General features: G+C 70.3%; 46 protein-coding genes and 1 pseudogene. 22 read left to right on the top strand and 25 right to left on the bottom strand.

Annotation, left to right across the window (positions count from 1 at the left end):
- Nucleotides 1–19: 19 nt before the first annotated feature.
- The gene (locus ACIOMQ_RS17110; RefSeq protein WP_362209486.1) at nucleotides 20–805 is read right to left on the bottom strand and encodes an aspartate/glutamate racemase family protein; all 786 of its coding nucleotides are present in this window, start codon (nucleotides 803–805) and stop codon (nucleotides 20–22) included.
- A 58-nt stretch (nucleotides 806–863) separates the two neighbouring features.
- Here ACIOMQ_RS17110 and ACIOMQ_RS17105 point away from each other — a divergent pair, with 58 nt between their 5' ends.
- Nucleotides 864–2,036, top strand: coding sequence for a glycosyltransferase (locus ACIOMQ_RS17105; RefSeq protein ID WP_401269820.1), 1,173 nt, complete (start codon nucleotides 864–866; stop codon nucleotides 2,034–2,036).
- Nucleotides 2,037–2,087: 51 nt separating this feature from the next.
- Here the strand turns inward: ACIOMQ_RS17105 and ACIOMQ_RS17100 are convergent, their stop codons facing one another.
- From ACIOMQ_RS17100 to ACIOMQ_RS17070, 7 genes are all read right to left on the bottom strand, one after another.
- Nucleotides 2,088–3,413 (bottom strand): TerD family protein, encoded by a 1,326-nt coding sequence (locus ACIOMQ_RS17100; protein WP_402189348.1) that lies wholly within the window; start codon nucleotides 3,411–3,413, stop codon nucleotides 2,088–2,090.
- Between the two features lie 421 nt (nucleotides 3,414–3,834).
- Nucleotides 3,835–4,908 carry a 2,3-diaminopropionate biosynthesis protein SbnA gene (sbnA, locus tag ACIOMQ_RS17095; protein ID WP_402189346.1) on the bottom strand — a complete coding sequence of 358 codons (1,074 nt, stop codon included), beginning with the start codon at nucleotides 4,906–4,908 and terminating at the stop codon, nucleotides 3,835–3,837.
- A gap of 214 nt (nucleotides 4,909–5,122) precedes the next feature.
- Complete coding sequence (gene sbnB / locus ACIOMQ_RS17090) at nucleotides 5,123–6,193, bottom strand: 2,3-diaminopropionate biosynthesis protein SbnB (RefSeq protein ID WP_402189344.1); 1,071 nt, start codon at nucleotides 6,191–6,193, stop codon at nucleotides 5,123–5,125.
- Nucleotides 6,190–7,194, bottom strand: a complete 1,005-nt coding sequence (locus ACIOMQ_RS17085; RefSeq protein ID WP_402189342.1) for a TauD/TfdA family dioxygenase — start codon at nucleotides 7,192–7,194, stop codon at nucleotides 6,190–6,192. Before ACIOMQ_RS17085 ends, sbnB begins: the two co-directional genes overlap by 4 nt.
- A 23-nt stretch (nucleotides 7,195–7,217) precedes the next feature.
- Complete coding sequence (locus ACIOMQ_RS17080; RefSeq protein WP_402189340.1) at nucleotides 7,218–10,472, bottom strand: amino acid adenylation domain-containing protein; 3,255 nt, start codon at nucleotides 10,470–10,472, stop codon at nucleotides 7,218–7,220.
- Between the two features lie 64 nt (nucleotides 10,473–10,536).
- Entirely contained in the window at nucleotides 10,537–13,071 is a 2,535-nt protein-coding gene (locus ACIOMQ_RS17075) for a Pls/PosA family non-ribosomal peptide synthetase (protein WP_402189338.1), read from the bottom strand.
- Between the two features lie 271 nt (nucleotides 13,072–13,342).
- Complete coding sequence (locus ACIOMQ_RS17070) at nucleotides 13,343–13,471, bottom strand: hypothetical protein (protein ID WP_401269837.1); 129 nt, start codon at nucleotides 13,469–13,471, stop codon at nucleotides 13,343–13,345.
- Between the two features lie 1,251 nt (nucleotides 13,472–14,722).
- Here ACIOMQ_RS17070 and ACIOMQ_RS17065 point away from each other — a divergent pair.
- The 3 genes from ACIOMQ_RS17065 to ACIOMQ_RS17055 all read left to right on the top strand — a co-directional run bounded on the left by ACIOMQ_RS17065 (nucleotide 14,723) and on the right by ACIOMQ_RS17055 (nucleotide 18,687).
- Nucleotides 14,723–15,199, top strand: coding sequence for a DUF6643 family protein (locus tag ACIOMQ_RS17065; RefSeq protein ID WP_362209507.1), 477 nt, complete (start codon nucleotides 14,723–14,725; stop codon nucleotides 15,197–15,199).
- Between the two features lie 281 nt (nucleotides 15,200–15,480).
- Nucleotides 15,481–16,089: a hypothetical protein gene (locus tag ACIOMQ_RS17060; protein ID WP_402189335.1), complete on the top strand. Its 609-nt coding sequence runs from the start codon at nucleotides 15,481–15,483 to the stop codon at nucleotides 16,087–16,089.
- A 162-nt stretch (nucleotides 16,090–16,251) separates the two neighbouring features.
- Nucleotides 16,252–18,687, top strand: coding sequence for a right-handed parallel beta-helix repeat-containing protein (locus ACIOMQ_RS17055; RefSeq protein ID WP_362209513.1), 2,436 nt, complete (start codon nucleotides 16,252–16,254; stop codon nucleotides 18,685–18,687).
- Here ACIOMQ_RS17055 and ACIOMQ_RS17050 read toward each other — a convergent pair.
- Nucleotides 18,657–21,053, bottom strand: a complete 2,397-nt coding sequence (locus ACIOMQ_RS17050; RefSeq protein ID WP_402189334.1) for a hypothetical protein — start codon at nucleotides 21,051–21,053, stop codon at nucleotides 18,657–18,659. The two genes, ACIOMQ_RS17055 and ACIOMQ_RS17050, sit on opposite strands and share 31 nt — an antisense overlap.
- Before the next feature lie 186 nt (nucleotides 21,054–21,239).
- Here ACIOMQ_RS17050 and ACIOMQ_RS17045 point away from each other — a divergent pair, with 186 nt between their 5' ends.
- From ACIOMQ_RS17045 to ACIOMQ_RS17030, 4 genes are all read left to right on the top strand, one after another.
- Complete coding sequence (locus ACIOMQ_RS17045) at nucleotides 21,240–22,076, top strand: DeoR/GlpR family DNA-binding transcription regulator (protein WP_362209518.1); 837 nt, start codon at nucleotides 21,240–21,242, stop codon at nucleotides 22,074–22,076.
- A 203-nt stretch (nucleotides 22,077–22,279) separates the two neighbouring features.
- Nucleotides 22,280–22,732 (top strand): SRPBCC family protein, encoded by a 453-nt coding sequence (locus ACIOMQ_RS17040; RefSeq protein ID WP_362209521.1) that lies wholly within the window; start codon nucleotides 22,280–22,282, stop codon nucleotides 22,730–22,732.
- Between the two features lie 88 nt (nucleotides 22,733–22,820).
- Nucleotides 22,821–24,332 (top strand): SDR family oxidoreductase, encoded by a 1,512-nt coding sequence (locus ACIOMQ_RS17035; RefSeq protein ID WP_362209524.1) that lies wholly within the window; start codon nucleotides 22,821–22,823, stop codon nucleotides 24,330–24,332.
- A gap of 87 nt (nucleotides 24,333–24,419) precedes the next feature.
- The gene (locus ACIOMQ_RS17030; RefSeq protein ID WP_362209527.1) at nucleotides 24,420–24,899 is read left to right on the top strand and encodes an SRPBCC family protein; all 480 of its coding nucleotides are present in this window, start codon (nucleotides 24,420–24,422) and stop codon (nucleotides 24,897–24,899) included.
- 38 nt (nucleotides 24,900–24,937) lie between these two features.
- On the opposite strand, the gene ACIOMQ_RS17025 is transcribed toward ACIOMQ_RS17030, so the two are convergent.
- Nucleotides 24,938–26,071 (bottom strand): PLP-dependent cysteine synthase family protein, encoded by a 1,134-nt coding sequence (locus ACIOMQ_RS17025; protein WP_401269846.1) that lies wholly within the window; start codon nucleotides 26,069–26,071, stop codon nucleotides 24,938–24,940.
- A gap of 207 nt (nucleotides 26,072–26,278) precedes the next feature.
- Here ACIOMQ_RS17025 and ACIOMQ_RS17020 point away from each other — a divergent pair, with 207 nt between their 5' ends.
- Entirely contained in the window at nucleotides 26,279–26,596 is a 318-nt protein-coding gene (locus ACIOMQ_RS17020; protein WP_362209532.1) for a hypothetical protein, read from the top strand.
- A 188-nt stretch (nucleotides 26,597–26,784) separates the two neighbouring features.
- Nucleotides 26,785–27,309, top strand: coding sequence for an ATP-binding protein (locus tag ACIOMQ_RS17015; protein WP_362209535.1), 525 nt, complete (start codon nucleotides 26,785–26,787; stop codon nucleotides 27,307–27,309).
- Nucleotides 27,310–27,359: 50 nt separating this feature from the next.
- Here ACIOMQ_RS17015 and ACIOMQ_RS17010 read toward each other — a convergent pair.
- Together ACIOMQ_RS17010 and ACIOMQ_RS17005 are read right to left on the bottom strand one after the other, a co-directional pair.
- Nucleotides 27,360–27,605, bottom strand: a pseudogene (locus ACIOMQ_RS17010) (ATP-binding cassette domain-containing protein); the annotation flags it as partial.
- Nucleotides 27,602–27,892: an SHOCT domain-containing protein gene (locus tag ACIOMQ_RS17005; protein ID WP_362209538.1), complete on the bottom strand. Its 291-nt coding sequence runs from the start codon at nucleotides 27,890–27,892 to the stop codon at nucleotides 27,602–27,604. The gene ACIOMQ_RS17005 and the pseudogene ACIOMQ_RS17010, both read right to left, overlap by 4 nt.
- A gap of 201 nt (nucleotides 27,893–28,093) precedes the next feature.
- On the opposite strand from ACIOMQ_RS17005, the gene ACIOMQ_RS17000 reads away from it, so the two are divergent.
- The 4 genes from ACIOMQ_RS17000 to ACIOMQ_RS16985 are packed head-to-tail and all read left to right on the top strand — an operon-like array spanning nucleotide 28,094 to nucleotide 30,574.
- Nucleotides 28,094–28,663: a TetR/AcrR family transcriptional regulator gene (locus ACIOMQ_RS17000; RefSeq protein ID WP_401987788.1), complete on the top strand. Its 570-nt coding sequence runs from the start codon at nucleotides 28,094–28,096 to the stop codon at nucleotides 28,661–28,663.
- Between the two features lie 21 nt (nucleotides 28,664–28,684).
- Nucleotides 28,685–29,110, top strand: a complete 426-nt coding sequence (locus tag ACIOMQ_RS16995) for a cupin domain-containing protein (protein WP_401269851.1) — start codon at nucleotides 28,685–28,687, stop codon at nucleotides 29,108–29,110.
- Nucleotides 29,091–29,672 (top strand): DUF4865 family protein, encoded by a 582-nt coding sequence (locus ACIOMQ_RS16990; protein ID WP_401269854.1) that lies wholly within the window; start codon nucleotides 29,091–29,093, stop codon nucleotides 29,670–29,672. Before ACIOMQ_RS16995 ends, ACIOMQ_RS16990 begins: the two co-directional genes overlap by 20 nt.
- Complete coding sequence (locus ACIOMQ_RS16985; RefSeq protein ID WP_402189332.1) at nucleotides 29,666–30,574, top strand: phosphotriesterase; 909 nt, start codon at nucleotides 29,666–29,668, stop codon at nucleotides 30,572–30,574. Before ACIOMQ_RS16990 ends, ACIOMQ_RS16985 begins: the two co-directional genes overlap by 7 nt.
- Before the next feature lie 27 nt (nucleotides 30,575–30,601).
- Here ACIOMQ_RS16985 and ACIOMQ_RS16980 read toward each other — a convergent pair whose 3' ends face one another.
- Nucleotides 30,602–31,816, bottom strand: coding sequence for an ROK family protein (locus tag ACIOMQ_RS16980; RefSeq protein WP_362209552.1), 1,215 nt, complete (start codon nucleotides 31,814–31,816; stop codon nucleotides 30,602–30,604).
- A gap of 121 nt (nucleotides 31,817–31,937) precedes the next feature.
- On the opposite strand from ACIOMQ_RS16980, the gene ACIOMQ_RS16975 reads away from it, so the two are divergent.
- The gene (locus tag ACIOMQ_RS16975; RefSeq protein WP_401758922.1) at nucleotides 31,938–33,152 is read left to right on the top strand and encodes an MFS transporter; all 1,215 of its coding nucleotides are present in this window, start codon (nucleotides 31,938–31,940) and stop codon (nucleotides 33,150–33,152) included.
- Between the two features lie 76 nt (nucleotides 33,153–33,228).
- On the top strand, nucleotides 33,229–33,984 hold the full coding sequence (locus ACIOMQ_RS16970; RefSeq protein ID WP_362209558.1) for a maleylpyruvate isomerase family mycothiol-dependent enzyme: 756 nt from the start codon (nucleotides 33,229–33,231) through the stop codon (nucleotides 33,982–33,984).
- A gap of 70 nt (nucleotides 33,985–34,054) precedes the next feature.
- Here the strand turns inward: ACIOMQ_RS16970 and ACIOMQ_RS16965 are convergent, their stop codons facing one another.
- The 3 genes from ACIOMQ_RS16965 to ACIOMQ_RS16955 form a co-directional block, all read right to left on the bottom strand.
- Nucleotides 34,055–34,720: a response regulator transcription factor gene (locus tag ACIOMQ_RS16965; RefSeq protein ID WP_362209560.1), complete on the bottom strand. Its 666-nt coding sequence runs from the start codon at nucleotides 34,718–34,720 to the stop codon at nucleotides 34,055–34,057.
- A complete protein-coding gene (locus tag ACIOMQ_RS16960) occupies nucleotides 34,717–35,958 on the bottom strand; it encodes a sensor histidine kinase (protein WP_402189330.1) in 1,242 nt (413 codons plus the stop codon). The genes ACIOMQ_RS16965 and ACIOMQ_RS16960 overlap by 4 nt, the downstream gene beginning before the upstream one ends.
- Before the next feature lie 305 nt (nucleotides 35,959–36,263).
- Nucleotides 36,264–36,992: a TetR/AcrR family transcriptional regulator gene (locus ACIOMQ_RS16955; protein ID WP_401758928.1), complete on the bottom strand. Its 729-nt coding sequence runs from the start codon at nucleotides 36,990–36,992 to the stop codon at nucleotides 36,264–36,266.
- 128 nt (nucleotides 36,993–37,120) lie between these two features.
- On the opposite strand from ACIOMQ_RS16955, the gene ACIOMQ_RS16950 reads away from it, so the two are divergent.
- Entirely contained in the window at nucleotides 37,121–37,573 is a 453-nt protein-coding gene (locus ACIOMQ_RS16950) for a nitroreductase/quinone reductase family protein (protein ID WP_362209566.1), read from the top strand.
- Nucleotides 37,574–37,647: 74 nt separating this feature from the next.
- Here ACIOMQ_RS16950 and ACIOMQ_RS16945 read toward each other — a convergent pair whose 3' ends face one another.
- A complete protein-coding gene (locus ACIOMQ_RS16945) occupies nucleotides 37,648–38,862 on the bottom strand; it encodes a geranylgeranyl reductase family protein (protein ID WP_362209569.1) in 1,215 nt (404 codons plus the stop codon).
- A gap of 183 nt (nucleotides 38,863–39,045) precedes the next feature.
- Between ACIOMQ_RS16945 and ACIOMQ_RS16940 the strand changes: the two genes are divergently transcribed.
- A complete protein-coding gene (locus ACIOMQ_RS16940) occupies nucleotides 39,046–40,410 on the top strand; it encodes a dipeptidase (protein ID WP_402189327.1) in 1,365 nt (454 codons plus the stop codon).
- Between the two features lie 93 nt (nucleotides 40,411–40,503).
- Here the strand turns inward: ACIOMQ_RS16940 and ACIOMQ_RS16935 are convergent, their stop codons facing one another.
- Nucleotides 40,504–41,541 (bottom strand): NUDIX hydrolase, encoded by a 1,038-nt coding sequence (locus tag ACIOMQ_RS16935; protein WP_362209575.1) that lies wholly within the window; start codon nucleotides 41,539–41,541, stop codon nucleotides 40,504–40,506.
- A gap of 769 nt (nucleotides 41,542–42,310) precedes the next feature.
- On the opposite strand from ACIOMQ_RS16935, the gene ACIOMQ_RS16930 reads away from it, so the two are divergent.
- Nucleotides 42,311–42,586: an excalibur calcium-binding domain-containing protein gene (locus ACIOMQ_RS16930; RefSeq protein ID WP_402189323.1), complete on the top strand. Its 276-nt coding sequence runs from the start codon at nucleotides 42,311–42,313 to the stop codon at nucleotides 42,584–42,586.
- 421 nt (nucleotides 42,587–43,007) lie between these two features.
- Here ACIOMQ_RS16930 and ACIOMQ_RS16925 read toward each other — a convergent pair whose 3' ends face one another.
- Nucleotides 43,008–43,610: a fasciclin domain-containing protein gene (locus tag ACIOMQ_RS16925; protein WP_362209581.1), complete on the bottom strand. Its 603-nt coding sequence runs from the start codon at nucleotides 43,608–43,610 to the stop codon at nucleotides 43,008–43,010.
- A gap of 259 nt (nucleotides 43,611–43,869) precedes the next feature.
- Here ACIOMQ_RS16925 and ACIOMQ_RS16920 point away from each other — a divergent pair, with 259 nt between their 5' ends.
- On the top strand, nucleotides 43,870–44,079 hold the full coding sequence (locus ACIOMQ_RS16920) for a hypothetical protein (RefSeq protein ID WP_401758939.1): 210 nt from the start codon (nucleotides 43,870–43,872) through the stop codon (nucleotides 44,077–44,079).
- A gap of 648 nt (nucleotides 44,080–44,727) precedes the next feature.
- Here the strand turns inward: ACIOMQ_RS16920 and ACIOMQ_RS16915 are convergent.
- The 3 genes from ACIOMQ_RS16915 to ACIOMQ_RS16905 form a co-directional block, all read right to left on the bottom strand.
- Complete coding sequence (locus ACIOMQ_RS16915; RefSeq protein ID WP_401269871.1) at nucleotides 44,728–45,543, bottom strand: carbohydrate ABC transporter permease; 816 nt, start codon at nucleotides 45,541–45,543, stop codon at nucleotides 44,728–44,730.
- A gap of 110 nt (nucleotides 45,544–45,653) precedes the next feature.
- Nucleotides 45,654–46,568 (bottom strand): carbohydrate ABC transporter permease, encoded by a 915-nt coding sequence (locus tag ACIOMQ_RS16910; protein ID WP_389804061.1) that lies wholly within the window; start codon nucleotides 46,566–46,568, stop codon nucleotides 45,654–45,656.
- 49 nt (nucleotides 46,569–46,617) lie between these two features.
- Entirely contained in the window at nucleotides 46,618–47,907 is a 1,290-nt protein-coding gene (locus ACIOMQ_RS16905) for an ABC transporter substrate-binding protein (protein ID WP_401269874.1), read from the bottom strand.
- A gap of 268 nt (nucleotides 47,908–48,175) precedes the next feature.
- Between ACIOMQ_RS16905 and ACIOMQ_RS16900 the strand changes: the two genes are divergently transcribed.
- Nucleotides 48,176–50,206, top strand: a complete 2,031-nt coding sequence (locus ACIOMQ_RS16900) for an NPCBM/NEW2 domain-containing protein (RefSeq protein WP_401987766.1) — start codon at nucleotides 48,176–48,178, stop codon at nucleotides 50,204–50,206.
- 163 nt (nucleotides 50,207–50,369) lie between these two features.
- Here the strand turns inward: ACIOMQ_RS16900 and ACIOMQ_RS16895 are convergent, their stop codons facing one another.
- Nucleotides 50,370–51,311 carry an ROK family protein gene (locus tag ACIOMQ_RS16895; RefSeq protein ID WP_401943993.1) on the bottom strand — a complete coding sequence of 314 codons (942 nt, stop codon included), beginning with the start codon at nucleotides 51,309–51,311 and terminating at the stop codon, nucleotides 50,370–50,372.
- A gap of 181 nt (nucleotides 51,312–51,492) precedes the next feature.
- Between ACIOMQ_RS16895 and ACIOMQ_RS16890 the strand changes: the two genes are divergently transcribed.
- Nucleotides 51,493–52,521 carry a LacI family DNA-binding transcriptional regulator gene (locus tag ACIOMQ_RS16890; protein ID WP_362212606.1) on the top strand — a complete coding sequence of 343 codons (1,029 nt, stop codon included), beginning with the start codon at nucleotides 51,493–51,495 and terminating at the stop codon, nucleotides 52,519–52,521.
- 12 nt (nucleotides 52,522–52,533) lie between these two features.
- Here ACIOMQ_RS16890 and ACIOMQ_RS16885 read toward each other — a convergent pair whose 3' ends face one another.
- Nucleotides 52,534–55,224, bottom strand: coding sequence for an NACHT domain-containing protein (locus ACIOMQ_RS16885; protein WP_401943995.1), 2,691 nt, complete (start codon nucleotides 55,222–55,224; stop codon nucleotides 52,534–52,536).
- A gap of 167 nt (nucleotides 55,225–55,391) precedes the next feature.
- Nucleotides 55,392–56,690, bottom strand: a complete 1,299-nt coding sequence (locus ACIOMQ_RS16880; RefSeq protein ID WP_402189321.1) for a DUF6986 family protein — start codon at nucleotides 56,688–56,690, stop codon at nucleotides 55,392–55,394.
- Nucleotides 56,691–56,941: the final 251 nt, after the last annotated feature.

Raw genomic sequence — 56,941 nt, 5'->3', positions numbered from 1 at the left:
CCGGTGCCCCCGCACCGGGTCAGCGGGCGGGGCTGACGGCCCCCAGCAGCTGCCCCTCGGCGTAGGCCAGAGCGGCTTCCGGAAGGTCGGCGGTGCGCCCGTCGAGGAGCACGGTGAGACCGCCTGCCGGTTCGGCCGACGGAGCGGGTGCCACCCCGATTCGGCGCAGTGCCTGGGCGGCCACGGCACCTGCGGAACCGTGCAGGGCGACAGGGGGCAGACCGGGCTGCCGCACGGCGGTACGGATGCGTTCGGCGACCAGCTCGTAATGGGTGCAGCCCAGCACCACGGCCCGCACATCGCGCGGGGTGAGCGCCGCGGCCGCGGCGACGGCCCGGTCGATCGCCGGCTCGTCCGCCTGCTCCACGGCATCGGCGAGACCGGGGCACGGGACCTCGGTGACGGCGACGGAGCGGGCGAATTCCCGGATGAGTCCGCGCTGGTACGGGCTGCCGGTGGTGGCGGGGGTGGCCCAGATCGCGACCGGGCCGCCGCCGGCGACGGACGGCTTGATGGCGGGAACGGTGCCGATGACCGGCAGCGCGGGTTCCAGCTCGGCACGGAGCGTCGGCAGGGCGTGCACGGAGGCCGTATTGCAGGCGACGATCAGTGCGTCGGGCCGGTGGGCGGCCGCCGCGCGGGCCACGTCCAGCGCGCGGGCGGTCAGGTCCTCGGGGGTACGCGGTCCCCAGGGCATGCCGCCGGGGTCGGACGAGAGCACCAGATCGGCGTCGGGCCTCAGCCGGCGTACCGCGGCGGCGGCCGCGAGCAGGCCGATTCCGGAGTCCATGAGCGCGATCTTCACCCGGTCACCATAGTCGACCGCCCTTGCGGTTCCGTCGCAGTGGGGCAGACTGCGGCGAATGAGTGCCATTGCCTGGATCGCCGTGGGTTCGCTGGCCGCATGGGTGTGGCTGCTGCTGGGACAAGGGTTCTTCTGGCGGACCGACCAGCGGCTGCCGCGCCGGCAGGCTCCGGATCACTGGCCGTCCGTGGCGATCGTCGTGCCCGCGCGTGACGAAGCCGACATTCTGCCGGTGAGTCTGCCGTCACTGATGGCCCAGGACTATCCGGGAGTCGCGGAGATCTTCCTCGTCGACGACTGCAGCGAGGACGGCACCGGGGACGTCGCCCGTGCGCTGTCCGTGCGGTACGGGGGCCTGCCGGTGACGGTGGCGTCGCCCGGTGAGCCGGAGCCGGGCTGGACGGGCAAACTCTGGGCGGTGCGGCACGGGATCTCGCTGGCCCGGGCCCGAAAACCGGAGTACCTGCTGCTGACGGACGCCGACATCGCGCATGAGCCGGACAGTCTGCGGGAACTGGTCGCCGCCGCGGTGGCGGACGGGTTCGACCTGGTCTCGCAGATGGCCCGGCTGCGGGTGTCGAGTGTCTGGGAGCGGCTGGTCGTGCCGGCCTTCGTCTACTTCTTCTCGCAGCTCTACCCGTTCCGGTGGGTGAACCGGGCGGGGGCGCGGACGGCCGCGGCGGCCGGTGGCTGTGTGCTGCTGCGGACCGGGGCGGCGGACCGGGCGGGAGTACCGGAGTCGATCCGGCAGGCGGTGATCGACGACGTGACGCTGGCGCGGGCGGTGCAGCGGAGCGGCGGGCGGATCTGGCTGGGACTCGCGGAGCGGGTGGACAGCGTGCGGCCGTATCCGTGCCTGGGCGATCTGTGGCGGATGGTGTCGCGGAGTGCGTATGCCCAGCTGCGGCACAGTCCGCCGCTGCTCCTCGGGACGGTGCTGGGGCTCACGCTGGTCTACCTCGCGCCGCCGGTCACCCTCGTCGCCGGGCTGCTGGGCGGTGATCCGGCGGCGGCGTGGGCGGGCGGGGCGGCATGGGCGGTGATGGCCGGGACGTACATGCCGATGCTGGGCTACTACCGGCAGTCGCTGTGGCTGGCGCCACTGCTGCCGTTCACCGCCGCGCTGTATCTGCTGATGACGGTCGATTCGGCGGTGCAGCACCACCGGGGGCGGGGCGCGGCCTGGAAGGGGCGTACGTACGCCCGTCCCGAGGCCGCGCCCGACCGGTGAGCGGAGCCGGCCGGGGCCGATGGCCGCAGTGGCGGCCGGACCCCCGGGGGGTCATTTGCGGCCGGGTGTCCAGTTCATGCCCCACCCGTAGGCGTAGTCGATGGTGCGCTGCGGGCTCACTCCGCGCTCGGGCACGAGATAGCGGGCCTCGCGCTGCACCGTGAGGTCTCCCCCGTTGTTGGTGAGGAGCGCGAGCGCGCAGACGGTGGACGGGACGGTGCATTCGTCGAGCGAGAAGTCGATCGGGGCGCCGTGCTGGGGCTGGAGGGTGACGGTGGCATGGAGATCGGCGAAACTCCGGGCGCCTTCATAGATGGTGACGAAGATCAGGACGCGGCGGAGCTTGTCCTTCTGGTCGAGGTTGACGGTGAGGTTCTCACCGGTGGCCACGGCCCCGGTGCGGTCGTCGCCGTCGAGATGGATATAAGGCGGCTGCCGGAGCGCGCCGAACGCGTTTCCGAGTGCCTGTACGACCCCCTTGCGGCCGTCGGTGAGTTCGTAGAGGGCGCACAGATCAAGATCGAGGTCCGCGTGGTTGGCGACCGCTCTGCCGAGTTTGCTTCCCCAGCCGGTGAACTGTTTGCGCACTTCCCAGTTGAGATTGACCCGGAGGGCTCCCGAAGTGCCGCCCTGTTTGGCGAGGGAGACCGATGGCGCGTCCTTGGTGAGAGTCACCTTGGACAGTCGGACGGGCGGGGCGGCGGGAGGTACGGGAGGGGGCGGAGGCGCCGTCGGCGGTGCGGGAGGAAACGCCGGAGGGGGCGGTGACAGAGGGTCAACCCGGGTTCGGTACTGCGGCTGTTGCGGCGATGGGGGTTGTTGATACGGCTGGGGCCGCTGTGGTTCATCGACGGAGATACCGAAGTCCGTCGCGAGACCTTCGAGGCCGGTGTCGTAACCCTGCCCGACGGCGCGGAATTTCCAGGCGCCCTGGCGCCGGTAGAGCTCGCCGAGAATGAACGCGGTCTCGACTGTCGCGTCCGCGCTGTCGAAGCGCGCGAGCTCCGAGCCGTCCGCCGCGTCCGTGATCCGCACGTACAACCCCGTCACCTGCCCGAACGTGCCCCCGTCCGCGGAGGCCGCCAGGACCACGCGGTCGATGGCCGGCTCGACGCGCGCCAGGTCGACGGCGAGGCTGTCCGTCACCCCGTCACCGGCGGTTCGCTTGCCCTCGTGGCGTACCGCTCCGGATGCGTGGGAGGGCTGGTTGTAAAAGACGAAGTCGGCGTCGCCGCGCACCTTTCCCGACACGAGAAGGAGCGCCGAGCCGTCGACGTCCGGCGTCCCCGGGGAGACGCGCCACCCCAATTCGACCCGCACGGCGTGAGCCGCCACCGGAACATTGGCGCCTTTTAGCATGGTCATGCTCGCCCCCATCGCGAGTCCGGCTGCCCGAAGGCTTTTCTCCGCCAACCTAATCCCCCGCCCGGCGCGGAGCCCACAGCGGTGCGGTCACGCTCCTTCTCGGCGCGGCGCCGGCGGCAACAGGTGGAGGAGGGGACGTCCAGCCCCCGGAGTACGGGCTCGCCCCCCAGGTGCGGGTGCTCGACGACGGGCGCGGTCACTGATATCTCCGACGAACCTGGGGCGGTTCACACCGCCATCAGGGGATCCCGTTCCGACAGCGTTTCCTCCTCCGCCATCGCTCACACGAATGGCTCAGCACCGCTTCTCGGAAGCGTCAGCGATATCGGGATCCCGAGCGTCGCGCCCGACCGGATCGGACCCGAGCGGCCGAGGCGGACATCAGGAAGCGCCTTGTCGGTGCTACCGGCTCCTTGGACGGAGCGCCCGGGGCTCACCGATCCGGAGCCGGTGCAGATTGCCATTGCAGCTTCCGGTCCTCAGGGCCCGGCCGACGGCTCCACCGTGTCGTCGGCGAGGGGGCGGCTGCCCAGGAATCGGAGGCCTCCGTGTCGGAGTCGAGCACGTCCTCGCCGTAGAGATCCTGCAGCCAGTTGGTCTGGTAGATGGTGTCGAGATAGCGCTCGCCGAGGTCCGGACCGACGGCCACTGCGGTGAGTCCGCGCCCGTCATGCCGGGCCAACCAGTCCGTTGCGCCGCTGATCACCGTGCCGGTGGAGCCGCCGAACAGGAATCCGCGCCTGGCCAGACGATGGCAGGCACGTACGGTGTCCGCCTCCTCGACACGAATCACCTCGTCGACATAGGACTCGTCGAGCAGCGGCGGGCGCATGCTCATGCCGAGACCGGGAATCATCCGGCGGCCCGGCGAACCGCCGAAGGACACCGAGCCGACGCTGTCCACCGCGATGATCCGCACCGACCGGCGCCATTCCCGGAAGTAGCGCGCACAGCCCATCAGGGTCCCGGTGGTGCCGGCTCCGACGAACAGCACGTCCAGCCGCGGGAACTGACGGGCGATCTCCGGCGCGGTCGTGCGGTAGTGCGCCTTCCAGTTGTTCGGATTGGTGTACTGGCTGAGCCACACATATCGGTCGTCGAAGGCGCACAGCGCGCGGACGTACTCGAGCCGCGCGCCGAGAAAGCCACCGTGGGCCTCCTGTTCGGCGATCACGTGCACCCGGCTGCCCAACGCCTCCATCATCATTCTGTTCGACAGGTTGCCGCGGGAGTCCGTCACACACAGGAACCGGTAGCCCTTGCTCGCCGCGATCACGCTCAGCGCCACGCCGAGGTTTCCGGACGACGACTCGACGAGGATCGATGCCGGCGTCAGGATTCCATCCCGCTCGGCGGCCTCCACCATCTCGGTCGCGGCCTTCAGCTTGATCGAGCCGGCGAAGTTGAAGCCCTCACACTTCAGGAAGAGCGAGTGCCCGAAGATCGGCCGGAGGTCGACAAAGAGATCATCTTCGTTGAAAGCGTAGGGAGTGGAAATGATGGGCACGACGGTCTCCTCTGGCTGGAGCAGAGCACTTTCGGAACTTCCGTCCGGCCGTGGGCGGCTTCTCGCCTGTGCGGGCGAGCCCCCGTGTCCAACCAGGCGGGACGGAGCCCTGCGCCGGCGGCCACTGTCTCGTGCGTCAGGGGCTGCTGCGACGTGACCGGTGGTTCTTCTTCTGGGATCAGCTCTGAAGGAGCCCCCTGGGCTCTCGGCCCGCTCATCCGTACCGGCTGAGTTCGTGGAAGAAGTCGTCGACGACGTGCAACTCTCCGCAGCGGGCCACTTCCGTATACACGTACTTGCCCACCGCGAGGTCGAGCACCCCGAGGCCGAAGGGCGAGAACACCACCGGCCGGTCCGTCGGCACCGTCACCCGCCCCGCCATCACGTCGGCCAACGTGCCGTCCAGGAAGTCCCGGTTGCCCGTGAGCTGCTCGGCCAGATGCGGCGACGTGTCGGCCTTGAGGCAGTGCTCGACGTCGTCGACGATGTTGGTCGAGGCGAGCAGGATCTCCGGCGCGAGATCGCGCAGCGACACATGCAGCACCAGTGGATTGTGTGCGAACCATGACGGTTCGCTGACGTGCGGTTGGCCGGCGACCGTGGCGAAGACGACCAGGTCGCTGTTTCGGATCAACTGTTCGGCGCTGTCGTGCACGGTGATTCGGCCGGTGGTGTCCGACTGCTCCAGGTAGCACCGGAAGCCTGCCGCACTGTCGGCGGACAGGTCGTGCACGCCGGTCTCGTCGAACGACCAGCCGGTGCCGACCAGGAAGGTATGGATGTAGCGGGCGATCAGGCCCGCCCCGAAGAACCCGACGCGCGTCGGCCGCGGCCGGTCGCGGCTGAGCCAGTCGGCCGCCGACGCCGCCGACGCGGCTGTCCGGGTGGCGCTGATGATCGAACTCTCCAGACAGGCGAACGGGTAGCCGGTGTCATGGTCGTTGAGGATCAGCACGGCCGATGCCCTTGGGATGCCGGCCGTCACGTTCTGGGGGAAGCTGGAGATCCACTTCAGGCCGTCCACCCGTGTCTCCCCGCCGATCGAGGCGGGCAGCGCGATGATCCGGGAGGACGGGCGGTCGGGGAAACGCAGGAAGTACGACGGCGGGTTCACCGAATCACCGGCGCCGTGCACCCGGTAGGTGGCCTCGACCAACTCCGTGATCTGCTTCTCGCATCCGTGCAGCGTGCGCCGGACCTGGGCACCGGAGATCACCGCGAACGGTGGCACGGTGATCGGCGCGACCCTTTCGGAATCTCCCGCGGTGGAGTCGACAGTGGTCATTGCGTGGTCACCTCCACGGTCGGCGAGCAGTCGGCCAGACGCACCGGTTCGGCCATGGCGACGAGCACCTCGCGCGGTCCTTCGAAGGGCTCCCTGCTGTGCGCGGTGCGGACGTTGTCGACGAGCATCAGGTCGCCGGCCTGCCACGCTTCGCGTGCGGTGTTCGCCTCGTAGACACTGTTGAGCAGCTGCACGACGTCCTCGCCGATCGGTTCGCCATTGCCGAAGTGTGTGTTGAACGGCAGCCCGTCGGCACCGTAGACGTCCACCAGGTACTCGTGCACCTCGGGGTCCATCGTCCACTCGTTGAGGAACGCGATCTGGTTGAACCAGCAGCGTCGGCCGGTGACCGGGTGGCGCACCACGGCGCTGCGGCGCTGTCTGGTGCGCAGTCCACCATCGGGCTGCCACTCGAACGTGATCGCGTTGGCGCGGCAGTAGCGCTCGACGGCGCCCCGGTCGTCGGTGCCGAACGCCTCGGCGACGGACGCGCCGATCTCGTCGTTGTAGCTGCGAGTGAGCAGCCAGCCCTCGCGCTCGAACCGCTCGGTCAACTCGGTGGGCAGCGCGTCGAGCACGGTCGGTGAGTCGGCCACCGCGGTCGCCCCGCCGTCGGTGGGCGCGCTGAGACAGGCGAACATCATCAGGCCGGGGAACTCAAGCGTGTAGCTCAGTTCGTGGTGCATGCACATCGGCTGGTTCGGCGGCCACTTCGATGAGGAGTACACCCCGTCGGAGTAGGTCTGCCGGGGCGCGAAGGCCTCCTGCTCGGTCATCAGACCGGTGGCCAGCTTCGAGAAGACGGCTCCGGTCTCGGCCGCGTCACGCAGCCCGAGGCCGCGGACCAGGACCGAACCGTGCTCGGCGACGACTGCGCGCAGCACGTCCCGATGCTCGGCCGCCCAGGTCGGCGCGGAGCCGGTGACCTCGGCCCGCAGCCGTGGGGGTCTGCCGGATTCCAGTTCTACGTCGGCCGGCGACGTCGTGGAAGTGAATGACATCTCGATCTCCTTTCAGCTGACACTCAGGAAGAAGCGAACAGTTCGGCGGCGTGCAGCACGGCCTTTGCCGCCTCGGCCGGACGGGTACGCAGGAAGTAGTGGCCACCGTCGGCGAGCTCGTGCAGGTCGACCTGCCCGGCCAGAAGCTGCCAGTCGCGGTACCGGCGCGAGTACTCCGCCGTGCTCGGGTCGTCCGCGGCAACGACCACGGTGACCGGCGCGGAGAGCTTCTGCGTCGGCGGGCGCTCCAGGGCGTCGGCGAAGTAGTGGTGTGCGGACACGCAGTCGTGCCGGTAGGCGGCGCCGACGTGCTCGGCGTGCTGCGCGCCCAGCTCACCGAGCGCGGTGTAGCCGCCGTCCGTGCTCAGGTTCGCGGCGATCTCGGTGTTGCTCCGGCCGGTCAGCTCGGTGATGGTGGCGCGCCGGTCGTCGGCGTCACCGAGCAGTTGCGCGCCGAGGAACACCCGTGGGACGTCCACCCCGCTCTCTTGCAGCTTTCTGGCCGTCTCCACGGCCAGCGCGGTGCCCGAGGAATGGCCCCACAGCAGGACCCTGGTCAGGCCACGCCCGGTGATCTCGTCGACGACCTGCTCGACCACCTGTGTCATCGGCGCGAGCGGCTCGCTCTCGGCGGCCACGTCGTGACCGGGCAGCTCGACGGCGTAGACCGCCGGTCCACCGTCCGGCAGCGCCCTGGCCATCGGCTGAAAGTTCACCGCGTTGCCGCCGGCGTAGGGGAAGCACACCAGGGCTGCGGTCTGCGCACCGTCCGATTCCGACAGTGGCTGAAGCAGCCCGGAACGCCGCTCGGACCTGCCGTCGACCAGCCTGGCCAGATCGGCGAGGACGGGGTGGCGGGTGACGTCCTTGAGGGACACCGCACGGTCCAGGACGATGGCCAGCTTTACTGCCGACAGCGACGTGCCGCCCCGGTCGAAGAAGTGGTCCCGTCGTCCGATCTGGTTCTGCGGGATGCCGAGCACCTTCGCCCATGCGGCCGCCAACTGCTGTTCTGTCGGTGTGTCCGGCGCGCTGTAGTCGTCCTGGGGGGCGTCGAGTTCTCCGGCGAGCGCCTGCAGAGCCCTTCTGTCGATCTTGCTGTTGGCCGTCAGCGGCAGAGTCTCCCGCCAGTGGAAGGCCGACGGAACCATGTACGCGGGCAACGTCTCACCGAGCCGGTCCAGCAGGACGTCGACCTCGATCGGACGCCGACCGGAGTAGAACGCCACCAGGTGTTTGCTCTGGTCGGCCCGCTCGGCGACCACGACCGCACCGTCGCGAACACCGGGCACCTGCAACAGGGTGTTCTCGATCTCGCCGATCTCGATCCGGAAGCCGCGGATCTTCACCTGGGTGTCGCGGCGGCCGAGGAACTCCAGCTTGCCCTCGGGCGTCCAGCGGCCGTAGTCCGCGCCCCGGTAGAGCCGGGCGCCCCCGCGGTGCGGATCGGCCAGGTATGCCTGCCGGGTGCGCTCGGGGTCGTTGACGTATCCGCGGCCGACGCAGACGCCGGAGAAGGCGATCAGACCGGGGGCTCCGAGCGGCACCGGGGTCAGGTGCTCATCGACGACATAGACGTGCACGTTGTTGACCGCGGGCCCCAGCAGGACCCGGCCTCCGTCGGGCATGCGGTCCATGACCTCGTGGTTGGTGTCGTCCGAGGTCTCGGTCAGTCCGTAGGCGTTGACCAGCTTGATCCCGGGCCGGGCGGCGAACCAGCGCTGCACGAGCTCCTTCTTCAGCGCCTCGCCGGTGACCGACACGCACCGCAGGTCCGGCAGCTCGCGGGGGTGCTGCTTCAGCCAGGACACGACCACGTCCAGGTAGGAGGGTACGACCTGGAGGACGGCGACCCGGCCGTCGACGATCGTGTCGACGAACCGCTGGACGTTCAGGATCGCCTCCTGCTCCACCAGCAGGGTCCGCCCCCCGACCAGGAGCCCGGACACCAGCTGCCACAGCGAGATGTCGAAGCACTGGGGTGCGGTCTGGGCGACCACCTGTCCCTCTCCGATCTCCAGGTCGTCGATCTTGGCGTAGAGATGGTTCAGCATGCCCTCGTGCTCGCACATCGCACCCTTGGGTTCACCTGTGGAGCCGGAGGTGAAGTAGATGTAGGCGAGCTGGTCCGGTGCGACGTGGAGGCCCAGATCATCGTCGGCATGGTCTTCCTCGTAGGCTGCGCCGACGAAGAGCTTCCGGACTCCGGGCAGCGAGTCGAGGGCCCGGTCGAGCGTGGAGGTGCTGCCGGGTTCGGTCAGCACGAGCCCGCATGCGGCACGGGAGAGCATGGTCGTGAGGCGGGCGGCCGGGAAATGCGGCTCGATGGGCAGGTACACGCCGCCGGCCTTGAAGACCGCGAGGACGGCGGCCATCCAGTCCAGGTTGCGTTCGGTCACCACCGCGACGACGCCCTCGGGGCGCAGCCCCCGCGCCAGCAGGGCTCGTCCGACCCGGTTGGCGCGCGCGTTGAGTTCTCGATACGTCAGTTGCTGCTCCCCGTGCACCGCGGCGACGGCGTCCGGGTGTGCCGCCACTCGCTGCTCGAACAGTTCGTGGAACCGGTGGTCCGGCAGTTCCCGGCGTGGACCGGCCAGTTCTTCGAGCTGGAAGTGGAGTTCCTCGGCGGAGAGCAGGCTCTGCGGCCCGTGCTCGGCGTCCGGATCGGCGGCGATCAGCGCGAGCGCGGTGAGGTGGTATCCGGCGATCCTGGCGGCGCAGTCCTCGTCGAGCGTGTCGGTCCGGTACCGCAGCCGCAGCACAAGGTGGCCGCCGCGCTGCGAAAAACCCACCCACAGCATGGTGTTACCGGCGACTTCGCCGCCCGCGCCGTGCGGATCGAATACGGCCTCGATCGACGGCTCGGCCAGGCCCAGTTCGCGCCTGAGCTCATCGACCGGGCAGTTCTTGTGCGACAGCAGGCCCGACGCCACTCGATGGGCGTCCAGCACCAGCGTCCGCCACGAGTCGGGTTCGGTCGTCAGCCGGCAGGGCAGCGGCCGGCCGCCCTCCGCGGTGACGTATCCGATCGCGACCTCGTGCTCGCCGGACAGCGCGGCGAGCACCTTGGCGTGCGCTGCCAGCAGCACCGATTCGAGCGGCACCGCCAGGTCCTTGGCCAGCCGGCCCGACGCCGCCGCGATGTCGTCCGGGATCGGCACCTCGTGTTCGCCGACGCCCTTCACCGGATTGCGTGTCCACCGCGGGATTTCGGTGAATCCACCGGCGCCGAGCACATCGCGCCAGAATTCCCGGTCGGCCTGCGCTTGCATTCCCATTCTGGCCGTCCCTCTCCATTCGTCTTCGCTACCGTGCTGTTCCGCGCTGACATGGGCGGAGCCGCTATCCCTTCCGCGTCAGCGCCTCGGGCTGATAGGGGGCGTCCCGCATCTCCGTGGCGGGGTTCCCTCCCCAGCGTGCGTGCTGGGGGACCTCTTCGCCTTTCATGAGGAAGGAGTCGGGCGCGAGCACCGCGCCGGTGCCCATCGTCACGCCGTAATGGACGTGGGCTCCCACACCAATGGTGCAGCCGGCTTCGAGGGTGCTGCGATCGGATTTGAAGGTGCCGTCCTCCTGCGAGTGGCACTGGATCTTGCTTCCCGCATTGAGCGTGCAGTCGTTCCCGACGGTGGTGAGCGTCCGCTCCGTCATGTAGCAGCCGTCATCGAAGACCCTGCTGCCGATCCGAACACCCAGCATCCGCCAGATCACGTTCTTGAAAGGGGTGCCGTTGAAGACGTTGAGGTAGGTGTCGGGCACCTTCCAGAGGCGCTCGTGCCACCAGAAGTACGGGTCGTAGATGGAGCACACCTGCGGTCGCAGCGTGCGGAATGCCGCGATGCCGCGCTCCACCAGTACGAAGTAGACAGCGGTGAACCCGAGGCTGAGCACCAGGAACACGGCGATCAGCACATGCCCGTAGGAGTCGTACAGCTGGGCGTTCGCCAGACCGAGCATCGTGAGCACGAAGAAGTGCAGCCACCGCACGAGCAGGAAGAAGACCATCGAGCGGATGTTGTAGCGGTTCTTCGCGGCGAGGCTGCGGCGCAACTCGTCACCGGTGCGCAGATGGTCGAACCGGGAATCACGCTCGACCGACCGGGGAATCTCGAAGCACGGCGAGCCGAGCAGGCCCACCCCCTCGCGCATCTCGCCTTCGAGCGGAACCATCACCTTCGTCGCGAGGAGACAGTTCTCGCCTGTCCTGGCCCCCGAGGGATAGGCGATGTTGTTCCCCAGGAAGTTGTACGCCCCGATCGAGGCCCGGGACACCCGGAAGGACGTGCTCGAATAGTCGGCGTTGATGATGGAGAGTCCGTCGGCGACCATTGTCCCGCTGCCGACGGAGCACATGAACGGGGTCTCGTGTTGCACTTCCGTGCCGAAGTTCGACCCGGTCTGCTCGACCTGGGACAAGTCGTATCCGACGCCGCGCAGATAGTGGACGATGTAGGAGCTGTCACCGAACAACCAAGTGAAGAACTTGATGTTGGTCATGCGCCCGATCGCCCGGTGCGCCGAGTAATGAAACCCGTACAGCGGATAGACCTTGTCCGGCTTGACGACCAGGTTCAGCAGGCGCGGAACGGCGAACATCGCGGCCAGGCCCACGACGACGAGGCCGAAGAACAGCAGCAGGGAAAGGACCAGGGCGTCGATGTAGAGAGCCGGCGAGGTGAGATCCACCGTGCCCTGGCTCAGCCGGTTGTTCAGCGCCGGAACCAGGGTCACCAGCATGTACACGCCCCCGACAGCCAGTGGCATGTAGAGGAAGAACAGCTGAAGCACGGTGACGAGGCCGAAGCCGGCCCGGCGCAGCGTGCCGCAGGTGGCCGGCCCGATCCTCAGGTAGTCGTGCTGCGTGAGCTGTGCCGGGGATCCGTGCCAGCGCTGACCGCCCGGGACCGCCTGGCCGCTGTACAGCGTGGACGTGTGTCCGAGCTGAGCTCCGTCGCCCATCGTCGTGTCGATGTCGAGCACGGTCTTCTCTCCGATGAAGACATCCCGGCCAAGGGTGACCCGGCCGGTCTGGATACGGCCGGCGTGCGCCCGGTAGCAGAGGAAGAACGAGTCCTTGCGGATCACCGTGCCGGCGCCGACCGTGAGCAGGTCAGGGCAGACCGGAACGTTGCGGGAGAGAATCGTGACCCCTTTGCCGATGCGCGCGCCCAGGGCTCGCAGGTACAGCACGTACAAGGGATTGCCGACGAAGAGAACCATCGGGTTGGCGTGGATCAGCACCTTGACGGTCCAGAAGCGCAGATAGGTCAGACCCCAGACCGGGAACTCGCGTGATTTCCACCGGCCGATGAGAAGCCATTTGGCCGCGATCGGGAAGGTGCACAGGCCGACGAAGCCGACGCCCCCGAAGACGAACGATCGCAGGTAGATGTCGACCACACCCGAGCTGGCGGAGACCCACGCATAGCCTCGGTCGGCAACAAGTCCGGCGAGGAACGAGTACCCCAGGAAGATCAGGAACTGCAGCGTTCCGCAGAGTACGTACCGCACCGTGCCGATCGGGGTCACCACCTCGGCCGGCGCCGGGACCGACGGCCCCAGTGGGGTGGGCGCGGCGTTCGCGAGCCCCGTCGCCAGGCTGCGGATCGTCGGGTGCCGGTAGATGTCCTTCATCGACGCCGAGGGAAGGTCCGCCCGCTTCCTGACCCGTGCGCAGAAATGAGCCATCACCAATGAGTTGGCGCCGAGGTCATCGAAGAAGTGGCTGTCGATCGGCACCCGTTCGACGTCCATGACGTCGGCCAGCACCTCGGCAAGGTCCTTCTCGGTGCCGGTCTCCGGGCCGGAGTACTTGCGTAAGCCGATCGCGGGTTCATCCGGCCCGGGCGTCAGGACGTCGAGGGATTTCTCCTCCATGCGAGCTCCTTGAGGAACGTCTGAGCACCGTCGCCATGAGGGTCGGCGCCCCGTACTCGCGCTTTTAGATGGCCGGAGCGAGTGGTCCGGAAATTCACGAGGCCGGGATCTGTTGTCCGGATCCAAAACCGCTGCCTCAGTCTTAGCTGTCCGTCGTCGGGCTGCCACTCGAACTCGATCGCATCGGCGCGGCGGTAGCTCTCGACGGCGCCGAGTCCCTCCTCGCTGCCGGACGCCTGGCACCGCGAACGCGGAGCGCTCGCCGCCCTGTTCACTCCTCGTCCACGATCCTGCCCGACGGGACGGCGGTGAGCAGCGCGCGCGTCTCGCCGTACTGCATGCGAGTGGTGCGTGCCTGATCCGGGAGGAGCTGCGCCGGGGCACGGGACGGTGACGACATCCGGGGCATCGCAGCTGTGAGGCGGCGGAGCGGCATCCGCGCGCTTCTCGGTGGTGGCGCGGTGGCACGCTCGGCCGCAACCATCTGATGAGACTCCATCAAGTGAGGTACACCCGCGCCCGCAGCGCGATCGTGGTCATGCTCCGCGATCATTCACCCGCCGGCGTCAGAGTGCGGCTGCCGTATCACGAAGCGATCGTGCGGGTCGGACTCGGCACACGCCGCACACGCCGGTGACTTCGTGCTCTGGGACAACCGGGTGACCTCGTACTACGCCGTGGACGGCTACGGCGACGGTGCCCGTGTCCACCGCAAGGTCATCGGAGTGGGGCCGGTGCAACCGTCTGAAGCAGTGACGCCGCATCGCCACCCGCCACGAGAAGACCGCAGCTTTCGTGCTCCTGGAAGAACCCGGGCTTCGTCGGTGAGTACGGCACCAGAGGGTGCTTCGTCTGCTGGTGGTACACGCAACTCATGTCGGTTGACCTGTGCCTTTATGGCTCATGGCAGCGACTGGCGGGACATCGGCCCGAGTATGACCCGGATCTTGGTCGTGACCGGGTTGGCAGCACGACCGCGCTGAACTCGGGTGGCTCCTCGGCAGTCGTGTACGCACCCCAGGCCCGGATGGCTGGTGCCTAAGGGCTGTCGGCCCGGCTTTCTGCCCGAAGGCTCTGATGTTGTTTCAGTTCACCGTCAGGAGCACTGGCCGATCGCGCAGCACCTCTGTCCTTCGGTGTACCAGGCTCTGGGCGCAGCACCGGCAGGTGGCGTGGAGCCGGTCGAAGAAGGTGCGTACGTCCTTGGCCGTGAGTCGGGCGTCCTTCTTGGTGCCGCGTTGGGGATGAAGTGGAGACGGACGCAGGCGGCGTAGCGGGAGTGGACGTTCTCCCGAAACCGGTGGGCGGCGACGCCGCCGTCGCCGAGCCAGTAGGGCCAGTAGCCACGCAAGCGTGCTGTCGGCAGGGCGAACGGCAGGCCACGGCTGCCGTCGGCGATCTCCTGACAACCGTAAGGTTCCAGGTGCTCGGAGTCGAAGCCTCCGTCCTGGCGAGTGCCACTCGGGTGTCGCCCTTTGCAGCCTGCCCGTCACTTCTCGCTCAGCCATGGGCCGTCCACGGAAAACGCCCCCTCCGTCAACGGAAGCTTTAACGATGTTTTAGCAGGTCAGGCGGATAGATCTGGCGTAAAACGGATGACCCCAAGATTGGGACTCCCCAACCGGCACATCGTGGGCTTAACTTAGGTGCCATGACCTCCCCCCGCTCCACCTACGGCGGCGGCTACTACGCCGCACCGTCGTTCCCCGACACCCCGATCTACGACTCCCTGGTCGCGGAGCGGGGCACCCCTCAGATCGCACCGATCCGAGTGCCTGCCGCCTATGACACCGGCAACAGCTATCTGCCGGCTCTCCCCGCGGCCCTGCCGGCCCTTCCCGCGGCACCCTCCCCGCCCGGTCCGTCGTACGGCTACCAGCAGCCGGCCCAGCAGGGTTACGCGCCGATGCAGCCCGCTCAGCTGCAGCAGGCCCCGGCGCCGTACATCCCTCAGCAGCCGACCGCGGCCCGCGGCGGATACCCGGCGGCACCCTACCCACCGCAGCAGCAGCGGCCCGCGCCGGGCACCGGCTACGAGGCGATGCGTCCGGCGTCGCCCCGCCCCGCCCCGGCGCCCTCTCCCTACGAGGACCCGTACAACCGTCCGTACCAGGGCCGGGGGTACTGAGCCGGGAGTCGCACACGGTCGCACCGAGGTCGTCGTCGAGCCATGGGGACTCGTCGGCGACTTCGGTGTTCCCGCGTCGGGCCGTACAGCCCTCCTCGGCCGGTACGGCCCTCCCCGGTCGCGCACGCGCCCCGGACGAGCCGTCAGCATCCGTCGGGGGGCGGGGAACTCGCGAGGGCGGTCGGTGCGCTGTCGGGGGTGAGGTTGCTCTCTCTTCGCTGCTTCAGCGCGCGGGGCGTGCCGTACCGGGTTAAGACGGATACGGAAGGGGGTGCGGGACTGTGCGAGCGGTTGCGGGAGTGTGGCGGTGGCGGCGCAATCCCCTGCGCCGCGCCACTGACCGGCGCGAGGCATGGGTGGCCCTGGTCGCGCTGCTCCTCATGGTGGCGGCGGCGCCGGCGCTGGGCTGGGTGTGCGGATCGCTCACCGACGACGCCCTCCAGAAATCGGTACGGGTCCAGCAGGCCCGGCGCCATGCCACGACCGCGGTCGTGCTCCACCGGGCGCCGGAAGCACCGCATTTCGTCACCGACCCCGAGGTGTCCTCGGAGCGCACCCCGCAGACCCTGGTGGTGGCACGCTGGAAGGCGCCGGACGGCACGGACCGCCGCGGTACGGTGACCACGCTCTCCCGCAGGACCGGGCCCGGGGCCGAGGTGGAGATCTGGACGGACCTCGACGGCCGCCCCGCGCTGCGGCCCATGGACGTGCCGACGGCTCATACGCACGCGGCGCTGGCCGGGTTCGGAGCGATGCTGCTCGCCGTCGGGCTGATCGAAGGAAGCCGCCGCCTGATCGTCTGGCGCATGGTGCGGGGACGGTACATCCGGATCGACCGCGCCTGGGCCCAGGCCGGTCCGGACTGGGGCAGGACCGGGACCGGCAGCTGATCGGCTGCCGATCGCCGCTGATCGGGTCAACTCCCGGCCGCCGCGCGCGCTACGGTGGACCGGCCCGCCCGCTCACTCGGCGGGCGGACCCGGGGTTCGTCGCTGCCGGAAGGCCGGTGACCCGGGCATCACACACGCACGAGGTGGGGGCACAACAGCGCCATGGCACAGGGCACGGTCCAGGTGACGCACACCGGCACATCGCGGTGGCGGCGCCGCACAGGCGAATACGCCTCCCTCACCGCAGCCCTGGAGGCCGCGGCGGACGGTGATGTCCTCACCATCGCGCCGGGCACCTACCGGGAGAATCTGGTCCTGCACCGGGCCGTGACCCTGCGCGGTCCCGAAGGCTCGGTCGGCTCGGTACGGATCGCGCCGGTCGACGGCGTCCCGTTGACCGTCCGTGCCTCCGCCGTCGTCTCCGACCTGCATGTGGAGGGCCAGGACTCGACGGCCCCGGCGCTGCTCGTCGAGGACGGCGCACCGGAGCTCGCGGACCTGCGGATCGTGACCCGTTCCGCCGCGGGGATCGAGGTGCGCGGCACGGCCCGGCCCACCGTGCGCCGTTGCACGGTCGACAACCCCGCCGGGGTCGGCATCGCCGTACTCGACGGCGCGGGCGGCGTGTTCGAGCAGTGCGAGGTCGTCTCGGCCGGCCAGTCCGGTGTCTCGGTCCGGGACGGCGCGCATCCCCGGCTGGAGCGCTGCCGGATCCACCACGCGTCGGGCGCGGGACTGAGCGTCACCGGCGAGGGCAGCGGTCTGGAGGCCGTCGGCTGCGAGGTGTACGAGATCAAGGGCAGCGGAATCCAGGTCACCGCTCGTGCCGCCGCCCACCTCACCGAGTGCACGGTGCACCGCACTTCGGCGGACGGTGTCACGCTCGACACCGATGCCGTCCTGACGCTGGCCGACTGCGACATCCACGACATCCCGGAGAACGCGGTGGATCTGCGTTCCCGCTCGGTCCTCACCCTGACCCGTTCCACGGTGCGCCGGTTCGGCCGGAACGGTCTTTCGGTCTGGGATCCCGGCACCCGCGTCGACGCCAACCAGTGCGAGATACATGACAGTACGGGCGACTACCCGGCGGTCTGGGTGAGCGACGGGGCGACGGTGATACTGGACTCCTGCCGGGTCCACGACGTACCGGACGCCATCTTCGTGCTCGACCGGGGGTCGCGCGCCGATGTCGTCGACAGCGATCTCTCCCAGATCCGCAATACCGCGGTGTCGGTGAGCGACGGGGCGACCGCCCAGCTCGACGACTGCCGCATCCGCGAGGCGTCCACCGGCGCCTGGTTCCGCGACCACGGCAGCGGCGGCACGCTGAACAACTGCACCATCGACGCCGCGCAGACCGGAGTGATCGTCACCAAGGGCGCGGACCCGACGATCGAGCGCTGCGCGGTCACCTCGCCCGCCGAGGCCGGTTTCTATGTCTCCGCCGAGGGCCGCGGCACCTTCCACAGCTGCCGGGTCACCGGGAGCGAGGGCTATGGCTTCCATGTGATGGACGGCTGCCGTACGACGCTGACCCGTTGCCGCACCGAACGGTGCGCCCGCGGTGGCTACGAGTTCGCCGAAGGCGGCGCCCACGGAGACGGGCAGGGGGCGGGGCCCGTCGTGGAGGACTGCACGAGCGACGAGAGCGCGCTGCGCTCCCCCGTTCCCCCGGCCCCGACCGTGCTGACGGCGACCCAGTCGGCCCCCGGGCTGCTCGGAGCGGCGCCCGGACAGCGGGCCGCGGAGCCCGCCCCGGCCGAGGTGCCCGCCGCCGTGCCGGTGCGCGCGTCGGACGCCGTTCTCGGAGAGCTGGACGCGCTGGTGGGCCTGGACAGCGTGAAGCGGGAGGTGCGCGCCCTCACCGACATGATCGAGGTCGGCCGTCGGCGCCGGGAGGCCGGGCTCAAGGCCGCGTCGGTCCGGCGGCATCTCGTCTTCACCGGCTCCCCCGGCACCGGCAAGACCACCGTGGCCCGGCTGTACGGCGAGATCCTCGCCTCGCTCGGGGTACTGGAGCGGGGCCATCTGATCGAGGTCTCCCGGGTCGACCTGGTCGGCGAGCACATCGGCTCGACGGCCATCCGCACCCAGGAGGCCTTCGACCGGGCGCGCGGCGGGGTGCTGTTCGTCGACGAGGCGTACGCCCTGTCGCCCGAGGACTCCGGCCGGGACTTCGGCCGGGAGGCGATCGACACACTCGTGAAGCTGATGGAGGATCACCGTGACGCGGTGGTCGTCATCGTCGCCGGATACACCCTTGAGATGGAGCGGTTCCTCACCGTCAACCCCGGGGTGGCGTCCCGTTTCTCGCGGACCATCACCTTCAGCGACTACGAGCCCGCCGAACTGCTGCGGATCGTCGGGCAGCAGGCCGACGAGCACGAGTACAGCCTGGCCGCCGGGACCGGCGAAGCGCTGCTGAAGTACTTCACGGAGCTTCCCAAGGGCCCGGCGTTCGGCAACGGCCGTACGGCACGGCAGACGTTCGAGTCGATGGTGGAGCGGCACGCGGGCAGGGTCGCCCAGCTCGCCGAGCCGAGCACGGACGACCTCAGCCTGCTCTACCCGGAGGACTTGCCCGAACTCCCCTGAGCGCGCGGGGTCTTCGGGGTTTCCTCCCCGTCGGCCTGGCGGGGCAGGACCGGGGCGAGCCGGTTCAGCAGCGCGGCTCGTTCCTGGGCGAAGACGGGGTCGGCCTGGTAGTCCGAGTGCCCCAGAATCGGCTCGGGCAGCGGATGCTCGGGGGTACGCCCGTAGACCAGGGGGTCCTTCAGCGGCCCCCGGTCCACCTCGGGCCCCGGTCCCTCGTCGAGCCGGACCCGGCCGCCGATCGGATCGGTGGCCCGCCAGAGGTTGCGCCAGCAGTGCACGGACCGGTGCAGCCCCTGCAGCGGTCCGTGGCCGAAGTAGGCGGGGAACCAGCGAGCGTAGAGCCGCTCGATCGGTGAGCCGTAGGTGAGCAGCGCAACCCGGCTCCGGGTCTCCGCGGGCAGCTGCCAGACCGCGGACGCCGCGAGGACGCTGCCCTGGGAATGGCCGGAGATGACGAGCCTGCCGTGGGTGAGCCGGGTCCAGCCGGACATCCGTGACGCCAGGTCGGGGACGGCACGCTCGGCGTAGCAGGGCGGTGCGAAGGGGTGGGCGGCGCGCGGCCAGAACGTACCGACGTCCCAGAGGATGCCGATGGTGCGCCGGGCGGAGGCGTCGCGGTAGGCGCGCCGTCCCCAGGTGACGAAGAGTATGAAGCCGAATCCGATCATCCAGGAGCCGGTCGACTGGGCCGCTTCGGCCACGGACTCGATGAACGGGCCGCTGCCCTTCATCGCCAGGCCGGGCACCTCGCCGCTCGCCCAGGCCCCGCCGACCGCCGCCGCACCGAGGAGCAGCGTGGCGCCGGAGACCGGGCCGAAGATCCAGGGTGCCGAGTCGGTGAGGGCTGCCGTGGCCCGGATCCGGGCGATCTGCCGGGTCCGGGCGGGGTCCGGCCGCTCCTGCCCGTACTCCCGGTCGATCTCGGGTTCCAGGGCGCGGGCGGTGAGCCAGGTGCGTACGAGCAGCACGGCGCCGGGGACCGCCAGCAGCACCAGGAGCACGGGGATGACCGATGCCTGCCAGCTGAGCAGCACCGGCGGCCCCTCGATGACGGTGTTCCGGCCCATGCCCGGGGTGCCGGGGCCATCGAGCCAGTCGGCGACGCGCTGGGCGACGCCGCCGGTCATGACGCCGCCGAGCGCGCAGGCGAGCATGGCGACCACCGGTCCGCCGAGTCCGTACATGACGGTGCGGGGTTCGGGAACCTTGCGGTACAGGCCGAGTGACACCACGGCGAGGACGACGACGAGCGCCCCCTGGCCGAGCGTGATGACGCTGAAGGCGACGTCGCCGGGCAGGGCGCCCGCCGAGACCCAGGCGGGGCGCGACCAAGCCGCGTACACGGCGGCGAGGACGAGCAGGGCCAGAGCGGCGCCGGGCAGATAGGTGATGAGGGCCCGGTCGAGCCGGTTGTCCAGGCGCCGTTCGCTGCGGCCGCGGCGGCAGACGACCCACAGCACGACGAGCGCGCCCAGCACGAGCGCCGCTTCGATCAGTCGGCCGACGATCCCGGGCACAGGGCTGGTTGCGGCACGGTCGTGGCGGGCCGCGGCGCCCGCGACCGACGCGGCGACGGTGAGGAATCCGGCGGCGGTGTGGGCGGCACGCAGCCGGGCGACCAGCCGGCGGCCGTACCAGAATCCGGGTCGGCCGAGGGCCGGGCGGCCACCGGCCGGGGCGCCGGCGGTGTCGGGGGTGTGCGCGGTCTCCGGGTCGGCCCGGTCCGGTTCGGATCCGGTGAGCGGGCGCTGCGATTCGTACGCGCTCCACGTCCGGTTGGACAGGAACCAGAGCAGGCCCACCAGGGCGGTGGGCACGAGCGCGGCGAGGGCGAGCCTCCGGCCGGGCTGGGACCACCAGCCGCCCTGTGCCGTCGAAAGGAAGCCGAGCCAGGACCGCTTGTCCGAGCAGTTTGGCACGCCCGCGCACTGCCAGGCCGTCAGATCGAGCGCGACCTCGCACGCCGCCGCGGTCAGCAGGACCGTGAGGCTGAGCGCGACGAGCCGGACGAGGACCCCGTACAGGCGCACCGCGCGGCTGCGGCCCCGGGCGGTGGGCCGCATCCAGTGGGCGAGATTGACCACCATGAACGGGAGCAGCAGCAGCCACAGTGCGCGGGAGCCGTTGCCGGAGGTGAGGTTGGACCAGCAGTAGGCCTCGGCGATGGGCCGGTCGCGGTACCGCTCCGGGTGCTGTTCGGCGTCCATGTCCCCGGCCCGGCGGTACATGGCGGCGGTCGCGTCGCCGGTCACTCGGACCGGACGCGGGTCGTCGAGCATCTCCTGCGGGGTGGTTCCGCCCACGCCGTGGACCAGAAGTTCCAGCGCGGGCCCGGGACTCTGCAGGGCCTGGGTGGCAGGGGGCACTGGAGTGACTCGCTCTCGGTGGTGGGGGGAGGTGCTGATGCACGGTCACCAGAATCATGGAGGAGGGCCGGTGTACGCACCGCTCTCAAGGAATCTCCCCAGTGCGGCGGCCGGCGACACCGCGTGGCAGGATGACCCCCGTCCGAAGAGACTGTCGCACGGCCAGAGGGAAGGACCGGACCGGCGTTGAGCGAGAATCAGAACCTGCTCGCGGAGCAGCGGCGTGCCCTGATCCTCGACGAGGTGCGCAGGCGTGGTGGGGTCCGGGTCAATGAACTCACCCGCAGGCTGAACGTCTCGGACATGACCGTCCGCCGGGATCTGGACGCCCTGGCCCGCCAGGGCATGGTCGAGAAGGTGCACGGCGGGGCCGTTCCGGTGGTCGAGGCCAGTACGCACGAGCCCGGTTTCGAGGCCAAGTCGGCACTGGAACTGACCGCCAAGGAGGACATCGCGCGGGCGGCCGCGGCCATGGCGGTGCCCGGCAGCGCCATCGCGCTCTCCGGCGGTACGACGACGTACGCGCTCGCCCAGCAGCTGCTGGACGTACCGGATCTGACGGTGGTGACCAACTCGGTGCGAGTCGCCGATGTGTTCCACTCCGCGCAACGGCCGGGGGCCGCGGGCGGAGCGCGGACCGGGGCCGCCACGGTGGTACTCACCGGTGGTGTACGGACCCCGTCGGACTCCCTGGTCGGCCCGGTCGCGGATCAGGCGATCGCCTCGCTCCATTTCGATGTGCTGTTTCTCGGCGTGCACGGGATCTCGGTGGAGGCCGGGCTTTCCACGCCGAACCTGGCGGAGGCCGAGACCAACCGGCGTTTCGTCCAGTCGGCGCGGCGTGTGGTCGTGGTGGCGGACCACACCAAGTGGGGCACGGTGGGCCTGAGTTCGTTCGCGGCACTGGAGCAGGTGGACACGTTCGTCACGGACGCGGGTCTGTCGGCCGCCGCCCGCGAGGAGATCGAGGAACATCTGCCGGGCCTGCTGGTGGCGGGCCGGGTCGCGGACGACGTCTCCTGAGCGGCCGGGCGGTGCGTGGCACCCCCAGGGCTGTCCAGCCGTCCCCCACGGGTGCGCGACGACGGCTGCGGCACCTCTCCGCATTGCCGGAACATCCGAATACATCGAGTGTGCGAAGGCCCCTCCGCCGTGCGATGCTCCGCTTCCGACGCCGCGCACTCGTTCACCGGGGGTGGTGGCGGGACAGCCCTTAGGATCGCACCGTGGCCGTCTTCCGGATCGAGCGCTTCACGCCCTTGCCCGCAGCCGAGTGCTGGCGCCGGGTGACGGACTGGGAACGGCACGCCGCGCAGGTACCGCTGACCAGGATCACCGTGCCCACGGGGCTGCCGACCGGGCCGGGGACCGTCTTCGTGGCGCGCACGGGCGTGGGGCCGCTGGGCTTCGACGATCCGATGGAAGTGGTGCGCTGGACCCCGCCCGCCGCCGGGCGCGCGGGGCTGTGCCGGCTGGAGAAGCGCGGTTGGCTGGTGCGGGGCCGGGCGTCGATCGACGTGTATCCGACGGATTGCGGATCCCATGTGGTGTGGGTGGAGGAGCTGAGTGTCCGGCTGCTGCCGCGGTGGGCCGATCCGTTGATCTGCGGAGCGGGCCGCCGGGTCTTCGGCCGGGTGCTCGACGGCATGCTGGACCGTACGGCCGGGCCGCGTCCGTAGCGCCGCCGACGCGGCGGGTGGCCCGCGTGCCGCCGTTCGGAGCCCTCCGACGAGCCCCGAAGGACCCTGCGGTGGAAGACTCGGGCGGGTGACCGAACCCTCCGGTGGTACGCGGCTGCGTTGTCTGGTGACCGGTGCCTCCGGGTACATCGGCGGCAGGCTGGTGCCCGCACTTCTCGACGCCGGCCACGGCGTGCGCACACTGGCCAGGACCCCGCAGAAGCTGCGTGACCAGCCGTGGGCGGACCGGGTCGAGGTGGTGAAGGGGGATGTCTTCGACGCCGCTGCGGTGCGGGCGGCGATGCGGGACATGGATGTGGCGTACTACCTGGTGCACGCGCTCGGCTCCGGACCCGGGTTCGAGGAGAAGGACCGCGAGGCGGCCCGGATCTTCGGTGAGCAGGCGCGGGTGGCGGGGGTCGGCCGGATCGTGTACCTCGGCGGGCTCACCCCGGCCGGGGTGCCCGAGCGGGAACTGTCACCGCATCTGCGGTCGCGGGCCGAGGTGGGGCGCATTCTGCTGGATTCCGGGGTGCCGACGGCCGTACTGCGGGCCGCGGTCGTCATCGGTTCGGGCTCGGCCTCGTTCGAGATCCTGCGCCATCTCACCGAACGGCTGCCGGTGATGATCACCCCGAGCTGGGTGCGCACGTCGATCCAGCCGATCGCGGTACGGGACGTGCTGCGGTATCTCGTCGGCTGCGCCCGCCTGCCGGACGGGGTGAACCGTACGTTCGACATCGGCGGCCCGGAGGTCATGACGTACCGGGACATGATGCGGCGGTACGCCCAGGTCGCCGGATTGCCGCACCGGGTGATCCTTCCCGTGCCGGTGCTCACCCCGGGGCTCTCCAGTCTCTGGATCGGCCTGGTGACACCCGTGCCGCCCGCCATCGCCCGGCCGCTGGCGGAGTCGCTGCGCCACGAGGTGGTCTGTCGCGAGCACGACATCGCCCGGTACGTACCCGATCCGCCCGGTGGGGCCATCGGCTTCGAGCAGGCGCTGCGGCTGGCGCTCCAGCGGATCAAGGATGCCCGGGTCGACACCCGCTGGTCGTCCGCCGCGGTGCCCGGCGCCCCCAGCGACCCGTTGCCCACCGATCCGGACTGGTCCGGCGGCAGCCTCTACCGCGACGAGCGGGAACTGGCCGTGCCGGTGGCACCGGCCGCGCTCTGGCGGGTCATCGAGGGCATCGGCGGCGAGAACGGCTGGTACTCGTTCCCGCTCGCCTGGGCCGTGCGGGGCTGGCTCGACCGGATCGTCGGCGGCGTCGGGCTGCGGCGCGGGCGGCGGGACGCACAGCGGCTGCGGGTGGGCGACTCATTGGACTTCTGGCGAGTGGAGGAGATTGTTCCGGGCGAGCTGCTGCGGCTGCGCGCCGAGATGCGACTGCCCGGTCCCGCCTGGCTCGAACTGTCGGTGGACCGTGACGAGCGGGGCCGGACGGTCTACCGGCAGCGGGCCCTGTTCCATCCACGCGGACTGCTCGGCCACGCCTACTGGTGGAGCGTGTGGCCGTTCCACTCGGTGGTGTTCGGTGGGATGGCCCGCAACATCACGGCGGCCGCACGGGCGGTCCCGCAGCGCTCGGTCGCATGACTTCCGTACGGGCAAGGACATCTGACGGCGCGACAGCTATGGTGTGCGCGACTCCGCACGCCGCCGGCCGCACGGGAGGTGCGATCCATGGCACGCCGACTCCGTTCCGTGGACCTCGATTTCATCGAGTCCGCTCCACTGCGACTGGTTTTCGCCGCCGAGGTGTCCGCGCCACCCGAGGTGGTCTACCGTGCGCTCGCCGACGATGTGGCGGGCTGGCCGAGCTGGTTCACCTCGGTGACGGCGGCCCGCCCGACCGAGGACGGCGCGGGCCGCGAGGTCCGGCTCAGGGGCGGCACGGTGCTGCGCGAGTCGATCCTCGCGGCGAAGCCCTGCGAGCGGTACACCTACCGGGTCGACGAGTCCAGCACCCCTGGCCCGAAAGCCCTGCTGGAGGAGTGGCGGCTCACCCCGGCCGGGGCCGGGACGCGGGTGCAGTGGACGTTCGCCGCCGACGGTTCCGCGACCTTCCGGTTCGCCCTGCGGCTGGGCCGGCCGGGGATGGGCCGGGCGTTCCGGGACGCGGTGCGCAATCTCGACCGGCGGCTGGCCGGGTCCGGGGCCTGAGCCCGGACCCGGGCCGCGCGCACCGGCCCGCGTCGGTGCTACCCGGGCCAGTTGCCGCTCCTCAGGAAGGCATCGATGGTCCGCGTGTACGGGGCGATGTCCAGGCCCTGTTCGGCGAGCCAGCTGTCGGAGTAGTACTTGTCGAGGTAGCGGTCGCCCGGGTCGCAGATCAGCGTGACGATGCTGCCCGTGCTGCCCTGTCCGACCATTTCCGCGACCAGTTTGAACGCGCTCCACAGCCCGGTTCCGGTGGAGCCGCCCGCCTTCCGGCCGATGGCCTTCTCCAGGGCGCGCACGGCCGCGACGGTGGCCGCGTCCGGCACCTTCATCATCCGGTCGACGGCCCCGGGCACGAAGCTCGGCTCCATCCGGGGCCTGCCGATGCCCTCGATCCGGGAGCCGCGGTCGCTGGTGGCCAGGAGGTTGTGATGGGTCCAGCCGTCGAAGAAACAGGAGTTCTCCGGGTCGGGCACGCAGATCCGGGTGTCGAACTGCATGTAGTGCACATAGCGGGCGATGGTCGCCGAGGTGCCGCCGGTTCCGGCCGTGGCGACGATCCACGTCGGCTCCGGGTAGCGCTCCAGCCTCAGCTGCTGGTAGATCGACTCGGCGATGTTGTTGTTGCCGCGCCAGTCGGTGGCCCGTTCGGCATAGGTGAACTGGTCCATGTAGTGACCGCCGGTTTCGGCGGCGAGCGTGGCCGACTCCTCGTACAGCTTCCGCGAGTCGTCGACGAAGTGGCAGCGACCGCCGTGGAACTCGATCAGGCGGCACTTCTCCGGGCTGGTGGTGCGGGGCATCACGGCGATGAACGGCACACCGATCAGCTTGGCGAAGTACGCCTCGGAAACGGCCGTCGAACCGCTGGATGCCTCGATCACCGGCCTGCCCGGCCGGATCCAGCCGTTGCAGAGCCCGTAGAGGAAGAGCGAGCGGGCCAGCCGGTGCTTGAGGCTGCCGGTGGGGTGCGTCGACTCGTCCTTGAGATAGAGGTCGATGCCCCAGCTCTCGGGCAGCGGGAAGCGCAGCAGATGGGTGTCGGCGGAGCGGTTGGCGTCGGCCTGGACCTTGCGGACTGCCTCCTTGAGCCAGGCCCGGTACTCCGGGTCGGAGCGGTCGATGTCGATGGTCGCTGCGGACCGGCCTTCGTCTGTGTGCTCGCTGTGGCCCATCAACGCGTTCCTCCTCGTGTCACCGGACTCTCCGCCGTCAACGATATTCCCCCCACCTGCAGAAACGTTCACTTTGATATTCCATAGCCCAGCCTTGGCCCGGACGGACGGAACGGTCGCCGGATTGCTCCCGGACGCGGCCTGGCGTGCCGCCGCCGGCTTGTGCAGACTGCCCATCAGAAGCACTACGAAGGGGGCGAAGCAGTCATGCCGGATACCGAGTTCAGTGCGACGGGGGTACGGATCGAGCGGTGGGCCCGTTCGCTCACGAGGGCCGGGCAGGTGGTCGTCAAGGACGGGAGGCTGGCCCTGCTGACCAGTTACGGACGGGAGATCGACAGCGCCCCGGTGGTGGCGGTGAGTGCGGGCAGGCCGTGGTTCGCCGGAACCGGGGCGGCCGTGGCTCGCCTCAACGGGACGCGGTACCGGCTGACGATGGGACAGCGCAACCACGCTCCGGACACGGCCGGACCGACCCACAGATTTCTCGAAACGCTGCGCAGCGCGGGCGGCCGCATGATCTGACGGAGTGGCGCGACCGGAGCATCGCGAGTTGCGGAGCCGCGCCCCCTGAGCGACATTGGTCACACGTCACTCATGGTTTACCGGCAGTGACACTGTGATCCGTCACTGCCGGTCGGGAATCAGCAGCCGGCCATCTGCTGGATCCGCCCCTTCGTCGCCTTCCGGACCTATTTCGGGGAGTCGCAGCCGTGATCAGCGAGCCAAGCAGGCACTGCACGGTGGAGCTCCAGGCCCTGCCGTCGCGGATCGGTCAGGTCCGCAGAATCGTTTCGGCGCAGTTGCGCTACTGGCATCTCGATCCGTTGATCGACCATGCGGCGCTCGGCGTCACCGAACTGCTGACCAATGTCCACCGGCATGCCCAGCCGGACAAATCGTGCACCGTCGAGATCGAGTTGCTGCTCGAACGGCTGACGGTGTCCGTCCACGACCACGACCCACGGCTGCCGACCGTGCGCGAGCCCAGCGCGTCCAGCACCTCGGGGCGCGGGCTCGCACTGATCGCCGCGGTCAGCGAGAGCTGGGGCGTCCGCCCGACGGGCGGGGCCGGGAAGGTCGTCTGGTTCACCCTTCCGGCACCCCCTCCCCTGTTCGCCGCGCAGCCGCCGCACTCGGTGTACGGGGCGACCACGGACGGGCCGTTCGAGCCGGACGCCGTCGCGTACCTGGAGAGCCGTACGCCCTCCGTCGCCCGGTCGGCGGTGGTCGGGTAGCGGAGAAGGAGGAGCGGGGCCCCCGGCGCCCCGCTCCCCCTTCTCGCGGCGATGAAGGCCGAGCCGGAGGTGAGGGTGTCGAGTCCGGCCGCGCAGTGCATCAAGGTGGATTTTCCGGAGCCGGAGGACCCCATGATCGCGGTGAAGCGGCCGGCCGGGAAGCCGACGCTCACCCCGTCCAGGGCCCTGACCCGGGTGTCGCCCGTGCCGTAGAGCTTCACGGCGTCGACGACCCGGGCAGCGGCGGCGGTGGCGGACCTGGGGGTGGAATCGGAAGTGGGGGCGGTGGTGGTCATGCCGCTGCTCCCTTGCCGCCGCGGCCGAACTGTTCGTCGAGGACGGAGAGCCGGCGCCAGTACTCCTCCTCGTCGATCTCCCCGGCCGCGAAGCGGCGGCCGAGCAGGGTGATCGGCGACGGTTCGGCAGGTGCCTCCTGGGTGGGACGCGCCTGCCAGGGGCCTCGTCGGCCGCGCCGGGCGGTACGCCGCAGCAGAGTGACGCCGCCGGTGACGACGGCCGCCCAGAAGAGCGGGAAGAGGAGGATCCAGGGCCCGGGTCCACCGCTGTGCGCCAGGGTGTTCATCTCGGTCAGCTCCCTCGGTTCGGGGTTCGCGGTCAGGTTCTCCTGACGTTTTCGAGCCTCGCCCCGGGAGGGGCCCCGAGTCGTCGTACGGCCAGCGGCCGTACGCGTACCCCCTCGGGAGTACGGGGTGGATCTGCGGCTGCTCCCGCCCGCCGACCGAGATCACTGGATTCTGTACCTACTAGTATGTACAGTCACTTCATGAGCACTCCGGACCGTCTGATCGAAGCCACTCGGGAACTCCTGTGGGAGCGCGGCTATGTGGGCACCAGCCCCAAGGCCATCCAGCAGCAGGCGGGCGCGGGCCAGGGCAGCATGTACCACCACTTCGCGGGCAAACCCGATCTGGCGCTCGCGGCCATCCGCCGCACGGCCGCGCAGCTGCGTGAGACCACGGGACGGCTGTTCGACGGCTCGGGGACGGCGTACGAGCGGATCTCGGCGTATCTCCTGCGCGAGCGCGATGTGCTCCGCGGCTGTCCGGTCGGGCGGCTGACGATGGATCCGGATGTCGTCGCGAGCGAGGAGTTGCGCGCACCGGTCGACGAGACGATCGGCTGGCTGCGCGGCCGGCTTGCCGAGATTGTCCAGGAGGGCCTCGATCAGGGCGAGTTCGGCTCCTCCCTCGTCCCCGAGGACGTGGCGGCGACGATCGTCGCGACGGTGCAGGGCGGCTATGTGCTGGCCCGCGCCTCCGGCTCGACGGACGCGTTCGACGCGGGCGCCCGTGGGCTGCTCTCGCTGCTCGCCCCGCGTGGCACCTCCGTCTGACACCCCAGGAGCACACGGCACATGCAGATCACGAGGAACCGTCCCGACACCTCCGCCGGACCTGCCGAGCATTTCAACGGCACCGTCTGGCTCGACGAGATAGCGGCACCCCGGGCTCCGTCCGGGCTGCGGATGTTCAGCGTTCATTTCGCCCCCGGCGGCCACACGTCCTGGCACCGGCACCCGCACGGCCAGGTCCTCCATGTCACCGAGGGCGAGGGGCTCGTGCAGCGCCGCGGCGGTCCGGTGGAGGCGATCCGGGCGGGCGACACCGTCTGGATCGAGCCCGGCGAATGGCACTGGCACGGCGCCGCCCCGCGCACGTTCATGACGCATCTCGCCGTCGTCGAGGCGGCCGCGGACGGCACCACGACCGACTGGCACCCGCGGGCCGGGGTCGACGAATACCCTGCCCGAGGAGCACGCGATGCACGCCATGCAGTATGAGATCACCCTCCCGGCCGACCACGACATGGGAATCATCCGCGACCGCGTCGCGACGAAGGGCCATCTCCTGGACACCTTTCCGGGGCTCGGCATCAAGGCGTACCTGATCCGCGAACGGGGCGAGCACGCACCGGTCAACCAGTACGCCCCCTTCTATCTGTGGGCGACACCGCAGGGCATGAACTCCTTCCTCTGGGGCCCCGGATTCCAGGGCATCGTCCGTGACTTCGGACGCCCCGAGGTACAGCACTGGACCGGACTCGCGTACGAGGGAGGGCCCGCGTCGGCCGCACTCCCCCGCACCGCGACCCGCCACCGCACGGCCGTCGCGGCCTCCGTCACGCCCGCGGACGCGGTCGGGGCCGGCCTCGATGAGAGCCGGAGACTGGCGCAGTCACCCGGAGCGGTCGCCACGGCACTCGCGGTCGATCCCCGCCACTGGGAACTGCTCCACTTCACCCTCTGGGAGCACACCGCCCCCGAGGCGCCCGGGGAACGGTTCGAGGTCCTGCACCTGAGCGCACCGGAGCGGGAGCGACTCACGGAGGGACGGCAGTGGTAGCGACCGTCCGTACGGTACTCGGCGACGTCCCCGCAGCGGAGTTGGGCGTCTGCGACGCACACGACCACCTCTTCCTGCGCAGCCCTCTCCTGCCCGGCCAGGAGCTGGACGACACGGGGCGGGCCGCCGAACAGCTGGTCGCTTTCCGCGCGCTGGGCGGCCGGGCGGTGGTGCAGTGGACTCCGTACGGGATGGGGCGCGAGCCCGAGGCCCTGGCGGCGCTGGCCCGTTCGACGGGCGTGCATGTGGTGGCGGCGACCGGGCTGCATCAAGCGGCGCACTATCCGCCGGAGTTGCCCGGCCGCCTCCGGGACCGCCTCGCCGGACTCTTCGTCTCGGAGCTGACCGAGGGCATCGGCTCCACCGGCGTACGCGCGGGTCTGATCAAGGTCGCCGGAGCCTTTCACGGCATCGACGCCCACTCCCGGTTGACGATGACGGCGGCAGCGGAGGCCCACCACCGCACCGGCGCGCCGATCGCCGTCCACCTGGAGCTGGGAACGGCGGCTCTCGACGTACTGGACCTGCTCTGCGGTGAGTTGGGGGTCGGGCCGCAGCGGGTGGTCCTCGGCCATCTGGGCCGGTCACCGGAGACGGCCGTACAGCGGGAGGCGGCCCGGGCAGGCGCGTTCCTGGCATTCGACGGTCCGTCCCGGGCCCATCACGCGACGGACTGGCGACTGCCCGAGCAGCTGACCGCCCTCACCGACGCCGGTTTCGGCGGGCAGTTGCTCCTGGGCGGCGACACGACCGTGGCCGAGACCCCGGGCATGCCGCATCTGCTGAACCGATTGCGTCCGCGCCTCGAACAGGCCCTGGGGAAAGAGGCGTTGGACACCATCCTGGTGGGCAACCCGGCGCGGGCGTTCGCCTGGAGGGTGTCGAGCCCGTCCGAGGGCTGAGGAGAGCACGGTCGCCCGTGGACTTCGTCACGCAAGAGCGGCCAGCGGATCGTCCAGCACCGGCTGCCAGGCCAGTTCCGCCGCGCCCACCAGGCTGTTGTAATCGAGTGTGCACGGCAGGATCGGCACGCTGCCACTGCGCCCCCACAGGCTGCGGTCGGCCACCACCGCGCGCAGCCGCTCCGGATCCGCGTCGAGCAGGGCCCGGTGCAGCCCGCCGAGGATGATGCGGTCCGGGTTGAGGATGTTGACCAGCCCGGCGAGCCCGAGGCCGAGCCGGTCGATCAGTTCCTCGGCCGCACCCCGTACCGCCGGGTCCTCGTACTCCGTACGCAGCAGGTCGCCCGCCTGCTTGAGCAGCGACTCCTCCGGACCGGGTTCGCGGCGGGCGGCGATCAGGAAGGCGAGCGGGTCGGTCTCGACGTCCAGGCAGCCGCGACCGCCGCAGTGGCACGGGCGGCCCTCGGGGTGCACCGTGAGATGGCCGACCTCCAGCGCGAGCCCCGAACTCCCGGTGTGCAGACGGCCGTCGAGGACCAGTGCACCGCCCACGCCACGGTGGCCGGTGGCCACACAGAGCAGATGCTGGGCGCCTCGCCCGGCACCGTGCCGGTGTTCGGCGAGCGCCGCGAGGTTGACGTCGTTCCCGGTGAACGCGGGTCCGGGGATGCCCGCCTCCCGTACCCGCGCGGCGAAGATCTCACGCACCGGGGCGCCCGCGGGCCAGGCGATGTGCAGCGGGTTGAGTGCGTTGCCCTCCGGTTCGGCGACCGCGGACGGCACGGCGAGGCCCGCGCCGACGCAGCGCAGTCCGCTGTCCCGCAGCAACCGGGCGCAGGCGTCGACCACATCGCCGATGACCTGTGCCGGGTCCGCGGTGACGGTGGCGCAGCTCGGGGTGGTGGCGACGAGTCGCCCGCCGAGCCCGACGAGCGCGGCCCGGAACCCGTCGGCGTGCACCTGTGCGGCGATGGCGACGGGGCCGGACTCGCGGATGGCCAGCCGGTGCGACGGGCGGCCCTGCGAGCCGGCGGCCGAGCCGGGCCGGGAGTCGACGCGGATCAGGCCGAGCGCCTCCAGCTCCGCGGCGACCGCACCGGCCGTCGCCCGGGTGACCCCGAGCTCGGAGGTGAGGACGGCGCGGGTGGGCGCGCGTCCGGTGTGGACCAGTTCCAGCGCGGGTCCGAGCGCGCTGCGGCCCCTCTCCAACTTTGTCCGGGTGGTGGTCACCTTGCCGTTCATGGGGGCGAGTCTCCCATGATCCGCGGGTGCCGCCCACGCCCCGGTGGCGCACTTGTGCCCCTTGCGGCCGTGGCGGGCGGCCGTCTTGCGCCCGTTGTCCGGGCGCCCCTATGCTGAGTTTGTGCCGCAACTAAACAAACTGCGGACGGCCCTGCCGGGGGGACCGGGCGGAAACACCGCCCCACCTTCGTCGGCCCGCCTCCGTACCGCGCTGACCGTGTTCTTCGCCCTCGACGGTTTCCTCTTCGCCGGCTGGGTGGTCCGCATCCCGGCCATCAAGCACCAGACCGGTGCCTCGGCCTCCACCCTGGGCCTCGCCCTGCTCGGCGTGTCCGCCGGGGCCGTGGTGACCATGATGCTCACCGGCCGGCTGTGCCGGCGCTTCGGCAGCCATCCGGTGACCGTGGTCTGCGGCGTCCTTCTCTCCCTGAGCATCGCCCTGCCCGCGCAGACGCATTCGGCGCTCGCGCTCGGCCTGGTGCTGCTGGTCTTCGGCGCCGCGTACGGCGGGATGAACGTGGCGATGAACAGCGCGGCGGTCGATCTGGTCGCTGCCCTGCGGCGTCCCGTGATGCCCAGCTTCCACGCCGCGTTCAGCCTCGGGGGAATGGTCGGCGCCGGGCTCGGCGGGCTGGTCGCGGGCGGCCTCTCCCCCGCCATGCACCTGTTCGTCCTCACCGGCGTCGGACTCCTGGTCACCGCGGTGGTCGGACCGGTACTGCTGCGCCACCCGGCGCCGGGGTCCGCGTCCACGGCCGACGACGCCGGGGAACTGCGGCGGCCCACCGGACGGGCCCGCCGCATGGTGCTGCTGTTCGGCGTGATCGCGCTCTGCACCGCTTACGGGGAAGGCGCGCTGGCCGACTGGGGCGCCCTCCATCTGGAACAGGACCTGCATGCCCACCCGGGCGTCGCCGCCGCCGGTTACTCCTTGTTCGCACTGGCCATGACGGCGGGCCGGCTCAGCGGCACCGCGCTGCTCGAACGACTCGGCCAGACCCGGACCCTTGTCGCGGGCGGCGCGACGGCCGCCGCCGGAATGCTGCTCGGCTCGCTCGCCCCGACCACCTGGTCGGCACTCCTCGGTTTCGCCGTCACCGGTCTCGGTCTGGCCAATATCTTCCCCGTCGCGGTCGGCCGGGCGGGCGAGCTGGCCGGGCCCGGAGGGGTGGCCGCCGCGTCCACACTCGGCTACGGCGGGATGCTGCTCGGGCCGCCCGCGATCGGCTTCCTGGCCGACTGGTCCTCCTTGCCGGTGGCCCTCACCACGGTCGCGCTGCTGGCCACCGCGGCCGCCGCGCTGGGTTACGGGGCACGCAACGCGGCGCACGCCTGAGAGGTCGGCCGGCCGGACCGCGGAGAGGCCCGGATTCGCCCTGCCCGAGAGCCGGCGCACCGGCACAATCAGCACCATGGAGATCTCGGATCACATCGACACCCTGGCCGTCGAGGGGCAGCTGATGGCGGCCGCCGCGCGGAAGGCGGGAACCGGGGCGCCCGTGCCGACCTGTCCGGGCTGGCGGATACGCGATCTGCTCCGGCACACCGGAATGGTCCATCGCTGGGCAACCGCCTTGGTCGTCGAGGGCCACACCTCGTACCACCCGGGCGGCGGGGAACCCGATCTGGACGGAGGGCAGTTGCTCGACTGGTTCCGTGAGGGCCACAGCCTCCTGGTCGCCGCGCTGCGGGCCGCACCGGCCGGGCTGGAGTGCTGGACCTTCATGCCCGCGCCGTCGCCACTGGCCTTCTGGGCCCGGCGGCAGGCACACGAGACCACGATTCACCGGGTGGACGCGGAGTCGGCACGCGGCGGGCGGCCGTCACCGGTGACGGCCGAGCACGCGGCGGACGGAATCGACGAGTTGCTGCGCGGGTTCCACGCCCGCCCGAAGAGCAAGGTGCGTACCGGGACACCGCGTTCGCTGCGAGTGCGGGCCACGGACGCCGGGGCCACCTGGACCGTACGGCTCTCATCGGAACCGCCACAGGCGGTACGGGAAGACACGCCGGCCGAAAGAGACTCCGTGGACTGCGAGTTGAGCGCCACAGTCGCCGAGCTCTATCTGACACTCTGGAATCGGCTGCCGCTCACGGCGATCACCGTGACAGGGGACCCGGAACCGGCCCGGCTCTGGCGCGAGAACTCCGGAGTCACCTGGTCCTGACGGGCGGGCCGGCGCGCGACGACGCCGGACGCGGGAACATCGGACACGGGTCTGCGCAGCGGTGGCCGGGTCAGCCGAGCCAGCCGGGGCGTACGAGCCCCGATTCGTAGGCGAGCACGACCAGCTGGGCCCGGTCGCGGGCGCCGAGCTTCACCATGGTGCGGCTGACGTGGGTCTTGGCGGTGAGCGGGCTGACGACCAGCCGCCGGGCGATCTCGTCGTTGGAGAGCCCGATGCCGACGAGTGCCATCACCTCCCTTTCCCGTTCGGTGAGTTCGCTCAGTCCGGCTGCCGCCGCGGGCTCCTTGGACCGGGCCGCGAACTCGGCGATCAGCCGGCGGGTGACCCCCGGGGAGAGCAGGGCGTCGCCGGCCACCACGGCGCGTACCGCCCGCAGCAGTTCCTCCGGTTCGGTGTCCTTGACGAGGAAGCCGGACGCGCCGGAGCGGATCGCCTCGAAGACGTACTCGTCGAGCTCGAAGGTGGTGAGCATGACGACCTTCACATCGCCCAGTTCGGCGTCCTCGGTGATGGCGCGGGTGGCGGCGAGGCCGTCGAGGCGCGGCATCCGGATGTCCATCAGCACAGCGTCCGGCCGCAGTTCGCGCACCCTGCGTACGGCCTCCTCGCCGTCGGCGGCCTCCCCCGCCACCTCGATGTCGGGCTGGGCGTCCAGCAGGGCCCGGAAGCCGGCCCGGACCAGCAGCTGGTCGTCGGCGAGCAGTACGCGGATCACGGTGTCTCCTCCTCGTGCGCGGCCGCACCGGGCGCGTCGGACAGCAGCGGAAGCTCGGCCAGCACCCGGAAACCGCCGTCGGCCCGGGGCCCGGCCTCGATCGTGCCACCCAGTGCGGCGGCCCGCTCCCGCATGCCCGCCAGCCCGTTGCCGCTGCCGCCGGCGTCGTTGCCGGTGGCGGGGCCGTCGTCGTCGATGCGGAGCCGGATGCGGCCGGGCTCGTAACCGATACGGACCCGCGCGGTGCGCGATCCGGAGTGCCGGACCACATTCGTCAGAGCTTCCTGCACGATCCGGAAGGCGGCGAGATCCGCGCCCGGCGGTACGGCGCCCCGCTCCCCGCCGGTCTCGGTGGTGACGGTCAGTCCGGCGCCCGCCGCCTGTTCGACGAGCTCGGGGAGCCGGTCGAGTCCGGGTGCCGGGGTCCGGGGGGCGTCCCCGGGGGTGCGCAGGGTGTCCAGGACCTGACGGACCTCGCCCAGTGCCTCCTTGCTGGCGGCCTTGATGGTGGTGAGGGCGGTGCGGGCCTGTTCGGGGTCGGAGTCGAGCAACGCGAGCCCGACGCTCGACTGGACATTGATGACGGAGATGCTGTGGGCCAGGACGTCATGGAGTTCGCGCGCCATCCGCAGGCGCTCCTCGTCGGCCCGGCGCCGCTCGGCGGCCTTCCGCTCCGCACGCTGGTCCGCCCACTGCTCACGGCGTACTCGTACGAACTCCGCCGTGGCGACGATGGCCACCGCCCAAGCCGCGATGCCCAGTTCCTGCCCCCAGGGAGCGGCGTGGCCGCCGGAGGGCGGCAGCAGGCGATAGAGCCAGTGGGCCACCAGGACGTGCCCCAGCCACACCATGCCGACAGCCGACCAGGCCGCTCGCCGATGTCCGGCGACCACGGCACTGAAGCAGCCAACGGCGACGGCCAGGAAGACCGGCCCGTACGGATACCCGGCCGCCAGATAGACCATCGCCGCAGCCGAACTCCCGAAGACGGCCGTCACGGGGTGGCGGTGGCGCAGGAGAAGCACGGCGACGGCCAGGAAGAGCAGCAGCCGGGCGAAGAGGTCCAGCGGCGCCCGCTCGTCCATCTGGCTCCGCGCCGCGATGGTCGAACCGATCATGACGACGGCACCGAGCAGGACCGTCGACGGCCAGGGCAGCCGGGAGGTGGAGCGACCCGGTGCCCCCGTCAGCCACCGCGGCGGCTCGCCGTGGCCCCGGTGTGAGCGTTGCTCTTCCATGGCGGCCACGCTAGACGGCGGGCCGCGGCGCGGGCGTCAGCCGTGCGTGGTGACCACCCGTACTCCCTGTGGAGTACGTCGTACCGGCCGGAGGACGACGTACGGACCGGAGGGGCAACGTACCGGCCGGAGGACGACGTACGGGTCGGAGGGGCAACGTACCGGCCGGAGGACGACGCCCGGTCCAGGGCTGCCGTTCGGAGGCCGTGCCGGCCTCGCGCGCCGGCGCTGTGCCCCGGTCCGGCCTGGTCCGAAGGGAATGCCCGGCAGTCCACAGGACGACGGCACAGGACTGCGGCGGGCGCTCAAGACCCGCCGGACAGCCCTCGGCTGTTCCGGGAGCCGAGCAGCCCGACGGCGCGGGCCAGCTCGGTGACGGCCTGCTGGAAGAAGAACGCGCGGGCCTCGACCACCCGGTTGAACTGGCCGAAGATCTCGAAGGAGATCAGCCCGAACAGCTGCGACCAGGCGGCGATCAGCGGGACGGCGACGCCCGGAGGGAGGTCGGGGGTGAGTTCGGCGACCATCCGCTCGGCCTCGGGGCGCAGCTCGTCGGCGAGCGGCGGCACGGCGAGGCCGTCCGTGCGGTAGGCCTCGCCGACGACGGCGATCAGGACGCGGCCGACGCGGGTGGCGGGGCCGATCGTGGCCTGCGGTGCGGTGTATCCCGGCACGGGCGAGCCGTAGATCAGGGCGTACTCATGGGGGTGTGCGAGGGCCCAGTCGCGCACGGCGCGGGCGACGGCGGCCCAGCGTGCGAGGTGGGGGACGGCGTCGGCGGCAGCGGCCCGGTGGGCGGCCTCGGCAGCCTCGCCCACGGAGTCGTACGCGTCGACGATGAGGGCCGTGAGCAGTTCGTCCCGGCTGGGGAAGTAGCGGTAGAGCGCGGAGGACGCCATACCGAGCTCCCGTGCGACGGCGCGCAGCGAGAGCTTCGCCGCGCCCTCCGCCGCAAGCTGCTTCTTCGCCTCGTCCTTGATGGCGGCGGTGACCTCGATGCGGGCCCGTTCCCTGGCTCCTCGGACAGTGCTCATGGGCTTCAGTCTGCCACGGGCGAAGAGCACCGACCAATAACGAGAGCGGTGCTCTTGCTTTCGAGCGCCACTCCCGTGCACACTGATCTCAAGCGAGAGCACCGCTCTCAAAACGTCGAGGAGTCACCATGTCTCAGCCGTACTACCTTCAGGCCAATGCCTTCAACGTCCGGCTGAACAGCGTCATCGGCCGGCTCGCCCGGCACGGCGTCAGCTTTCTCGGCACGGCCGAGTTGTCGGTGCGCGGCCGCAAGAGCGGCCAGATGCAGCGCATCCCCGTGAACCCGCACTCCTACGAGGGAGCGCAGTACCTGATCTCCGCGCGGGGCCACTCCCAGTGGGTGCGCAACATGAGAGTGGCCGGCGGCGGCGAACTGCGGGTGGGCCGGAAGATCCGCGCCTTCACGGCCGTGGAGATCGCGGACGACGCCCAGAAGGCGCTGGTCGTCCGCGCCTACCTGGAGCGGTGGGGCTGGGAGGTCAACCAGTACTTCCAGGGCGTCACGGCGAAGTCCACGGATGCCGAACTCCTGGCCGCCTGCCCGGACCACCCCGTCTTCCGGATCACCGTCGAGGGCTGACCGCCCGGCCGGTCCCGCCCTCGACGACACCCGCCCCGTCCTCGACGGCATCCCTCCCTGGACGGCGTCGGGCTCTAACGGTCCATCGCCGAGAGCGCCCGCTGTGCCAGCGGATGCGTACGGACCAGCTCGGCCAGCGAGGTCGTCCCCCGGGTGACCCCGGCGAACGCGTTCCAGGCCGGGCGGAATCCCGTCAGTACCGCGTGCAGCACCCCGGGCCGGCGCTCGAACAGCTTCAGCATGCGCCGTCCGACGCCCATCTCGACACCCAGGCCGGCCTTGATGGCGAAGGCGTAGTTCAGCGCCTGGCGCCGGGCGTCCACCGCATCGTGCGACTCCGCGACACGGACCGCCCATTCACCGGCGAGCCGCCCCGACCGCAGCGCGAAGGAAATGCCCTCGCGCGTCCACGGCTCCAGCAGCCCCGCCGCGTCTCCGCACACCAGTACCCGCCCGCGCGACAGCGGCGAGTCGTCGCTGCGGCAGCGCGTCAGATGCCCCGAGGAGATCTTCGGCTCGAAACCGGCGAGACCGAGCCGGGCGATGAAGTCCTCCAGGTAGCGCTTGGTCCCCGCGCCGTCGCCCCGCGCCGAGATCACGCCGACGGTGAGGACGTCGCCCTTGGGGAACACCCAGCCGTAACTGCCGGGCATGGGACCCCAGTCGATGAGCACCCGCCCCGCCCAGTCCTCCGCGACCGTCGCCGGAACCGGGATCTCCGCCTCCAGGCCGAGATCCACCTGGTCGAGCTTCACCCCGACATGGGCTCCTATCCGCCCCGCGCTGCCGTCGGCACCGACGACCGCGCGGGCCAGGACCGTCTCGCCACCGGACAGCACCACGGCGACCGTGCGCCGGTCGGGTACCGCGGCGCCGTGCTGTTCGACCCTCGTCACCGTCGCTCCGGTCCGGAGTTCGGCGCCCGCCTTCTGCGCCTCCTCGACCAGTCCCGCGTCGAACTCGGGGCGGTTGATGAGCCCGAAGAGCATCCGCTTGGAGCGCCGGGTGCGCGTCAGCCTGCCATTGAGCGAGAACGTGACCGCATGGATCCGGTCCCGCAGCGGCAGTTCGAATCCGGGTGGCAGCGAATCACGCGAAAACCCGATGATGCCGCCGCCACACGTCTTGTAGCGGGGCAGTTCCGCCTTTTCGAGGAGCAGTACCCGTCGGCCCGCGACCGCCGCCGCGTATGCCGCGGAAGCTCCGGCCGGTCCGCCACCGACTACGACGACGTCCCACACGGACGACTCTTCGTGCTCATGTCCGGCGTCTGCGTTCTCGCTGCTCACGATGTGCTTCTGCTCCCGATCCCACCAATGGCCCATGCTGCTCACGGCATCCTACGGCGCCCCGCGCCCGGCCCCCGCTGTGGGAGGATCGACCGTACCTTCGTCCTCCATGCAACGCCGCACAATCGGTGTACATGTAGCCGGATTCGTACACATAACGTCGCACCCACGAGGAGCGTGCCCATGACCGCCCGTCCGATCTCCGAGACCATTGCCTCGCTGATGCCCCGCGCCAAGACGGAGCTGGCCGAGCTGGTGGCCTTCCAGTCGGTGGCGGATCCCGCGCAGTTCCCGAAGAGCGAGTGCGAGGCGGCCGCGAACTGGGTCGCCGACGCGCTGCGCGCCGAGGACTTCCAGGATGTCGCCCTGCTCGACACCCCCGACGGCACGCAGTCGGTGTACGGCTTCCTGCCCGGCCCGGCCGGCGCCCCGACCGTACTGCTCTACGCGCACTACGACGTGCAGCCGCCGCTCGACGAGTCCGCCTGGCTCTCGCCTCCGTTCGAGCTGACGGAGCGCGACGGCCGCTGGTTCGGTCGCGGCTCGGCGGACTGCAAGGGCGGCTTCATCATGCACCTCCTCGCCCTGCGCGCCCTCAAGGCGAACGGCGGCGTCCCGGTCTCCGTCAAGGTGATCGCCGAGGGGTCCGAGGAGCAGGGCACCGGCGGTCTGGAGCGGTACGCGGAGGCGCACCCCGAGCTGCTGGCCGCCGACACGATCGTCATCGGCGACACCGGAAACTTCCGGGTCGGTCTGCCGACGGTCACCGCGACGCTGCGCGGTATGACGATGCTGCGCGTCACGCTCGACACCCTCGAAGGGAACCTGCACTCCGGACAGTTCGGCGGCGCCGCCCCGGACGCGCTGGCCGCGATGATCCAGCTGCTGGCGTCGCTGCGCGCCGAGGACGGCACCACGACCGTCGACGGGCTCGCCACGGACACCGAATGGGACGGACTGCAGTACCCGGAGGCCGAGTTCCGCAAGGACGCGAAGGTCCTCGACGGCGTCGGACTGATCGGCACGGGCACGGTCGCCGACCGGATCTGGGCCCGGCCCGCCGTCACCGTCATCGGTATCGACTGCCCGCCGGTGGTCGGCGCGACCCCCTCGCTCCACGCGAACGCGCGGGCGCAGATCAGCCTGCGCGTGCCGCCGGGCCAGGACGCCGCCGCGGCGACCGAGCTGCTGACCGCCCACCTCAGGGCCCACGCCCCCTGGGGAGCGAGGGTGTCGGTGGAACAGGTCGGCCAGGGCCAGCCGTTCCGCGCCGACACCTCCAGCCCGGCCTACACGTCCATGGCGCAGGCCATGGAGGCCGCGTACCCCGGCGAGAAGATGCAGACGTCCGGCATGGGCGGCTCGATCCCCCTCTGCAACACCCTCGCCGCCCTCTACCCGGAGGCCGAGATCCTCCTGATCGGCCTGAGCGAGCCGGAGGCGCAGATCCACGCGGTGAACGAGAGCGTGTCGCCCGAGGAGCTGGAGCGCCTGTCGCTCGCCGAGGCGCTGTTCCTGCGGAACTACGCGGAGTCCAAGAAGATCTGACGCGCCCTGCCGCGGTCCGCGCCGGCACCGGCCTCGGCCTGCTTCGGGCCCGGCGATCCGCTCGCCGCCGAAGCGGCCGCGGCGCTTCGGGCCTCAGCCGACCGGGACTCCGGCCTCCAGGTTGAGCACGGTCGACCGCTCCCGGGCGCGCAGCGCCCAGCGCAGCCGTTCGTACCGGGTGGGAGGCAGCATGGTGGCCGCCTCCTCCTCGGTGGCGAACCGCCAGCCGCGCAGCTCCTGGCCGGGCAGGAGCAGCCGTTCGGCGTCCGCGCGGGGCAGCAGACCGCCGTCGAAGAGCAGCCGCAGCCCCCCGTAGCCGGGTGGTTCGGGCGCTTCCCAGTCGATGACCAGCAGTTTCGGCACCCGGTCGAGGTGGATGCCTATCTCCTCGGCCACCTCGCGGATCCCGGCCCGGGCGGGTGCCTCGCCGGCCTCGACCACTCCGCCGGGAAACTCCCAGCCGGGCTTGTACGTCGGGTCGACGAGCAGTACCCGGTCGTGTTCGTCGAAGAGCAGCACGCCGGCCGCGACGGTCTCCGCGGTCGGCTCGGGTGTCTGCACGATCTCGCACGCGCTCGCCGCCCCGGTGCGGACCGCCTCGGCTATGCGCTCGGCCGTCTCGTACGGAGTGAGCGCGCTGGTGTCGACGGTGTGGGCGTCCCGGGAGAGCCAGCCGAGCGCCGCCCGGTAGGGCTCGATGTGCTCGTAGGCCCACTGCCGGATGCGTTCACTGTGCTCCGGGTCGTCGGCGAACTCGACCCGGTCGGCGATCCGTTTGCGCAGGATCGTTTCCTCAGGTGAGAGCAGGACATGGCGCACCGGAATGCGCCGGGAGGCGAGCCCTCCGAAGATCTCGTCGCGATACTCCTGTCGCAGCAGCGTCATCGGCACCACCAGCACCCCGGACACCTCGGCCAGCAGAGCCGCTGCGGTATCCACCACCAGACGCCGCCAGATCGGCAGGTCCTGGAAGTCCGTCACCTCGGCAAGTCTCTTCTGGGGCAGCAGGTACCGCAGCCCCGCGCCGATCAGCTCGGGGTCGTAGAACGTGCTGTTCGGGATCAGATCGACCAGCTCGCGCGCGGCGCTCGTCTTCCCCGCGCTGAACGCACCGTTGATCCAGACGATCACGGTTCCCCCTCTTCCGTAGCCCCCTGTGGCTTGCCCGCAACACCCTGCCGCGAAAACCCGGCTGTGGCGATGCTGTTACCCGAACAGAACCGCCGGATGCCCTCGGGAAACCTCCCTGTGTACGAGTCCGCACGTCCACGCGGCTCCGACACGGCGGCCGGAGTGCGTGAGGAATCCGGAGGAGGACCCTCACGCCGGCCGAGCACGACGTCCGTCGGCATCTTCAGGCCTGCGCGCGATCTTCGCTGTTCCCGCCGAGAAGTCCCGGCCCGAGGCGTGGCCGGTCGCCGTGCCTCCGGGTGACAGGCCACCGACCCGCCCGCGCCCTCGGGTGAAGCACGTCGGACGTGACGGGACGTCACCGAACGTCACAGCTGGCGACCTTGAAGGGTTGCGAGACCGTTATGAGCCCAGGCTGCTTATTCACCTGTTGGTCACAACTCCATCACCAACGGAAGATGCTGCTCCTTGCCTGATTCCAGCATCGGTACGTTCATCTCTCCATGAACCGACCTCGGGGGGACATATGTCTCAGAGCCACCAACCGCCGTAGGCCCAGCCGCCCCAGCCGCCGGGCAACGGCCCCTGCACCGCGCCTGCTTCCCCTGCACGCCGTCCGAAGTGGACGCGCAAGCGGATCCTGATCCCGGCCGCCGCCGTCCTGTTCCTCATAGGTGTGGGCATTGGTGGTGCGGAAGATCCTGCGAAGACGGAGAGCGCGGCCGCTGCAAAAGCCGCGCCATCCGCGACCGTCACCGCCACGGCCACGGTGACCGCCACTCCGGCACCGGCGGCCACCGAGACGGTGACCGCAAGCCCGGAGCCGGTGCCCACCGTCACGAAGACCAAGATCGTCAAGGTGACCGTCGCGCCCGCGGACGGGGACGGCGGCACATCCGGTGGATCCGGTTCGGGCGGCAGCGGCTCGGCGTACTACGCCAACTGCACTGCCGTCCGCGCAGCCGGCGCCGCCCCCATCCACGCCGGAGAACCCGGCTACGGGCGGCACCTCGACCGGGACGGGGACGGAGTCGGCTGTGAGTAGAAACCTGCCGATGCTCTCTCCGCGGGAAAGCCATCGGCTGCACACACCGGGGCGCCGACACGGTCCTCACCGGTACCGGAAGCGTCCCGGTGCAGGCCGCTGAGAGGCCGTTGAGAGGCCCTGAGCCCAGTCGCCGCCGACCGTCGCGGTGCGGGGCACGTTCCGGTCACTACCCTTTGCCGGAGCCGGGCGTGAGCCCCGCGATGAAGTAGCGCTGGAGCAGCAGGACGACCACGAGTGACGCCGCCGCACCATCGACCGGGAGCATGCCCTCGCCCTCCTCACAGACGGGATTCGCACCTGCGCGCACGGCCGGCCGGACACCGAACCCGGCCTGGTCTCCCGCCTCCCGCCTCCCAGGGGAGGCGGGAGGCGGGACGGCACACCTACTGGCCGACCGCCGCCCGGAGTGGGGCTACTTCTATGACGGGGGCATGAGGACCGTGTCGACGAGGTAGACCGTGGCGTTGGCCGTCTTGATGTCTCCACAGACGATCTTCGCTCTGTCGTTGACCTTGAACGACGTGCCCGACCCGGAGGTCTTGAGCATGGAGCCCTGCAGCGTCTTGAAGCTGCCGTTGGGGAGCTCGCTGGGGGTGATGGTCTTGTCCACGACGTGGTAGGTCAGGACCTTCTTCAGCTGCGCCTTGTCCTTGAGCAAGCCGGCAAGCTGCATCTTGGAAATCTTGTCGAACGCCGCGTTTGTGGGGGCGAAGACCGTGATGTGCTTCGCGTCATTGAGCTTGGTGGTGAGCCCGGCGTCCTTCAACGCGAGTGCCAGCTTGGTCAGTTTCGGGTTGTTGGCCGCTGCGGTGGCCACGCGTTCCTTGGACATGCCGGTGGCACTGCCCTTGCCGCTGTGCGGCAGCGAGGAGCATCCCGGGCCGAACGGGCTCGGCGTGCTGGAAGGGCTGGATGCCGCATTGTCCGCAAACGCTTGCGGGGCGAATGCTCCGAGCGAGAGTGGAAGGGCCACCACAGCGGTGATCGCTGCGGCGCTCATGCGGATGCGATGTGAACTCATACCGATTCCTCTTCCCTCTAGGAGGAGGTCCGTGAGGTGTCGATGGCGACCCTCGCAGGACGAGGAGTGTGGCCGACCCGGCCGGGGTGTCGTCTGCACCGCTCCGGCATGCCTCGTGGACCAACGGACCAAGCCTAGACATCACCCAGCAAGAAGCGCATCCCGAAGAAAATTGGCTGCACGCGCCACTCAGCCACCGCATACGAAGTCGCCTGGTACACCGCGGGCACAAGCAGCCGAGCGGGCACACCATGGCAGCATGAGCACCTCGATAGTCGTGCACCGCCCCTCCCCCGCAGGCGGCCGGAGAGTCACTGTCGGCGACGAGATCGCCGGGCTCGCCCACGGCGACCGCGACCTCGTCGAGTTCCTAAGGCGGGCGGGCATTGAAGACGCCTGGGACCCCCTCGATGACCCGCACTGGATCGAATGGCGCGGTGGCCGGGCGCATCGGTATGAGGCGGCATGACCGGACCGCTACGGTCCAGCCATTTCAGCGATGCGGGAAAGGCGGGCCCGGGCAGGTGAAGGCGTGGTTGTCGCGTCGGCCGTTGCTGTCGGCACCATAAGGGAAAAATGGGCTATCGCCGACGAAACAGGGGCGCACCCGCCGACTCGCTCACCACGGTTCTGGCTGCACGCAGCGCCGTACTCCTGACCCGCCTCCTCCTCGGAGCGGCGCTCGGCGGCTTCCTCCTCGACCGGACCAGCGCCCCCGCCATCCTCGTCGGCTGGGACCTGTGGGAGAGCATCGCGCCCTTGGTTCCCGCACCACCGGCGCGCGGACACCGATTTCCCGGACGAGTGCGCGTATCCGACCGTGTGGCACAGCCAGGGGTGACGGAGGACAGGGCTGCCCGCGGTCATGAGGTTGAGGACGTCGAGCCGGAGTGGGACCGGTGCCGACCGGCTGCCGGTCACGGTGGGCCCGCTGCCGTTGGAGCGGGCCTGAGCCGGGTGCCGGGCCCGGCGTCTTCCCAGCCTGTCGGTAGTGGCGGGGTAAGCACCCTGCCGGACGTGCCAACCACCTCGGATCAGAGCAAGTCTGCCGTCCCGTCAGAGCATCAAAAGGACCTCGTCAGAGTTGGCTCGTGAAGCTGTTTTCGCAGGTCCGCAGCTACCCCTTGCTGGAGCCCAGCGTGAGCCCCGCGATGAAGTGGCGCTGGAGCAGCAGGAAGACCACGAGCGTCGGCAGTGCGACGATGACCGAGCCTGCGGCCAGCAGGTTGTAGTCGGTGAAGAACTGGCCCCTGAGATTGTTCAGCGCCGAGGTGATGGGGAGCTTGTCGCCGTCGGAGATGAAGACCAGAGCCCACAGGAAGTCGTTGTACATCCAGGTGAACTGGAGCGTTCCGAGCGCGGCCAGGGCCGGGCGGCACAAAGGCAGGGTGATCCGCCGGTACTGGGTCCAGACGCCCGCGCCGTCGACGATGGCGGCTTCGAGGATCTCCTGCGGCAGGGTGCGCATGAAGTTGGCCAGGACGAAGACGCAGAAGCCGAGCTGGAAGCCGATCTGGACGACGACGACGGCCCAGTACGAGTCGAACATCGTCATCGAGTCGGACATCCAGTAGGGCAGCGGGATGCGGTTGAACACGACGTACAGAGGCGTGACGATCACCTGCTGCGGCAGCAGGTTCCCGGCGGTGAAGAGCATCAGCAGGACGAGCCCGCCGCGCACCTTCAGACGGGCCAGTGCGAAGGCGGTGAACGAGGCGAGGAAGAGGGTGATGATCACCCCCGGGACCGCGATGATCATGGTGTTGACGAAGTACTTCGTCATGCCGGAGTCGGAGAACGCCTGGCGGTAGTAGTCCAGGGAGAGGTGGCGCGGCAGCGAGAAGTAGCCGTGTGCCGAGGTCTCGTCGTACGGCCGCAGCGAGGCGTACACCGCGAGCAGCAACGGAGCGAGGAAGGCGAGGGAGACCGCCATCAGGAAGGCGTGGACGCCGATTCTGCCGGGGCGCGTCCGGCGCCGGGCGGCCGGGGCCGACGGCGTCCGCGGTGCGGTGGGGCGGGCTGGGGCTGGAGCGGCATGGACGGTCAACGGTTCTTCTCCCCTCGGAGCTCCTGGACCAGGTATGTCACGACGAATCCCAGGGAGACGGCCAGCAGGACGACGGCGATGGCGGAGCCGAAGCCGATACGGCTGGCCTCACCGATGATGTTGTCGGTGACGAGCACCGAGAGGAGTTCGAGCCCGTTGCGGCCGTGGTTGACGGCGTACACGATGTCGAAGGCGCGCAGGGACTCGATGACGGTGATGACACCGACGATGACGTTGACCGGACGCAGTGTGGGGAAGACGATGCGGAAGAAGGTCTGGGCCTCGCCCGCCCCGTCGATCGCCGCGGCCTCCTTCAGGGACGGGTCGACCGCCTTGAGCCCGGCGAGGTAGAGAATCATCACGTAGCCGGTGTGCCGCCAGGCCGCGGCCAGCAGGACCATCCAGATGTTGAGGTCGGGATCTCCGAGCCAGTCGGTCGGCGAGTCCGTGTCCCCGATGACCGCGTTGAGGGCGCCCTGGTCGCGGGAGAAGACCAGCTGGGCGATGAAACCGACCACGGCGAGCGACAGCACGACGGGCATGTACAGGGTCGACTGGTAGAAGCGGCTGAAGCGCACGCCCCTGTCGATGAGCACGGCGAGCAGCAGCCCGAACGGTGCGGCGACCAGGCCCAGGAAGGCGAGCCAGAGCAGGTTGTGCCGGGCGGCGGGCCAGAACTGCGGGTAGTTGGTGAAGAGGTTCGCGTAGTTCTGCGTACCGACCCATTTGATGTCACCGACGCCGTCCCAGCTGGTGAAGGAGAGCACGACGGAGGCGAGGGTCGGTCCCCACACGATGGCGATGTCGAGCAGGACTGGTATGCCGAGCAGCACACCGAGTACGGCGAGGTCGCGGCCGGTGAACCGCCGCGAGACCCGCCGTCGGGTGCGCCGCGCCGAGATGAACGACACGGTCGGTACTCCAGGTTCAGTGGGATTCCATCGGGATTGTCCTGGGAGCTCAGTCGGTGGCGAAGATGGTCTTCTTCTGCCGTTCGATGTCGTTGACCAGGCCGTCCACGTCGTCCGGGTTGCTGATGAACGTCTGGATCGCCGGGATCATGACCGTGGAGGAGAAGTCCGGCCGGGTGTCCCGGTCCAGGAACTGGGAGATCTGCTTCGCCCCGGAGACCAGGTCCACGGCCTTCTTCTGGAGCGGTGAGTACGCGGAGATGTCCGCCCGGTCGCTGACCGCGACGTTGTTCGGGTCGCTCTTCAGGTAGATGTCCTCGGCCTTCCCGGTGGCCAGCCAGGTGAGCAGGTCCTTGGCGCTCTCCAGGGTCTTCTTGTTCTTGAGGTTCTTCGACTTCTTCGCCAGCAGGAATCCGTCGATGGGTGCCTCGACCGCGTCCTGTCCGTGCTCGGGGTTGATGACGGGGAACGGGAAGAAGTCGATGTCGCCCTGTTCACTCCTGGGGAACTGGGCACCGGGGTGCGGCAGGCCGAACACGGCCATGCCCGCCTCCTTCTTCTGGAGGCTGTTGGCGGCCTCCTGCCAGGTACGGCCGTTGGCGCCCTGCTGGCAGTACGGAAGCAGCCGGCGCCAGGTGTCGAAGACCTCCCTGACCCTTCTGTCGGTCCAGGCGACTTCCCCCGCCAGCAGGCTCTTGTGGAACTCGTAGCCGTTGGTGCGCATGTCGATGTAGTCGAAGGTGCCCATGGCGGGCCAGCCGTCCTTGTCGCAGAAGGCGATGGGGTCCAGCTTGTCCTTCTTCATCTGCTTGGCGAGAGCCACGTACTCGTCGAGCGTCTTCGGTGCCTGATAGCCGCGGTCGGCGAACAGGCTCTTGCGGTGGAATACGGCCCATGGGTAGTAGTAGTACGGCGTGAGGTACTGCTTGCCGTCCGCGCCGGTGGACTGGGCTTTCAGGGCGGCCGAGAAGCCCGTGTATTCCCGCCAGTTGTCGCTGATGTCGTGCAGCAGGCCCTTCTCGGCGAAGAACTGCATCCGGTTGCCCGCGAACCACATGAAGACGTCGTCCGGCTTGCCCTGCAGATACCGGCTGATGTTCTCCTGAAAGGTGTTGTGGTCGACGGTGTTGACCTTCACCTTCCGCCCGTCCGACTGCGCCTCGTATGCCGCGAAGGCGTCCGCGAAGGCCTTTTTCGGAATCGGGTCGGACGAATTCGAACCCATGGTGATCGTTTTTCCGTCGCCGCCGGGACCGCTCCCGCAGGCGGTGAGCAACGACGGCAGGGCCACGGCTCCCGCGCCCACTGCCGCACCGCGCAGCAGACTTCGCCTGGACATCCGATGTCCTGCGACGCTGCCCGGTACACCTGACTTGCCGTAATCAGACTGCGTCATGCCCAGCCCCTTCGGAGATGCAACCCAACACAACCGAACGTGCGATTGGATCTCACCCTCAAGTCGTGCCTCCGTCAAGGGTTTTGACGAGATGACGGACAAGCCGTCATCCCGCCTCTTCCAACAGACTTCAACACGCTCTAACGTAATCACACGCCTTGGCGTGCACATGCTGTCATCCGATCATGCGCGAGTATGGAGGAACGTAACGATGCGTCATCTTCCAACCCGTACAACCCGAACCTGCCACCGCGGACTCATCGGAGCGCTGCTGGCCGGGCTGCTCTGCACCGCGGGGACCACCGTTCCCGCCGCTGCGGCCCCACCCGCTCCCGCGTCGGCTCCGCGGGCCGGTAACGGCCTTGCGCTCACGCCTCCGATGGGGTTCAACAATTGGAACTCGACGCACTGCCGCGCCGAGTTCAACGAATCGATGGTCAAGGGCATCGCCGACATCTTCGTCGAGAAGGGCCTCAAGGACGCCGGCTACCAGTACGTCAATCTCGACGACTGCTGGGCAAAGCCGCAGCGCAATGCGGACGGCGAACTGGAGGCCGATCCGCAGCGCTTCCCGAACGGCATCAAGGCCGTCGCCGACTACGTCCACTCCAAGGGCCTGAAAATCGGCATCTACACCAGCGCCGGCACCAAGACCTGCGACAGCGTCGGACTTCCGGGCGCGCTCGGCCATGAGTACAGCGATGCGCGGCAGTTCGCGGACTGGGGCATCGACTACCTCAAGTACGACAACTGCAACAACCAGGGGGTCGACGCGAAAGAGCGCTATACGACGATGCGGGACGCGCTGGCCGCGACCGGCCGCCCCATCGTCTACAGCATCTGCGAATGGGGCGAGAACAAGCCCTGGGAGTGGGCCGGCGAACTCGGCAACCTCTGGCGCACGACCGGCGACATCAACGACAGCTGGGGCAGCATGCTGTCGATCATGAAGCAGAATCTGCCCCTGGCCGCCGCGGCGGGACCGGGACACTGGAACGACCCCGACATGCTGGAGGTCGGCAACGGCGGCATGACGGACACGGAGTACCGCACCCACTTCTCCATGTGGTCCGTGATGGCCGCACCCCTGCTCATCGGCTCCGATCTGCGCACGGCGGGCCCCGAGACCTTCGAGATCCTCTCCAACCACGAGGTCGTCGCGGTCGATCAGGACCCGCTGGGCAAGCAGGGCACCGTACTCTCCTCCACCGACGGACGCTGGGTCGTCACCAAGGAGATGCGGGACGGCAGCCGCGTCGTGGCCCTGTTCAACGAGACCGGCAGCGCCCAGCGCATCTCGACGACGGCCGAGGCGGCGGGACTGCCGAAGGCCACCGCGTACACGATGCGCGACCTGTGGGAGCACACGACGTACAACACCGCCGGCCGCGTCTCGGCGACCGTCCCGGCGCACGGGACCGTACTGCTGCGCATCGCCGCGGCCGGCAACTGGGCCGCGCACCCGCCCGCCGTGGAACTCGGCCTGGACGGAAGCCCGTTGATCGAGGCCGGCCGCACCGCCGCGCTGACGACGACGGTGACCGATCTCGGCCGTACGCCCGCCGCGAAGGTATCCGCGACGCTCACCGGCCCCGCCGGCTGGCAGGTGACGGCGGTGTCGCCGACCGGTGCACCGGCCCTGCCGACCGGCCGGGCGCTGACCACCCGCTGGCAGGTGACGGCCCCGGCGGGCACGGCGACCGGTACGTACGACCTGACGCTCACCGCCCGGTACCGCTCGCCGGCCGGGACCCGGGTGAGGTCCTCGGTCCCCTTCCAGGCCCACGTGGTGGTCGCGCCACCCGCGGGCGACAGCTATCTGAGCGACCTGCCCCGGCTCTCCGCCACCAACGGCTGGGGCCCGGTCGAACAGGACACCAGCAACGGGGAGAGCAAGGCGGGCGACGGGAATCCGATCACCATCGGCGGCACGGTCTTCGCCAAGGGCCTCGGTGTGCACGCCGACAGCGCCGTCGAGTTCTACACCGGCGGAGTGTGCGACGCCGTGACGGCACAGGTCGGGGTCGACGACGAGAAGGAGACCAGGGGCACCGTCGCCTTCGAGGTCCGGGCCGACGGCAGGAAGGTGGCGTCGACCGGCGTACTGACCCAGGCGATGCCCGCCCAGTCGCTCTCCGCGGACGTGCGCGGCGCGCAGGTGGTCCGTCTGGTGGTCACCGACGGCGGGGACGGCACCGATTCCGACCACGCCGACTGGGCAGACCTGCGGATCACCTGCTGACGGATGCCGGCGGACGGACTACGGGAGAGGTGACGGGGAATCGCGGTCGCGGCCCGGTCGCACCTTCGGCGCCGCGAGCCTCGGTGCTGCGCCTCGGACCGCCGGACGGGCCCCGGGACACCGGTCCCGCCCGTCCGGCGGCTCCCGTCCCGTCGGCCGGGCCCTAAGGGCTGTCCGAACCCACCCGCACCGCCGCGGCCGCCGCGCCCACCAGGCCCGCGTCGGTACCCATGACCGCCGGGGCCACCGTGAGCTGCCGGACGAAGGAGAGCGTGGCGTACCCGCGCAGGGCCCGGCGCAACGGAGCGAAGAGGACGTCGCCCGCACCGGCCACTCCCCCGCCGATCACCGCGATGTCGATCTCGACGAGCGTGGCGGTGGCGGCGATTCCGGCGGCCAGCGCCTGCGCGGCACGCTCGAACGACCCGAGGGCGACCTCGTCCCCGGCGCGCGCGGCGGCAGCCACGGCGGCGGCCGAGGCATCGCCGTCCGGTCCGGGCCGCCAGCCGGTCTCCAGCGCCCGGCGGGCGATGTTCGGCCCGCTGGCGATGCGCTCGACGCAGCCGCGCGAACCGCACGGGCACGGGTCGCCGTCCAGATCCACGCTGACGTGGCCGATGTGCCCGGCATTGCCCGTGGGGCCGGTGTGCAGCTTTCCGCCGAGGACGAGGCCGCCGCCGACCCCGGTCGACACGACCATGCACAGCGCGTTGTCGTAACCGCGGGCCGCACCCAGCCAGTGTTCGGCCGCGGTCATCGCGACCCCGTCGCCGACCAGTTCGACGGGCAGTCCGCCGGCCGCCTTGCCCACGCGCTCCACCAGCGGGAAGTCGCGCCAGGCGGGAACGTTGACGGGACTCACCGTGCCGGCCGAGGCATCCACCGGGCCCGCGCTGCCGATGCCGACGGCCGTCGCCCGCCCCCACAGCGATGAGGCGGACAGCTCGGCCAGGACCTCCGTCACGGCCCCCATCACCGCCTCGGCGCTCTCCCGGGCGGGCGTCGGCCGCTGCGCGCGTACGAGAAGCGCACCGCTGCCGTCCACCAGTGCGGCGGCGATCTTGGTGCCGCCGACGTCCAGGGCGGCGACGAGGTCGGTATGCATCGGTGTGGCTCCGTGATGAGTAGAGTGCGGGACCTGCGGCTTCAGTATTCGGTCTGCCCAGTCTCCATTCAGCTGACAACGTTGTCCAGGGCCTATGCTCGACGGCACAGCCCCCGGCCTCCCCGCAGCACCGCTCGCGGGCCCGCCGGACCATCCGCACCCGACGACAGGACAGCGCACCGTGGCCGAGACCGCCCGTCACCCCGAGACCCGCTACGGCAACCGGCCGACCATGAAGGACGTGGCCGCCCGCGCAGGAGTGGGCCTCAAGACGGTCTCCCGTGTGGTCAACAGCGAGCCCGGGGTCACGCCGGACACCGAACGCCGGGTCCAGGAGGCCATCGAGGCGCTCGGCTTCCGCCGCAACGACAGCGCACGCGTCCTGCGCAAGGGCCGCACCGCCTCCATCGGCCTGGTCCTGGAGGATCTCGCCGACCCCTTCTACGGGCCCCTGAGCCGCGCGGTGGAGGAGGTCGCCCGGGCACACGGCGCCCTGCTCATCAACGGTTCGAGCGCCGAGGACCCGGAGCGCGAGCAGGAGCTGGTCCTCGCCCTGTGCGCGCGCCGGGTGGACGGGCTCATCGTGATTCCGGCCGGCGACGACCACCGCTATCTGGAGCCGGAGATAAAGGCGGGCATCGCCACCGTCTTCGTGGACCGTCCCGCGGGCCTCATCGACGCCGACATGGTCCTCTCCGACAGCTTCGGCGGCGCCCGCGAGGGGGTCGCCCACCTGATCGCCCACGGTCATCGCCGGATCGGCTTCATCGGCGACCAGCCGCGCATCCACACCGCCACCGAGCGGCTGCGCGGCTACCACGCGGCCATGGCGGAGGCGGGGACGGCGGTGGAGGAGTCCTGGGTCTCCCTCGGCTCGACCGACCCCGGCCGGGTCCGGGCCGCGGCCGAGAAGATGCTCTTGGGCCCGGAGCCCGTCACCGCGCTGTTCGCGGGCAACAACCGGGTGACGGTGACGGCGGTGCGGGTTCTCGCGGAGCAGGAGCGCCGGGTCGCCCTGGTCGGCTTCGACGACATCGAACTGGCCGACCTGCTCGGCATCACCGTCATCTCCCAGGACGCCGCCGCCGTCGGCCGCACCGCCGCGGAGCACCTCTTCCGCCGCCTGGACGGCGCGGACCACGCCCCCGCCCGTGTGGAGCTCCCCACGACGCTCATCCCGCGCGGCTCGGGCGAACTGCCGCCAGCCTGAGCGGCCGGGCGCTCAGGCGCCGCCCAGCCGTTCGCGGACGACTTCCATCGACGGGGGCAGCCTGTCCGTGCCCACGGCGACCGTCCCCTCCGGTACCCGGATCGTACGCAGGGAGAGAACCTGGGCCAGGCTGCTGACATCGATGTGCGGCAGCGGGGTCTCGATGGTGAGTGAGCGCAGACGGGGAAAGTTGTGCAACCAGCCCCAGGTGCCTCCCATGTTGGCATCCACCCAGAGGTGGGTCAGAGGATCGCTGCGGCATGAATTGACGAAATCAACGGTGGTGAACTCACCGGACACCTTGATGCGCGAGCGGCCGCCGAAGTCGTGGAGCGCGCGGAGCTCACGCAGGTTGGACACCGGAAAGTAGATACTCTCTTCGCTGATGTGGGCAACGACCTCGCTGCCGTAGAGAGCGGTGTCGAACCTGCTCCAGGCCCGCACCAGTTCCGTGCGCACACGCGGATCCTGGTGCCCGCGGTATTGGGCGAGAACGGTGATCGCGGCATCGGTCGCGATACGTGTGGCGGTCAGCACGGTGAAGTACGCCTCATCGGCGATCAGTTGTGCCTCGGGGCTCACCTCCTCCGGATCGAGCGGCGTGTCGCCGGTGGCCGCTTCCCTCGGACCGGGCAGCAGATCGAGTACGACCGGGCCGACCTCGGTGAGCGCGCGGGACTGGTCGGCCGAGCGCGGCGGGATCAGGGCCGCCGCGCGCTGCTGCACCTCCGTGCGAACCGCCGGGTCCAGCTCGGTCGCGTGCTCCAGACAGGCGGCCGCGAGCAGGTGAAGCCTGTTCATGACGTGCCGGGAGACGTCGTCCCGTCTGATGAGGCCGGTGAGCAGCCGTGTCCGTTCCGTCGGCCGTGCATGGGCGACGGCCATCCTGATGACGTCCTCCCACTGATCCAGATGCGCGTTCGCGATGAGGAAGTCGAAGTCGAGGCCCTCCACCGCGGCCTTCGCCCCGAGGTAGTCCTGAAAGGTCCTGTGAATGAAGTCCATGGAGTCTGCGCTCGGTTCACGCAACAGGCCGCTGCGGACGAGGAGGTACCGGTAGACCTCGTCCGCCGTTCCCTGCTCGGCGACCTTCGGCATCGTCGGCAGCGCCTGCCCCAGGAGGTCGACCGCATCGCTGCGGTCCATCTCGGAACGGCCGTTGCGGATCATCCAGTAGGCGAGTTTCTGGATCAACTGGATGTGGTGCGCCTCGCTGATGTAGATCGAGCCCGACTTGTAGACTCCGCGTTCGCGGTCGCGCCTGAAGAGCAGCATCGAGAGTGCCGCGTCGTAGATCTCCTTGCGCCCCTCGGGGAGGTAGCCGCGGCGGTCCTGATGCAGTGCGCAGATCAATCCGCACATGAGCGGGTTCGTGGCCAGCCTGCCCAAGTCCTGTTTGGCGCGAATCGCCCGTAGAAGTTCATGGGCATACTGATCGCTGATGCCGGCCGCCTCGTGCCAGCGCTCGACGAACTCGGCGATGTTGTCCCTGCTCATCGGCGCGAGGTCCAGCTCGGCGAACTCCTCATCCACCAGCCAGTGTTCCTGCACCGCCGACGGTCTGGACGTCACCAGCCACCGGTTGGCGGGATACACGCTGATGAGTTCCCGGAGCCAGCGGCGGGCATCGTTGCGGTCGTCCTCGGGGATCTCGTCGATGCCGTCGATGAGCATGAGCCCGCGCCCCGCCCTGAGCACCCGGTCGAACCATCCGGGCGGTTGAAGAGCCGCGATGGGGCAGCCCACCGCCGAGAGGAATTCGTGAGGTGCCGGGAGCGTGGCACCGCCCCTGGTCAGGGTGCGCAGCGGAAGCACGAACGGCACCAGTCCGTACAGGTACAGAAGGCGTTCGTCCAGCGCCTTCTGCCCGGCGGAGACCGCCAGCCACTGCACCAGTGTGGTCTTCCCGGAACCGGCCACACCACGCAGGAGTACGCGGTTGCGGCCGGCCAGCACATGATCGGCCGAAAGCAGCACGGGCCCGGTGCCGGTGGCCTCGCCCGCCGCGTCCAGACTCAGGTAGGCCGCGTCGAGCCGCCAGGTCTCCGGTGCTCCGGAGAGGTCGAGGCCGAAGATGCTCAGCTTGCCGTGCTTGGTCGCGATGTATCCGGCGTACCGGTCCTCGAACGGCCCGTCGGCCGGGGACGGAGCGCGCGCGATCAACGAGTCGATCTTCAGCGTCAGTTCTTCGATGGACCGGCTCTGCTCGACCAGGGTGCGCGGCACGAAGGCCGACCGCTGGGTGAAGAAGTTCAGGATGTGCAGGCAGGCAGTGTCCATCACACCCGCGTGCAGGGTGACCGCGTCACTCGACAATCCGAGCCTGGCCGGCCTGCTCTGGGCCCTCAGACGCCGGGAGAGTTCCAGGTGCCCCAGCTTCACCGCCTGCACATCCTCCATGTCGAGTGTCCCCATGACGCGCAGGGAATCGGCGACCGCGTTGGCGACGGCACGTTTCTCGAATGTCGGCAGGACGTCCTCGACGCCGGTCGATTGCGCCGCGCGTCTGACCAGTTCTTCCGCAAGCGTGTGGAGGTCCTTGTCGGAGAGTGTGCGCTTCTCGCCCCGGAAGGAGATGAGTGAGGATATGCGGATGGGCCTGTCGACCAGATCGGCCCCGGGACCTTCGGACAGGAACAGCTTCTTGATGAGCGGGCCCACCACGCTCGACGCGAGGCGCGCTCCGATGGCGGCCGGTTCCATCTGGTCTCCGAGAGGTGCTCACGGCACCGTCGGCCGTTGTCGCGCCAGCGTAGGACACCGTCTGATGGCGCATCCCGCGTTTCGGCCAAGGGCCCTTCGTCACGGGGCCGTTGGCCGAAGGACCGCGTACCAAGCTCCTCCGGCCCGTTGTCGGGCCGGGAGGGGCCTCACATCTGTCCCACCGTGAGCCCGCCCCGCCGCGGCGATGCGAACGCGTCCAGGTCCGCGCGCGTCAGCCCGGTCAGGCGGGCGACCTCGGCGGTGTCCAGGGCTCCGCAGTCGACGCCGCGCAGGAGATATCCGCTGAGCGCCTTGGCGGTGGCGGGTTCGTCCATGACGTCGCCGCCCGCCTTCGCCACGTACGCGGCGAGCCGCGCGGCGGCCTGCTCCAGGCCCTCGCGGTAGAAGGTGTACACGGCCGCGTACCGGGTCGGCAGGTGGCCGGGGTGCATGTCCCAGCCCTGGTAGTAGGCGCGGGCCAGGGCGCGGCGGGTGAGACCGTAATGGAGCCGCCACGCCTCGTGGACCTGGTGGGTGGGACCGACCGGGAGGACGTTGGTGGAGCCGTCCGAGACCCGTACGCCGGTGCCCGCGGCGGCGACCTGCATGACGGCCTTGGCGTGGTCGGCGGCCGGGTGGTCACTGGCCTGGTAGGCGGCGCTGACGCCGACGCAGGCGCTGTAGTCGAAGGTGCCGTAGTGCAGACCGGTGACGCGGCCCTGCGCGGCGTCGATCATGCGGGCGACGGCGGCGGTGCCGTCGGCGGCGAGGATGGACTGACTGGTCTCGATCTGGATCTCGAAGCCGAGCCGGCCGGCCGGCAGTCCGTGCGCCCGCTCGAACGCTTCGAGGAGCCGGACGAAGGCGGTGACCTGTTCGGGGTACGTCACCTTGGGAAGGGTGAGGACCAGCCCGTCGGGAAGTCCGCCCGCCCGCACCAGGCCGGTGAGGAAGACGTCCGTGGTGCGGATGCCGCGGTCGCGTACGGCGGCCTCCATGCATTTCATCCGGATACCCATGTACGGGGCGGCCGTTCCGTTCCCGTACGCCTCCGAGACGAGCCGGGCGGCCCGGGCCGCGGCCTCGTCCTCCTCGGCGTCGGAGCGGGAGCCGTAGCCGTCCTCGAAGTCGATGCGCAGGTCTTCGACGGGCTCGCGCTCCAGCTTGGCGCGCACCCGCTCGTGGACGGGGGCGGCGAGCTCGTCCGGGATGCCGAGGACGGCGGCGAACGAGGCGGCGTCGGGTGCGTGCTCGTCGAGGGCCCGCAGCGCCTGGTCGCCCCAGGAACGGATGGTGCCGGCGGTGAAAACGTCACCGGGGACGTAGACCGTGTGGACCGGCTGGCGCGTGCCCGGGACTCCCGGGTAACGGCGGGCGAGCTCGGCGTCGACCGGCGCGAGGGAAGCGCTGATCTCCTCGCTGACCGCACCGGCGAGGCTCGTCGCCACCTTCTCCTGCTCTCCCATTTCCACATCCTCCACACTCGCGTTGTTTCCGCTTCCTGGAATCAACAATCCGTATAGTGAAGCTATAAGGCCGCCGGATCTGCGTCAATGGTGATCGAAAACGGTCCGGGGCCGTGTGGTGGGTACGCACCACACGGCCCCGGACCGTCCTGTCGATGCCGGAAGGAGGGGTGGGTCAGCCCTTGCGGGATGTGACCTCTTCGGTGAGCTGGGGCACGACCTGGAAGAGGTCGCCGACGACGCCGTAGTCG

The organism is Streptomyces sp. NPDC087845 (assembly GCF_044742755.1).
Lineage (GTDB): Bacteria > Actinomycetota > Actinomycetes > Streptomycetales > Streptomycetaceae > Streptomyces.
The sequence above is the reverse complement of the archived record's forward strand: the minus strand, read 5'-3'. Positions and strand labels throughout refer to the sequence as shown.

Excerpts from the sequence above, each read along its gene's own strand:
- ACIOMQ_RS17105 (WP_401269820.1), top strand. The coding sequence starts at position 864 with ATGAGTGCCATTGCCTGGATCGCCGTGGGTTCGCTGGCCGCATGGGTG.
- ACIOMQ_RS17100 (WP_402189348.1), bottom strand. The coding sequence starts at position 3,413 with ATGGGGGCGAGCATGACCATGCTAAAAGGCGCCAATGTTCCGGTGGCG.
- sbnB (WP_402189344.1), bottom strand. The coding sequence starts at position 6,193 with ATGACCACTGTCGACTCCACCGCGGGAGATTCCGAAAGGGTCGCGCCG.
- ACIOMQ_RS17085 (WP_402189342.1), bottom strand. The coding sequence starts at position 7,194 with ATGTCATTCACTTCCACGACGTCGCCGGCCGACGTAGAACTGGAATCC.
- ACIOMQ_RS17080 (WP_402189340.1), bottom strand. The coding sequence starts at position 10,472 with ATGGGAATGCAAGCGCAGGCCGACCGGGAATTCTGGCGCGATGTGCTC.
- ACIOMQ_RS17075 (WP_402189338.1), bottom strand. The coding sequence starts at position 13,071 with ATGGAGGAGAAATCCCTCGACGTCCTGACGCCCGGGCCGGATGAACCC.
- ACIOMQ_RS17070 (WP_401269837.1), bottom strand. The coding sequence starts at position 13,471 with ATGTCGTCACCGTCCCGTGCCCCGGCGCAGCTCCTCCCGGATCAGGCA.
- ACIOMQ_RS17065 (WP_362209507.1), top strand. The coding sequence starts at position 14,723 with ATGACCTCCCCCCGCTCCACCTACGGCGGCGGCTACTACGCCGCACCG.
- ACIOMQ_RS17055 (WP_362209513.1), top strand. The coding sequence starts at position 16,252 with ATGGCACAGGGCACGGTCCAGGTGACGCACACCGGCACATCGCGGTGG.
- ACIOMQ_RS17030 (WP_362209527.1), top strand. The coding sequence starts at position 24,420 with ATGGCACGCCGACTCCGTTCCGTGGACCTCGATTTCATCGAGTCCGCT.
- ACIOMQ_RS17025 (WP_401269846.1), bottom strand. The coding sequence starts at position 26,071 with ATGGGCCACAGCGAGCACACAGACGAAGGCCGGTCCGCAGCGACCATC.
- ACIOMQ_RS17020 (WP_362209532.1), top strand. The coding sequence starts at position 26,279 with ATGCCGGATACCGAGTTCAGTGCGACGGGGGTACGGATCGAGCGGTGG.
- ACIOMQ_RS17005 (WP_362209538.1), bottom strand. The coding sequence starts at position 27,892 with ATGAACACCCTGGCGCACAGCGGTGGACCCGGGCCCTGGATCCTCCTC.
- ACIOMQ_RS17000 (WP_401987788.1), top strand. The coding sequence starts at position 28,094 with ATGAGCACTCCGGACCGTCTGATCGAAGCCACTCGGGAACTCCTGTGG.
- ACIOMQ_RS16995 (WP_401269851.1), top strand. The coding sequence starts at position 28,685 with ATGCAGATCACGAGGAACCGTCCCGACACCTCCGCCGGACCTGCCGAG.
- ACIOMQ_RS16990 (WP_401269854.1), top strand. The coding sequence starts at position 29,091 with ATGCACGCCATGCAGTATGAGATCACCCTCCCGGCCGACCACGACATG.
- ACIOMQ_RS16980 (WP_362209552.1), bottom strand. The coding sequence starts at position 31,816 with ATGAACGGCAAGGTGACCACCACCCGGACAAAGTTGGAGAGGGGCCGC.
- ACIOMQ_RS16970 (WP_362209558.1), top strand. The coding sequence starts at position 33,229 with ATGGAGATCTCGGATCACATCGACACCCTGGCCGTCGAGGGGCAGCTG.
- ACIOMQ_RS16960 (WP_402189330.1), bottom strand. The coding sequence starts at position 35,958 with ATGGAAGAGCAACGCTCACACCGGGGCCACGGCGAGCCGCCGCGGTGG.
- ACIOMQ_RS16955 (WP_401758928.1), bottom strand. The coding sequence starts at position 36,992 with ATGAGCACTGTCCGAGGAGCCAGGGAACGGGCCCGCATCGAGGTCACC.
- ACIOMQ_RS16950 (WP_362209566.1), top strand. The coding sequence starts at position 37,121 with ATGTCTCAGCCGTACTACCTTCAGGCCAATGCCTTCAACGTCCGGCTG.
- ACIOMQ_RS16940 (WP_402189327.1), top strand. The coding sequence starts at position 39,046 with ATGACCGCCCGTCCGATCTCCGAGACCATTGCCTCGCTGATGCCCCGC.
- ACIOMQ_RS16925 (WP_362209581.1), bottom strand. The coding sequence starts at position 43,610 with ATGAGTTCACATCGCATCCGCATGAGCGCCGCAGCGATCACCGCTGTG.
- ACIOMQ_RS16920 (WP_401758939.1), top strand. The coding sequence starts at position 43,870 with ATGAGCACCTCGATAGTCGTGCACCGCCCCTCCCCCGCAGGCGGCCGG.
- ACIOMQ_RS16915 (WP_401269871.1), bottom strand. The coding sequence starts at position 45,543 with ATGGCGGTCTCCCTCGCCTTCCTCGCTCCGTTGCTGCTCGCGGTGTAC.
- ACIOMQ_RS16905 (WP_401269874.1), bottom strand. The coding sequence starts at position 47,907 with ATGTCCAGGCGAAGTCTGCTGCGCGGTGCGGCAGTGGGCGCGGGAGCC.
- ACIOMQ_RS16900 (WP_401987766.1), top strand. The coding sequence starts at position 48,176 with ATGCGTCATCTTCCAACCCGTACAACCCGAACCTGCCACCGCGGACTC.
- ACIOMQ_RS16895 (WP_401943993.1), bottom strand. The coding sequence starts at position 51,311 with ATGCATACCGACCTCGTCGCCGCCCTGGACGTCGGCGGCACCAAGATC.
- ACIOMQ_RS16885 (WP_401943995.1), bottom strand. The coding sequence starts at position 55,224 with ATGGAACCGGCCGCCATCGGAGCGCGCCTCGCGTCGAGCGTGGTGGGC.
- ACIOMQ_RS16880 (WP_402189321.1), bottom strand. The coding sequence starts at position 56,690 with ATGGGAGAGCAGGAGAAGGTGGCGACGAGCCTCGCCGGTGCGGTCAGC.